Origin of the sequence: Rhodococcus sp. BP-241, from assembly GCF_019836145.1 — a bacterium.
Taxonomy (GTDB): Bacteria; Actinomycetota; Actinomycetes; order Mycobacteriales; family Mycobacteriaceae; genus Rhodococcoides.
Window position 1 is genome coordinate 166,399 of sequence record NZ_JABUEI010000005.1, and the last position, 56,725, is coordinate 223,123.

56 protein-coding genes (2 of these 56 running past the window's edge) are annotated in these 56,725 nt (G+C 69.0%); 32 read left to right on the forward strand and 24 right to left on the reverse strand.

The window, feature by feature from the left end; genetic code table 11:
• Positions 1 to 437, forward strand: partial view of a DUF2334 domain-containing protein gene (locus HQ308_RS12715; RefSeq protein WP_027504308.1) — the 3' portion only. The gene continues 301 nt to the left of window position 1, outside the view; the window shows 437 of its 738 coding nt (coding positions 302-738); its start codon lies beyond the left edge, outside the window; it ends in the stop codon at positions 435 to 437.
• On the opposite strand, the gene HQ308_RS12720 is transcribed toward HQ308_RS12715, so the two are convergent.
• Both HQ308_RS12720 and HQ308_RS12725 read right to left on the reverse strand, forming a co-directional pair.
• Entirely contained in the window at positions 417 to 725 is a 309-nt protein-coding gene (locus tag HQ308_RS12720) for a 2-oxoadipate dioxygenase/decarboxylase family protein (RefSeq protein WP_222646586.1), read from the reverse strand. The two genes, HQ308_RS12715 and HQ308_RS12720, sit on opposite strands and share 21 nt — an antisense overlap.
• 9 nt (positions 726 to 734) lie before the next feature.
• Positions 735 to 2,297, reverse strand: coding sequence for a bifunctional NAD(P)/FAD-dependent oxidoreductase/class I SAM-dependent methyltransferase (locus HQ308_RS12725; protein ID WP_222646587.1), 1,563 nt, complete (start codon positions 2,295 to 2,297; stop codon positions 735 to 737).
• Positions 2,298 to 2,362: 65 nt separating this feature from the next.
• Between HQ308_RS12725 and HQ308_RS12730 the strand changes: the two genes are divergently transcribed.
• Positions 2,363 to 2,944, forward strand: coding sequence for a helix-turn-helix domain-containing protein (locus HQ308_RS12730; RefSeq protein WP_222627893.1), 582 nt, complete (start codon positions 2,363 to 2,365; stop codon positions 2,942 to 2,944).
• A gap of 12 nt (positions 2,945 to 2,956) precedes the next feature.
• On the opposite strand, the gene HQ308_RS12735 is transcribed toward HQ308_RS12730, so the two are convergent.
• On the reverse strand, positions 2,957 to 3,577 hold the full coding sequence (locus HQ308_RS12735; RefSeq protein WP_222646588.1) for a TetR/AcrR family transcriptional regulator: 621 nt from the start codon (positions 3,575 to 3,577) through the stop codon (positions 2,957 to 2,959).
• A gap of 64 nt (positions 3,578 to 3,641) precedes the next feature.
• Between HQ308_RS12735 and HQ308_RS12740 the strand changes: the two genes are divergently transcribed.
• Positions 3,642 to 5,300: an FAD-binding dehydrogenase gene (locus tag HQ308_RS12740; protein WP_222646589.1), complete on the forward strand. Its 1,659-nt coding sequence runs from the start codon at positions 3,642 to 3,644 to the stop codon at positions 5,298 to 5,300.
• 19 nt (positions 5,301 to 5,319) lie between these two features.
• Here the strand turns inward: HQ308_RS12740 and HQ308_RS12745 are convergent, their stop codons facing one another.
• Together HQ308_RS12745 and HQ308_RS12750 are read right to left on the reverse strand one after the other, a co-directional pair.
• Positions 5,320 to 6,054 (reverse strand): SIMPL domain-containing protein, encoded by a 735-nt coding sequence (locus tag HQ308_RS12745; protein ID WP_222646590.1) that lies wholly within the window; start codon positions 6,052 to 6,054, stop codon positions 5,320 to 5,322.
• 31 nt (positions 6,055 to 6,085) lie between these two features.
• Entirely contained in the window at positions 6,086 to 6,730 is a 645-nt protein-coding gene (locus HQ308_RS12750; RefSeq protein ID WP_222646591.1) for an MBL fold metallo-hydrolase, read from the reverse strand.
• Positions 6,731 to 6,819: 89 nt separating this feature from the next.
• On the opposite strand from HQ308_RS12750, the gene purS reads away from it, so the two are divergent.
• Positions 6,820 to 7,053, forward strand: coding sequence for a phosphoribosylformylglycinamidine synthase subunit PurS (purS, locus tag HQ308_RS12755; protein ID WP_027504302.1), 234 nt, complete (start codon positions 6,820 to 6,822; stop codon positions 7,051 to 7,053).
• On the forward strand, positions 7,050 to 7,760 hold the full coding sequence (gene purQ, locus HQ308_RS12760) for a phosphoribosylformylglycinamidine synthase subunit PurQ (protein WP_307095590.1): 711 nt from the start codon (positions 7,050 to 7,052) through the stop codon (positions 7,758 to 7,760). The genes purS and purQ overlap by 4 nt, the downstream gene beginning before the upstream one ends.
• On the opposite strand, the gene HQ308_RS12765 is transcribed toward purQ, so the two are convergent.
• On the reverse strand, positions 7,750 to 9,012 hold the full coding sequence (locus HQ308_RS12765) for an alpha-amylase family protein (protein WP_222646592.1): 1,263 nt from the start codon (positions 9,010 to 9,012) through the stop codon (positions 7,750 to 7,752). The two genes, purQ and HQ308_RS12765, sit on opposite strands and share 11 nt — an antisense overlap.
• 729 nt (positions 9,013 to 9,741) lie before the next feature.
• Here HQ308_RS12765 and HQ308_RS12770 point away from each other — a divergent pair.
• The 6 genes from HQ308_RS12770 to HQ308_RS12795 all read left to right on the forward strand — a co-directional run bounded on the left by HQ308_RS12770 (position 9,742) and on the right by HQ308_RS12795 (position 16,750).
• Positions 9,742 to 11,016, forward strand: a complete 1,275-nt coding sequence (locus tag HQ308_RS12770; protein WP_222646593.1) for a M18 family aminopeptidase — start codon at positions 9,742 to 9,744, stop codon at positions 11,014 to 11,016.
• 87 nt (positions 11,017 to 11,103) lie between these two features.
• A complete protein-coding gene (locus HQ308_RS22625; protein ID WP_261776066.1) occupies positions 11,104 to 11,457 on the forward strand; it encodes a hypothetical protein in 354 nt (117 codons plus the stop codon).
• 85 nt (positions 11,458 to 11,542) lie between these two features.
• Complete coding sequence (locus HQ308_RS12780; protein WP_222646594.1) at positions 11,543 to 12,085, forward strand: dihydrofolate reductase family protein; 543 nt, start codon at positions 11,543 to 11,545, stop codon at positions 12,083 to 12,085.
• Positions 12,086 to 12,271: 186 nt separating this feature from the next.
• The gene (gene purL, locus HQ308_RS12785) at positions 12,272 to 14,581 is read left to right on the forward strand and encodes a phosphoribosylformylglycinamidine synthase subunit PurL (RefSeq protein ID WP_222627879.1); all 2,310 of its coding nucleotides are present in this window, start codon (positions 12,272 to 12,274) and stop codon (positions 14,579 to 14,581) included.
• Positions 14,582 to 14,609: 28 nt separating this feature from the next.
• Complete coding sequence (locus tag HQ308_RS12790) at positions 14,610 to 16,403, forward strand: alpha/beta-hydrolase family protein (RefSeq protein ID WP_222641131.1); 1,794 nt, start codon at positions 14,610 to 14,612, stop codon at positions 16,401 to 16,403.
• Positions 16,400 to 16,750, forward strand: coding sequence for a CPBP family intramembrane glutamic endopeptidase (locus HQ308_RS12795; RefSeq protein ID WP_051612986.1), 351 nt, complete (start codon positions 16,400 to 16,402; stop codon positions 16,748 to 16,750). Before HQ308_RS12790 ends, HQ308_RS12795 begins: the two co-directional genes overlap by 4 nt.
• On the opposite strand, the gene HQ308_RS12800 is transcribed toward HQ308_RS12795, so the two are convergent.
• The 7 genes from HQ308_RS12800 to HQ308_RS12830 are packed head-to-tail and all read right to left on the reverse strand — an operon-like array spanning position 16,719 to position 23,896.
• A complete protein-coding gene (locus HQ308_RS12800; protein ID WP_222646595.1) occupies positions 16,719 to 17,129 on the reverse strand; it encodes a VOC family protein in 411 nt (136 codons plus the stop codon). The genes HQ308_RS12795 and HQ308_RS12800 overlap by 32 nt on opposite strands.
• Before the next feature lie 59 nt (positions 17,130 to 17,188).
• Entirely contained in the window at positions 17,189 to 18,310 is a 1,122-nt protein-coding gene (locus HQ308_RS12805) for an NADH:flavin oxidoreductase/NADH oxidase (protein WP_222646596.1), read from the reverse strand.
• Positions 18,307 to 19,317, reverse strand: a complete 1,011-nt coding sequence (locus HQ308_RS12810) for an amidohydrolase family protein (protein WP_222646597.1) — start codon at positions 19,315 to 19,317, stop codon at positions 18,307 to 18,309. Before HQ308_RS12810 ends, HQ308_RS12805 begins: the two co-directional genes overlap by 4 nt.
• The gene (locus HQ308_RS12815; RefSeq protein ID WP_222646598.1) at positions 19,314 to 19,751 is read right to left on the reverse strand and encodes a hypothetical protein; all 438 of its coding nucleotides are present in this window, start codon (positions 19,749 to 19,751) and stop codon (positions 19,314 to 19,316) included. The genes HQ308_RS12810 and HQ308_RS12815 overlap by 4 nt, the downstream gene beginning before the upstream one ends.
• Before the next feature lie 31 nt (positions 19,752 to 19,782).
• A complete protein-coding gene (locus HQ308_RS12820; protein ID WP_222646599.1) occupies positions 19,783 to 20,973 on the reverse strand; it encodes an FAD binding domain-containing protein in 1,191 nt (396 codons plus the stop codon).
• Positions 20,970 to 22,355: an MFS transporter gene (locus HQ308_RS12825; protein WP_308115774.1), complete on the reverse strand. Its 1,386-nt coding sequence runs from the start codon at positions 22,353 to 22,355 to the stop codon at positions 20,970 to 20,972. The genes HQ308_RS12820 and HQ308_RS12825 overlap by 4 nt, the downstream gene beginning before the upstream one ends.
• A 47-nt stretch (positions 22,356 to 22,402) precedes the next feature.
• Positions 22,403 to 23,896 carry an aldehyde dehydrogenase gene (locus tag HQ308_RS12830; RefSeq protein ID WP_222646600.1) on the reverse strand — a complete coding sequence of 498 codons (1,494 nt, stop codon included), beginning with the start codon at positions 23,894 to 23,896 and terminating at the stop codon, positions 22,403 to 22,405.
• Positions 23,897 to 24,023: 127 nt separating this feature from the next.
• Between HQ308_RS12830 and HQ308_RS12835 the strand changes: the two genes are divergently transcribed.
• On the forward strand, positions 24,024 to 25,730 hold the full coding sequence (locus tag HQ308_RS12835; RefSeq protein WP_222646601.1) for a helix-turn-helix domain-containing protein: 1,707 nt from the start codon (positions 24,024 to 24,026) through the stop codon (positions 25,728 to 25,730).
• A 115-nt stretch (positions 25,731 to 25,845) separates the two neighbouring features.
• Positions 25,846 to 26,232 (forward strand): sterol carrier family protein, encoded by a 387-nt coding sequence (locus HQ308_RS12840; RefSeq protein WP_222646602.1) that lies wholly within the window; start codon positions 25,846 to 25,848, stop codon positions 26,230 to 26,232.
• 3 nt (positions 26,233 to 26,235) lie between these two features.
• On the opposite strand, the gene HQ308_RS12845 is transcribed toward HQ308_RS12840, so the two are convergent.
• Both HQ308_RS12845 and HQ308_RS12850 read right to left on the reverse strand, forming a co-directional pair.
• Positions 26,236 to 26,559 carry a hypothetical protein gene (locus HQ308_RS12845; protein ID WP_222646603.1) on the reverse strand — a complete coding sequence of 108 codons (324 nt, stop codon included), beginning with the start codon at positions 26,557 to 26,559 and terminating at the stop codon, positions 26,236 to 26,238.
• On the reverse strand, positions 26,559 to 27,074 hold the full coding sequence (locus HQ308_RS12850) for a DUF427 domain-containing protein (protein ID WP_222646604.1): 516 nt from the start codon (positions 27,072 to 27,074) through the stop codon (positions 26,559 to 26,561). Before HQ308_RS12850 ends, HQ308_RS12845 begins: the two co-directional genes overlap by 1 nt.
• A gap of 160 nt (positions 27,075 to 27,234) precedes the next feature.
• Here HQ308_RS12850 and purF point away from each other — a divergent pair, with 160 nt between their 5' ends.
• The 8 genes from purF to HQ308_RS12890 all read left to right on the forward strand — a co-directional run bounded on the left by purF (position 27,235) and on the right by HQ308_RS12890 (position 37,567).
• Positions 27,235 to 28,806 (forward strand): amidophosphoribosyltransferase, encoded by a 1,572-nt coding sequence (gene purF, locus HQ308_RS12855; RefSeq protein WP_056446723.1) that lies wholly within the window; start codon positions 27,235 to 27,237, stop codon positions 28,804 to 28,806.
• A 7-nt stretch (positions 28,807 to 28,813) separates the two neighbouring features.
• Complete coding sequence (locus HQ308_RS12860) at positions 28,814 to 29,428, forward strand: ASCH domain-containing protein (RefSeq protein WP_222646605.1); 615 nt, start codon at positions 28,814 to 28,816, stop codon at positions 29,426 to 29,428.
• Between the two features lie 158 nt (positions 29,429 to 29,586).
• Entirely contained in the window at positions 29,587 to 31,215 is a 1,629-nt protein-coding gene (locus HQ308_RS12865) for an ABC transporter substrate-binding protein (protein WP_056447497.1), read from the forward strand.
• 3 nt (positions 31,216 to 31,218) lie between these two features.
• Positions 31,219 to 32,307 (forward strand): ABC transporter permease, encoded by a 1,089-nt coding sequence (locus tag HQ308_RS12870; RefSeq protein ID WP_222646606.1) that lies wholly within the window; start codon positions 31,219 to 31,221, stop codon positions 32,305 to 32,307.
• Positions 32,307 to 33,266: an ABC transporter permease gene (locus tag HQ308_RS12875; protein WP_056446726.1), complete on the forward strand. Its 960-nt coding sequence runs from the start codon at positions 32,307 to 32,309 to the stop codon at positions 33,264 to 33,266. The genes HQ308_RS12870 and HQ308_RS12875 overlap by 1 nt, the downstream gene beginning before the upstream one ends.
• A complete protein-coding gene (locus HQ308_RS12880) occupies positions 33,263 to 34,906 on the forward strand; it encodes an ABC transporter ATP-binding protein (RefSeq protein ID WP_056446729.1) in 1,644 nt (547 codons plus the stop codon). Before HQ308_RS12875 ends, HQ308_RS12880 begins: the two co-directional genes overlap by 4 nt.
• Before the next feature lie 74 nt (positions 34,907 to 34,980).
• Entirely contained in the window at positions 34,981 to 36,066 is a 1,086-nt protein-coding gene (purM, locus tag HQ308_RS12885) for a phosphoribosylformylglycinamidine cyclo-ligase (RefSeq protein ID WP_027504286.1), read from the forward strand.
• A gap of 40 nt (positions 36,067 to 36,106) precedes the next feature.
• Positions 36,107 to 37,567: an aldehyde dehydrogenase family protein gene (locus tag HQ308_RS12890; RefSeq protein WP_222646607.1), complete on the forward strand. Its 1,461-nt coding sequence runs from the start codon at positions 36,107 to 36,109 to the stop codon at positions 37,565 to 37,567.
• Between the two features lie 111 nt (positions 37,568 to 37,678).
• On the opposite strand, the gene HQ308_RS12895 is transcribed toward HQ308_RS12890, so the two are convergent.
• The 3 genes from HQ308_RS12895 to HQ308_RS12905 all read right to left on the reverse strand — a co-directional run bounded on the left by HQ308_RS12895 (position 37,679) and on the right by HQ308_RS12905 (position 39,788).
• Complete coding sequence (locus HQ308_RS12895; protein WP_222646608.1) at positions 37,679 to 37,867, reverse strand: DUF3073 domain-containing protein; 189 nt, start codon at positions 37,865 to 37,867, stop codon at positions 37,679 to 37,681.
• A 122-nt stretch (positions 37,868 to 37,989) separates the two neighbouring features.
• Positions 37,990 to 38,655 (reverse strand): MOSC domain-containing protein, encoded by a 666-nt coding sequence (locus HQ308_RS12900; protein ID WP_222641167.1) that lies wholly within the window; start codon positions 38,653 to 38,655, stop codon positions 37,990 to 37,992.
• Entirely contained in the window at positions 38,652 to 39,788 is a 1,137-nt protein-coding gene (locus tag HQ308_RS12905) for a folate-binding protein YgfZ (RefSeq protein ID WP_222646609.1), read from the reverse strand. The genes HQ308_RS12900 and HQ308_RS12905 overlap by 4 nt, the downstream gene beginning before the upstream one ends.
• 55 nt (positions 39,789 to 39,843) lie before the next feature.
• Here HQ308_RS12905 and HQ308_RS12910 point away from each other — a divergent pair, with 55 nt between their 5' ends.
• The 6 genes from HQ308_RS12910 to HQ308_RS12935 all read left to right on the forward strand — a co-directional run bounded on the left by HQ308_RS12910 (position 39,844) and on the right by HQ308_RS12935 (position 47,358).
• On the forward strand, positions 39,844 to 40,701 hold the full coding sequence (locus HQ308_RS12910; RefSeq protein ID WP_222646610.1) for an aminodeoxychorismate lyase: 858 nt from the start codon (positions 39,844 to 39,846) through the stop codon (positions 40,699 to 40,701).
• A gap of 112 nt (positions 40,702 to 40,813) precedes the next feature.
• Entirely contained in the window at positions 40,814 to 42,280 is a 1,467-nt protein-coding gene (locus HQ308_RS12915) for a cytochrome ubiquinol oxidase subunit I (RefSeq protein WP_222646611.1), read from the forward strand.
• Positions 42,281 to 42,298: 18 nt separating this feature from the next.
• Complete coding sequence (gene cydB, locus HQ308_RS12920; RefSeq protein ID WP_222646612.1) at positions 42,299 to 43,333, forward strand: cytochrome d ubiquinol oxidase subunit II; 1,035 nt, start codon at positions 42,299 to 42,301, stop codon at positions 43,331 to 43,333.
• The gene (cydD, locus tag HQ308_RS12925) at positions 43,330 to 45,012 is read left to right on the forward strand and encodes a thiol reductant ABC exporter subunit CydD (RefSeq protein WP_222646613.1); all 1,683 of its coding nucleotides are present in this window, start codon (positions 43,330 to 43,332) and stop codon (positions 45,010 to 45,012) included. Before cydB ends, cydD begins: the two co-directional genes overlap by 4 nt.
• Complete coding sequence (gene cydC, locus HQ308_RS12930; RefSeq protein ID WP_222646614.1) at positions 45,009 to 46,799, forward strand: thiol reductant ABC exporter subunit CydC; 1,791 nt, start codon at positions 45,009 to 45,011, stop codon at positions 46,797 to 46,799. Before cydD ends, cydC begins: the two co-directional genes overlap by 4 nt.
• Before the next feature lie 220 nt (positions 46,800 to 47,019).
• Entirely contained in the window at positions 47,020 to 47,358 is a 339-nt protein-coding gene (locus HQ308_RS12935) for a hypothetical protein (RefSeq protein ID WP_222646615.1), read from the forward strand.
• Here the strand turns inward: HQ308_RS12935 and HQ308_RS12940 are convergent.
• On the reverse strand, positions 47,346 to 48,008 hold the full coding sequence (locus HQ308_RS12940) for an FABP family protein (protein WP_027504278.1): 663 nt from the start codon (positions 48,006 to 48,008) through the stop codon (positions 47,346 to 47,348). The genes HQ308_RS12935 and HQ308_RS12940 overlap by 13 nt on opposite strands.
• 269 nt (positions 48,009 to 48,277) lie before the next feature.
• Between HQ308_RS12940 and HQ308_RS12945 the strand changes: the two genes are divergently transcribed.
• The gene (locus HQ308_RS12945) at positions 48,278 to 49,780 is read left to right on the forward strand and encodes a cutinase family protein (RefSeq protein ID WP_222646616.1); all 1,503 of its coding nucleotides are present in this window, start codon (positions 48,278 to 48,280) and stop codon (positions 49,778 to 49,780) included.
• A 90-nt stretch (positions 49,781 to 49,870) separates the two neighbouring features.
• Here HQ308_RS12945 and HQ308_RS12950 read toward each other — a convergent pair whose 3' ends face one another.
• The 5 genes from HQ308_RS12950 to HQ308_RS12970 form a co-directional block, all read right to left on the reverse strand.
• Positions 49,871 to 50,179, reverse strand: a complete 309-nt coding sequence (locus tag HQ308_RS12950) for a DUF1416 domain-containing protein (RefSeq protein WP_027504276.1) — start codon at positions 50,177 to 50,179, stop codon at positions 49,871 to 49,873.
• A gap of 2 nt (positions 50,180 to 50,181) precedes the next feature.
• Positions 50,182 to 51,015 (reverse strand): sulfurtransferase, encoded by an 834-nt coding sequence (locus HQ308_RS12955; RefSeq protein WP_027504275.1) that lies wholly within the window; start codon positions 51,013 to 51,015, stop codon positions 50,182 to 50,184.
• 40 nt (positions 51,016 to 51,055) lie between these two features.
• Positions 51,056 to 51,514 carry a DUF4395 domain-containing protein gene (locus tag HQ308_RS12960; protein WP_222627838.1) on the reverse strand — a complete coding sequence of 153 codons (459 nt, stop codon included), beginning with the start codon at positions 51,512 to 51,514 and terminating at the stop codon, positions 51,056 to 51,058.
• A gap of 270 nt (positions 51,515 to 51,784) precedes the next feature.
• Positions 51,785 to 52,234 (reverse strand): co-chaperone YbbN, encoded by a 450-nt coding sequence (locus tag HQ308_RS12965; protein ID WP_222646617.1) that lies wholly within the window; start codon positions 52,232 to 52,234, stop codon positions 51,785 to 51,787.
• Positions 52,231 to 53,010, reverse strand: a complete 780-nt coding sequence (locus HQ308_RS12970) for an LmeA family phospholipid-binding protein (RefSeq protein WP_222646618.1) — start codon at positions 53,008 to 53,010, stop codon at positions 52,231 to 52,233. Before HQ308_RS12970 ends, HQ308_RS12965 begins: the two co-directional genes overlap by 4 nt.
• A 180-nt stretch (positions 53,011 to 53,190) precedes the next feature.
• Here HQ308_RS12970 and HQ308_RS12975 point away from each other — a divergent pair, with 180 nt between their 5' ends.
• From HQ308_RS12975 to pstC, 4 genes are all read left to right on the forward strand, one after another.
• The gene (locus HQ308_RS12975; protein ID WP_056446762.1) at positions 53,191 to 53,979 is read left to right on the forward strand and encodes a response regulator transcription factor; all 789 of its coding nucleotides are present in this window, start codon (positions 53,191 to 53,193) and stop codon (positions 53,977 to 53,979) included.
• Position 53,980: 1 nt separating this feature from the next.
• Entirely contained in the window at positions 53,981 to 54,892 is a 912-nt protein-coding gene (mshD, locus tag HQ308_RS12980) for a mycothiol synthase (RefSeq protein WP_373425240.1), read from the forward strand.
• Between the two features lie 220 nt (positions 54,893 to 55,112).
• A complete protein-coding gene (pstS, locus tag HQ308_RS12985) occupies positions 55,113 to 56,210 on the forward strand; it encodes a phosphate ABC transporter substrate-binding protein PstS (RefSeq protein WP_027504269.1) in 1,098 nt (365 codons plus the stop codon).
• Between the two features lie 90 nt (positions 56,211 to 56,300).
• Positions 56,301 to 56,725, forward strand: partial view of a phosphate ABC transporter permease subunit PstC gene (gene pstC, locus HQ308_RS12990; RefSeq protein WP_027504268.1) — the 5' end (the start) only. It continues 613 nt past the right edge of the window; only the first 425 of its 1,038 coding nucleotides appear in the window; its start codon is at positions 56,301 to 56,303; the stop codon falls past the right edge of the window.

A 56,725-nucleotide genomic window follows, 5' to 3' on the forward strand; every position in this document is an offset into this window, starting at 1 on the left:
ACCGGGTCATGGAGGAGATCGGCATGCGCACCCGCGTGTTCGCACCGCCCCGCTGGGTCGCCTCACCGGGTGCGGTGTCCGCCCTTCCCACGGTCGGGTTCCGCGTCTTCGCCGGGCTCGCCGGCATCCAGGACCTCGAGCGGGGAACCACGGTGCGCGGTCGGGTCCACGGTATCGGTGAGGGCTTCGGCACCGGATCCGGTGGCTACGTCTGGGAGCCCGGGTCCACGGAACCGTGGTGGTGCCGCGCGCTCGTCATGGGTGCCGGCCGTACGGCTCGCCGCGGCGGCGTGGTGCGACTGTCGGTGAGCGCCAAGCAGCTCGGCCGTCCGGGCCCCCGTGCCGCCATGCTCGACGCGGTGGACCTGGCGCGCTTCCACGGTGCGACGTCGGCCCGCTACGAGTGGGTTCCGCGCTCACGCACCGCTGTCGCCTGACCCGGCCGCAACCTGCGCGTCGTACAGGTCGTAGGGATCCGCGATCGGCATCCCGAGGGCCTCGGACAGGGACTCCGCCGACCAGTTCGTTCCCTCGGCATCGGTGTCCACGGCGCCGTCCGAGGTGAGGGTGCCGAGGCGCTCGGCCTCGGCACCCTCGCGGGCCACCACGTCCGCGTTCACCGCGGTCGCCACCTCCACCAGCGTCGTGTACGCCGGGACCTCACGGCCGTACATCGCCGAGAGGGCGACTGCGAAACGAGCGCGGAGATCGGACGCCGGGATCATGCGACGACGCTATCGCTGTCCGACCCGTTCCGGCACCCGGACGGCCACCAGGATGTCGTCGGAGACGTGGGGGGTTCCGGGTGCTGCCTCCACCAGTCGTGGACGTGTCTCGTCGACCGTGACGGTCCACTCGGCGGGGTCGAGGGACTCGGCGACGGAGCGGGGGCTGTGGAAGTCCGACGGGTCGAATCCGGCCCATCGATGGCCCGGCGAGGGGGTGTGGCCGACCATGAGCAGCGTGCCGCCGGGCGCGACGGTGTCGACCAGTCGCGCGAGTCCGGCGGTCGAGTCGTCCTGCAGGATGCCGAAGTAGTGCAGCGTCAGCAGATCCGTGGAGTGCGGCGGCAGCGGGTCGGTCAGCAGGTCCCTGGCCAGCCACGTCACACCGTCGTGCAGTCCGCGTGCCCGCTCGACGGCCACCTCGGAGATGTCGACGCCGGTGACGGTCCAGCCGCGTTCCGCCAGCCACACGGCGTCGGCGCCCTCACCCGATCCGACGTCGACGGCGCGCCCGGGGGAGAGGTGCTCCGCGTACTGGACCAGTGTCGGGTTGGGATTGCCGCTCCACCGCTTGTCCGACTCCCGGTACAACTCGTCCCAGAAGTGCCCGTCCAACGCCGGACGGGGGCGCCCTGCCTGGACCGCCTGGTCGAACTCCTCGGCGATGAGGTTCGCGTTGACGTGAGCGCCGGCGAGGGCTCCCTGTGCGGTGGAGGCGATGACCGTGGCCGAAGGGTCGGTGACGTTGCCCGCCGCCCACACTCCCGCCACGGTGGTGGCACCGAAGGAATCGACCTCGACGACGTCGCCGAGTCCGGTCGCGTGCGGCACTGTGGTGAGGCCGAGCGACCCGAGAAGTTCACTGCGAGCGGTGAAGCGCAGTCCCACGGCGAGAGCGTCGACCGCGACCTCGGTCCCGTCGGCCAACCCGACCGCACGGAGGCGATCCTCCCCGGTGAGCACCGAGGTGACCTTCTGCTCGACGATCTCGATGCCGCGCGCGGTGAATTTCTCGCGATCCTCGTCCGCCAGAGGTCCGCCGTCGGTGAAGAAGGTCAGGTTCTCTGTCCACTGCCGCCACATCGAGGCGTGATGGATGCTGAACGGCCCGGTGCTCAGGACGCCGATGCGGTGATCCTGGATCTCCCACCCGTCGCAGTAGGGGCACTGCACGACGTCCCGACCCCAGCGTTCCGCCAGACCGTCGACGGGCGGGAGCAGATCGGTGAGTCCGGTCGTCACCACGATGCGCCGCGCCGAGAAGGCGCGTCCGTCGTCCGTGGTCGCGGAGAAGTGCCCGACGTGACCGCCGAGTGCGGTGACCGTGGCGTCGACGATCGTGACGTCGTATCGCTCGAGGTCGGCTCGGCCGTTCTTCAGGTAGTCGAGCGGCGAGGTGTGGTCCCGACCCAGCACGCCGTGCATGTGTGACGCGGGTGCGTTGCGAGGAGTTCCGTTGTCCAGAACCAGGACTCGCCTACGGGCACGGCCGAGCATGAGTGCGGCGGACAGTCCGGCGGACCCGCCGCCGAGGACGATGACGTCGGCGTCGACGTGGTGGTGTGAGGTCATGCGGACACTGTGCGCCCGAGTCTGCGGATTTGACAAACATATTTGCCGAAACTGCAATACGAGGTATGGACGACTTCGACGGTGTGATCAGTGCGATCGGTCCGCGCCTGCGCGCTCTCCGCGTCGCGGCGGACGTGACCCTGGCCGCGGTGTCCGAACGCACGGGCATCCCGGTGAGCACGCTCTCCCGGCTCGAATCGGGGCAACGCAAGCCCAGCCTCGAGCTGTTGCTGCCGTTGGCCAAGGTGTACGACGTTCCCCTGGACGACATCGTCGACGCCCCCGAGACCGGAGATCCGCGGGTGCAGTTCACGCCAGTCACGACGAACGGCGTCACCGTCGTCCCGCTGACGCGCCGGGCGGGCGGGTTGCAGGCGTTCAAGCAGATCGTCCCCGGAGATCGCTACGAGGAGAACCCGCGGTTGGGGTCTCACGAGGGTTATCACTGGATCTACGTGCTGAACGGGAAGCTACGACTCATCCTGGGCGACAAGGACCTGGTGCTGGGTCCGGGTGAGGTGGCCGAATTCGACACCCACCTTCCGCACTGGTTCGGCAGCGCCGACCGCCGGCCCGTCGAGTACCTGGGAATCTTCGGACCGCAGGGCGAACGGATGCACGTGAAGGCGACGTATTCGGGGCGCTGAGGACCTTCGTGGTCACGGGATGTGCAGGAGGCGCCCGACGACCTCGCCCATCAGTTGCGGGGGCACGATGCCCGGCTGGGCGAGTTCCTCGACGGCCAGACCGTTGCTGAGCGCCAGGATGACGAACGTGACCCACTCCGCGGGAACGTGCAACGTCGCTCCGGAGCTCTCGGTGACGCTGACGACGGCGTCGGTGACCGCCGCCCGGAGCTGCGCCCTGTGCTCGGCGAAGCGGGCACCCACCTCGGGATCGCGAAGGGCCCTCGACCAGTAGTCCATGAACAGCAGATGCCAGTCGCGATTGTTCGAGATCGCCTCCGTGAGACGGGTACTCAGCACCCGCTGGGCTTCGCGCAGGTTGGAGGGGAGCTCGGCGAGCAGGTCGACCGACATCCGCGCCCGACCGAGCACCTGCCGGTCCATCAGCTCGTAGAACAGCCCCTCCTTGGAACCGAAATTCGAGTAGACCGCGCCCTTGGTGAACCCGGCCTGCTCGGCGATGGCGTCGAGCGTGGCGTCGGCGTACCCGCGTCGGCCGAACTCCGTCATCGCGGACGCGATGATCCGCTCGCGAACCTCGCTGCGAGGGGGGCGCGTGGTCGGCTCGGTGATGTTCGGGTCGGGGGTGCTCACTCGGGAAGAGTACCGCTCGATACCGGCGGTATCGAAAACGCGGATCGCCGTATACGGTGAGCTCATGGGGATACGAGAGTGCGATGTCGTCGTGGTCGGTGCAGGTCTCGCGGGTCTGGTCGCGACCGCGGAACTGGTGGCGGCCGGCAAGCGCGTGATCCTGCTCGACCAGGAGAACGAGGCGAATCTGGGCGGGCAGGCGTTCTGGTCGTTCGGTGGCCTCTTCCTGGTGGACAGTCCCGAGCAGCGTCGGCTCGGCGTCAAGGACTCGTACGAACTCGCCCTGCAGGACTGGCTGGGGTCCGCCGGATTCGACCGGCCCGAGGACGCGTGGCCACGGCAGTGGGCCGAGGCCTACGTCGCGTTCGCGGCGGGGGAGAAGCGCTCCTGGTTGCGCGAGCGCGGCTGGAAGATCTTCCCGGTCGTCGGGTGGGCCGAACGCGGCGGCTACGGCCCCACCGGCCACGGCAACTCCGTGCCGCGGTTCCATCTCACCTGGGGTACCGGGCCGGGACTGGTGGAGATCTTCGAACGCATCGTGCGAGACGGTATCGACCGCGGCAGCGTGATCCCCGCCTTCCGGCACCGGGTCGACGAGGTGGTGGTGACCGACGGTGTCGCGACCGGTGTACGCGGCGCCGTCCTGGAGCCGACCGACGTCGCCCGCGGCGTGACGTCGTCCCGCACCGTGGTGGGGGACTTCGAGATCCAGGCCGGCGCGGTGCTGGTGACCTCCGGCGGCATCGGCGGCAACTGGGATCTGGTGCAGAAGAACTGGCCGAAGCGCATGGGCCGCACCCCTTCTCACATGCTCTCGGGCGTACCGGCGCACGTCGACGGTCGGATGCTGGAGATCTCGCGTGCCGCGGGCGGGAACATCATCAACGAGGACCGCATGTGGCACTACACGGAGGGCATCACCAACTGGGACTCCGTGTGGCCGAACCACGGCATCCGCATCCTGCCGGGTCCGTCGTCGCTGTGGCTCGACGCGTCGGGTCAGCAGCTACCGGCGCCGCTGTTCCCCGGCTTCGACACGCTCGGCACTCTCGAACACATCGTGTCGACGGGACACGACTACACGTGGTTCTTCCTCGATCAGAAGATCATCGAGAAGGAGTTCGGACTCTCCGGTCAGGAGCAGAATCCGGATCTCACCGGCCGCGATCTGCGCAAGCTTCTCGAGCGAGTCCGTCCCGGCGCACCCGGCCCCGTCGAGGCCTTCAAGCAGAAGGGCGTCGACTTCGTCGTCGCCGACACGGTGGCCGAACTGGTCGCCGGTATGAACAAGATCGGTGACGTCACGCTCGACGCCGCGGACGTGGAGAAGTTGGTCGTCGCGCGAGATCGTGAGATGGACAACGACTTCAGCAAGGACCTCTCGGTCTCGGCGATCCACGCGGCGCGCAACTACCGAGGCGATCGCCTGGCGCGCATCGCCACACCGCACAAGCTGCTCGACGAGACCGGGCGTGCCGCAGCGGGTCCGCTGATCGCCGTCAAGTTGCACCTTCTGACGCGAAAGTCGCTGGGCGGGTTGCAGACCGACCTGAACTCCCGGGTGCTCCGAGCCGACGGCACGCCGTTCCCGGGGCTCTACGCGGCCGGCGAGGTCGCCGGCTTCGGTGGCGGCGGTGTGCACGGGTACCGCTCGCTCGAAGGCACATTCCTCGGGGGGTGCATCTTCTCCGGACGTGCCGCGGGACGCGCCCTGCGGCGCTAGGTGTACTGCAGCCGGGGAGTCATCCCAGCGCCCACTGCACGTTCACCGAGACGCTGACGGTCTGCTGCCCCGGCTCGATCGGCACCGCGGACGAGGCGGAACTTCTGTCGAAGCTCGGCGCCGACTCCTGGCCGGTGATGTTCTCGGTGATCGACAGGACCTTGCCGAGATCGCTTCCGGCCAGGGACGCGTACTGCTCGGCTCGGTCGCGAGCATCCGCGAATGCCCGTGACCGAGCGTCGGCGATGAGGTCGGAATCGTCGTCGATGCGGAAGGTCACGCCGGACACTCGTGTCGCGTTCCCACCTGCGCGGGTGGCGTCGCCCAGCACCGCCGACGCTCGCGACAGGTCGCGCACGGTCACACCGAGGATGTTCGACGCCCGGTAGCCGGAGATCGTGGAGGTTCCGCCCCCGAACCCGTCGGCATACTGCGGGTCGATGGACACCTGGCGGGTCTGGATGTCCGCGCGGTCCACTCCGGCAGCGGCGATCGCTTCGGTCACCGCAGTCACCGCGGTGTTCGCCTCGTCGATCGCCGTCGTCACGTCGTCCGCCGTCGTCTCGACACCGATCTGAGCGGTGAGAGTGTCCGGGGTGCCCTGGATCTCGCCGACCCCGGACACGGAGATCCCCGGCGGTGTGTCGGTGGCCGACGCACCGGACTCCCCGGTCCCGCATGCCGCGGTCGCCGCCACGACGGCCAGCAGGGCGGCAGATCCGATGACCTTCGAGGTACTCCTGGTCCACGTCATCGGGTCAGTGTCCACGACGGTCCGGGAATGTCTAGAGCGACGTGCCCGTCTCCTCCTCCAGGGCGCGGAACTCCGTCCCTTCGCCCGCGAGGCCCGACAGCATGCCGTAGTAGATGCCGCGCGCGTCCGGCGCGACGATGGCCTGGTGGATGGGAACGGCCAGTCGCGGAGAGACGGCGCGGAGGAAGTCGATGCCCTCGCCGATCTTCATCCACGGGGCCGCTGCGGGAAGTGCCAGCACGTCGATCTCCACGTCGGGAACGAACAGCGAGTCGCCGGGATGCATCAGCTGCCCGGGCTGTTCCGGCGTGCCGAGGAGATACGCGATGTTGTCGATCAGCGGGATGTCCGGGTGGATCGTCGCGTGCGTGCCGCCCGCACCCGTCACCTGCACGCCCCCGATGGAGAAGACGTCTCCCGCGTTCACGGCGGTCCACTGATCCCCGAGCTGGTCGGCCGTCTGCGGGTCCGCGTACAGCGCCGCGTCGGGGTTGGCTTCGAGGAGCGCCGGCAACCGATCGGTGTCGACGTGGTCCGCATGCTGGTGCGTGATCAGGATGGCGTCGAGGCCGGTGATGCCCTCGAACCCGTGAGAGAAGGCGCCGGGGTCGAACAGCACCGTCGATCCCGCCATCGACACCTGAATGCACGAATGTCCGAAGTGAGTCAGCTCCATGGTTCCCCAGTATGCGCCGGATTCGTGGAGTGGTTCGGGACTGGGTAAAGTGCCTGCTGGATCTGCCCTCTTAGCTCAGGAGCTCTCACGTGGCCCGTGTGGTTGTCGACGTCATGCCCAAAGCGGAAATTCTCGACCCCCAGGGACAGGCCATCGTCGGGGCGCTGCCGCGACTCGGTTTCGCCGGTGTCTCCGACGTCCGTCAGGGCAAGCGATTCGAGCTCGAGGTCGGCGACGACGTCGACGATGCGACTCTCGACCAGATCGCCGAGACCTTCCTGGCCAACACCGTCATCGAGGAATGGAAAGTGACCCGGCTGTGACTCGCCTCGAAGATCGACCGGCCTCCGGCCTTCCCGCCCGGATCGGTGTGATCACCTTCCCCGGCACGCTGGACGACATCGACGCCTCGCGCGCGGTCACGCTCGCAGGTGGTGAGGCCGTCAGCCTCTGGCACGGCGACGCAGATCTGAAGAACGTCGACGCCGTCGTCGTCCCCGGCGGTTTCTCCTACGGCGACTACCTGCGCGCCGGCGCCATCGCGCGCTTCGCCCCCGTCATGGATGCGGTCATCGACGCAGCGAAGGGCGGCATGCCCGTCCTCGGTATCTGCAACGGCTTCCAGGTGCTGTGCGAGGCCGGACTCCTGCCCGGCGCCCTCACCCGGAACGCCAACCTGCACTTCACGTGTCGCGATCAGTGGCTCACGGTGGAGAGCACGTCCTCGGCATGGTCCTCGCGGTACGAGGCGGGCGCCGAGATCCTCGTTCCGCTCAAGTCCGGTGAGGGTCGCTTCCAGGCGTCCGAGGCGGTCCTGGACGAGCTCGAGGGCGAGGGACGCGTCGTGTTCCGCTACTCGGGTGACAACCCGAACGGTTCGCAGCGGTCCATCGCGGGCATCTCGTCCGCCGACGGACGCATCGTGGGACTCATGCCGCACCCCGAGCACGCCACCGAGGCCCTCACGGGCCCCAGCGACGACGGCCTCGGCATCTTCTACTCTGCGCTGGACGCGATCGTCACGGCCTGACGGTCACCGCCCAGGAGTGCGGCCGCAGGTCGTTCTCCACTCCGTCGGCTGCTGCCACGATGTCTCCGGCCGGTCGAGGCACGGGTGCGTCGCCGATGTTCGCCGACAGCACCAGCGTCGTCGTGCCGTCCGTCGCGGTGAGGGTGACCGCGGTGTTCTCCAGTCCGGACACCTCGGCGTGCGCACGGTGCAGCCACGGGAATCGTCGCCGCATCGCGATCAGGGCCTGGTGGCGCCGGTAGTGCGGCCATCCGTACGGCGCCAGATCGTCGGGTGTCGCCGGGAACTCGGGTCGGATGGCGTCGTCGCCACCCACCCGCTCCTCCTTGATCCCGCGGAATCCCTGCTCGTCGCCGTAGTACACCGTCGGCGTTCCCGCCACGAAGAACAGCAGTGCGGCGGCGATGTCGGCATCGTCGTCGTCGAGGGTGGACGCGATCCGGGTGACGTCGTGGTTGCCGACGAACGTCGCCGGAACGAACGTGGGCAGCAACTCGTCGTGGCGCCCCAGCGCGTGGGCGAACTCGAAGAAGTTCGCGTCCTTCAGGGCGCTCCACGTCGCCTTCCACAGCTCGTACTGCGTGATCGAGTCGAGTCCGGACTCCCGCACGTACGACGCGTAGTCCCCGTGGATCATCTCGCCGACGATCCACGCGTCGGGATGTGCCTCTCGCACACGGGGGAGCACCGCCGCCCAGAAGGCCGGTGAGACCGCGTACGCCGCGTCGAGCCGCCATCCGTCGACACCGCGGTCGAGCCAGTGCGTCATGACCTGTGCGACGTGCTCCTGCACCGCCGGCTCGTCGTGGTTCAACTCGACCAGAAGATCGTGGCCCTCGAACGTGCGCGGCCGACCGTCCTTCCAGCGGAACCACCGTCCCGCGTCCGAGTCGGGCCCGTCCTGCTCCGCACGAACGAATTGCGGGTGGCTCCTGCCGACGTGGTTGAAGACGCCGTCGAGCAGAACTCGGATGCCCTTGGCGCGTGCCGCACCGATGAGTGCGTCCATGTCGCTGTCGGTTCCCAGACGGGAATCGATGCGGAGATGGTCGACGGTGTCGTAGCCGTGGGTCTCCGACGCGAACACCGGGCCGAGTGCGAGGCCGTTGCACCCGAGCTCGAGGAGGTAGTCGAACCAGCCCTCGATCCGGTCGAGTCGGTGTTCGGTGCGGTCCACTGCCTCGGCCTCGGCGCCGACGAACCCGAGGGGGTACACCTGCCACCAGATGACGTGATCGACCCAGTCCTGCATCGCATTTCCCCCTTTTTCCCGGTCTCGGCGAGGGTTCGCCGAGCGACGGTCTGCTTGTCCGATCGCACAATTCGATTCCGGTTGTGTAGTGACTGTCACTATGAGTAACTGACGTCGGCGGACGACCGTTCGTCACCACCGTGCCAAGGGAGTCACCATGTCCTCCGACCTCACCGATCTGCTCGAACTCTTCCAGAACCTGTCCGGGATCGCCGACGCGCTCGGATCGATCTTCGACGGACTGTCCTTCTTCAGCTGACCCGATCATCCCTGTGGGGCGAACTCGGCCGAGTCCGCCCCACAGGTGTGCCCGGCGTGGAATGGCAGGAGTCGGCGTCGGATCGGGTCGGAGTCCACGCGAGGCGACAGTGCTGGTGACAATGGCTCGCCCGTCGCACGGCGTTGCAGGTGGTGCACAGATCGACCCGTGAGTCGATTCTCGTCACCGAATCGCGACAATTTTCGGGTTGCGAGCCATTCTTTTGTGTGGATTACTTAGCAAGCGGGCAACAAGCCCACCAACCTCACAAAGGGAGCTCCTCATGACCGACCTCGCCAGCTTCGTCGACCTTCTCGGTGCACTGTCCGACATCTTCGGTGGCGCCGGAAGCTTCCTCGACGGCCTGAGCTTCTTCAGCTGAACCCTTCTCGACTCGTGATGCCGGGTCCACCCTCGTGGTGGGCCCGGCATCGCTGTCTCCGCACCCCGTCTCTCTACGATCGGTGACCATGGCGTCCCTCACCTCCGCGACCGCGGCCGGCCTCTGTTCCTTCGTCGACGCGTCCCCGTCGCCGTTCCACGTCGTCGAGACGGTGGCCTCGGAACTGGCGGCGCACGGGTTCACCGCCGTGGCCGAGACGGACGCGTGGCCCTCCGAGCCCGGCCGGTACCTCGTCGTCCGCGGTGGTTCGATCATCGCTTGGTCCACCGAACGCGCGCCCGACGCGGCGTTCCGCATCGTGGGCGGGCACACCGACAGTCCGAACCTCCGCGTCAAGCAGAACCCCGATCTCGACGTCGCCGGGTGGCAGATGGTCGCCCTGGAGCCGTACGGCGGCGCGTGGCTCAACTCCTGGCTCGACCGCGATCTCGGCATCTCCGGCCGTCTCGGTGTGCGTGACGGCGGCTCGGTGCGAGACGTCCTCGTGCGCGTCGACCGTCCCATCCTGCGGGTGCCCCAGCTGGCGATCCACCTGTCGGAGGATCGCAAGGGAGTGCATCTCGATCCGCAGAACAACGTGAACGCGATCTGGGGCGTCGGGCGATCACCCCACTCGTTCATCGGGTTCCTCGCCGACGAGGTCGGGGTGGATCCCGGCGACGTGCTCGGGTGGGAACTGATGACCCACGACCTCACTCCTGCTGCAGTGGTGGGACTCTCGGACGACCTCGTCAGTTCGCCGCGACTGGACAACCAGGGCACCTGCTACGCCGGAACCGAGGCGCTGGTCGTCGCGGCCGCGCAAGCCGACGACTGCATCCCCGTGCTCGCACTCTTCGATCACGAGGAGGTGGGCAGCATGTCGGACCGTGGCGCGTTCTCGGATCTGATGAACACCGTCCTCGAGCGCATCGTGCTCGCGCGTGGCGGCGGCCGCGAGGAATTCCTGCGCGCGATGGCCGGGTCGATCCACGCCTCGGGCGACATGGCGCACGCGACCCATCCCAACTACGTCTCCCGGCACGAGCCCGCGCACCGCATCGAGGTCAACGGTGGCCCGGTGCTCAAGGTCAACCAGAATCTGCGCTACGCCACCGACGCCGCCGGTGCCGCGGCCTTCGCCTTGGCGTGCGAGCGAGCCGACGTCCCGCTGCAGCGCTACGTCCACCGAGCCGATCTGCCGTGCGGCTCCACGATCGGCCCCATCACCGCCTCGCGCACCGGCCTGTCCACCGTCGACGTGGGTGCCGCGCAGCTCGCCATGCACTCCGCGCGCGAGGTGATGGGCGCACACGACGTCGACATGTACGCCGACGCCTTGGCTGCGTTCCTGGGGGCGTAGCGCTGGGTCGGGCTGCGCTGAGTGCCGGTTGCATCCTGGCCGTTGGGCCGCCTGTCGATCCGATGCCGCCGCCGGGCGGTGCGCGCGATGGTCAGCGCACGCTACGGGATGCGCGCTGCACCGGGCGGTGCGCGCGGGCCGCGTGGTGGTACGGGAACCCCGTCGACGCGGCCGACGAATCCTGATGCCGTGCAAGGCCCGGCGGGGGAGACTGGCGGGATGGAGATCGCGCAGTGGTGGCCGGCCGTGACGGCGGAGACTCGGGACTGGCTGGTCGAGCACAACGGTGAGCCGCTCCCGTCCGTCGTGAGGGACGACGTGCTGCGCGTGAACGGCGATCTCACCGACCCGTCGTGGTGGGCCGGTGAGTCCGTCGACGGGTCGTCCGAGCTGACGGACGCGGCGACGGACTGGATCGAGTCCGCGGCGAACGACGGGTGATGAGTTCCGGCGTCTGGCATGGTCTGTCCCGCAGTGATCGGCGATCGGCGCCGGTTCTTCACGAGGGCGGTACACGATGCGTGCGGTGACGGCAGGGCTCTTCCACTCGGTGGACGGTGTGGTCGAGGCTCCCGACCAGTGGCAGTTCGACAGTTTCGACGACGAACTCGGCCAGTCCATGGGCGGGTTCATGAGCAGGACGACCACCGCCGTCATGGGTCGGGTCGCCTACGAGTCGTGGTCGGATCACTTCGGCAACGCGGGGGCGGACGACCCCTTCGCCGGCTTCATCAATCCGGTGGAGAAGTTCGTCGCCTCACGCACGCTCACCGGAGATCTCGCGTGGCAGAACTCGACGCTCATCGACGGCGATCCGGTGGAGTTCGTGCGTCGACTCAAGCAGGCCGACGGTGGCGACATCGCGCTGGTGGGCGGCGTCTCTCTGGTCCGCCAGCTCTTCCTGGCCGGTGTGCTCGACACCCTGACCCTGATGACGCACCCCGTCGTCGTGGGCAAGGGTCAGCACCTGTTCGAGCCGGGGGATCCGCTCACTCGTCTCGTCCTGACGAACTCCCTCGTCACGAGCAGGGGCAACGTGGTCGTCGACTACGCCGTCAAGGGGGACTAGCGGGCAGGCCGGAGGCCGGTCGGGGCCGACGAACGGGCAGGCCGGAGGCCGGTCGGGGCTGACGAGCGGGCAGGCCGGAGGCCGGCCGGGGCCGACGAACGGGCAGGCCGGAGGCCGGTCGGACGGTGTCGGGTCCTGCACATAGAATGACCTCGACATTCTGCCGAGGGAAGGACCCCATCCACCGTGTCTGTCGAGTCCACTCCTCAGGTCGACGCCCTCCCCACCCCTCCGGTCGACACCGTCTCCGCTGCGGCCGGGTCGCCCGATGTCGCTCAGCCGTGGGCGGAGTTGGGTCTGAAGGAGGACGAGTACGCCCGCATCCGGGAGATCCTCGGCCGCCGCCCGACGGATGCCGAGTTGGCGATGTACTCGGTGATGTGGAGCGAGCACTGCTCGTACAAGTCGTCGAAGGTGCACCTCAAGTACTTCGGCGAGACGACGACGGACGAGATGCGGTCGGGAATGCTCGCCGGAATCGGTGAGAACGCGGGCGTGGTCGACGTCGGCGACGGGTGGGCTGTCACCTTCAAGGTGGAGAGCCACAATCATCCGTCGTACATCGAGCCGTACCAGGGTGCGGCCACCGGCGTCGGCGGCATCGTGCGCGACATCATGGCCATGGGTGCTCGTCCGATCGCGGTGATGGATCAGTTGCGTTTCGGTGCGGCTGATGCTCCGGACACGCGCCGGGTGCTCGAGGGCATCGTGCGCGGCGTCGGCGGTTACGGAAACTCACTCGGGCTCCCGAACGTGGGCGGCGAGACGGTGTTCGACGCGTCCTACGCCGGCAACCCGTTGCTCAACGCGCTGTGCGCCGGAGTGATGCGTACCGAGGATCTGCACCTGGCGTTCGCGTCGGGCTCGGGCAACAAGATCATCCTGTTCGGTGCGCGCACGGGCCTCGACGGGATCGGCGGCGTGTCGGTGCTGGCGTCCGAGACGTTCGACGAGAAGCAGGGCCGACGCAAGCTCCCCGCGGTGCAGGTGGGCGACCCGTTCACCGAGAAGGTGCTCATCGAGTGCTGCCTCGAGCTCTACCAGCAGAAGCTCGTGGTCGGTATCCAGGATCTCGGCGGTGCCGGATTGTCCTGTGCCACCTCCGAGCTCGCTTCGGCGGGTGACGGCGGTATGCACATCGCCCTGGATCGGGTTCCGCTGCGTGCGACCGGGATGACGCCGGCGGAGGTGCTGTCCAGCGAGTCGCAGGAACGCATGTGCGCCGTGGTGGCACCGGAGAACGTCGACGCCTTCATGGCGGTGTGCGCCAAGTGGGACGTGCTGGCGACCGATATCGGCGAGGTCACCGACGGTGAGCATCTCGAGATCACCTGGCACGGCGACGTCGTCGTCGACGTGCCGCCCAAGACGGTGGCCCACGACGGTCCCGTCTACGAGCGTCCCGTGCAGCGGCCCGCGAGCCAGGATGCCCTGGTGGCGAACACCACCGAGGGTCTGCCCCGTCCGGCCACAGGTGTGGAACTGCGCGAGACCCTGCTGCAGATGATCTCCTCCCCCCAGCTCTGCAGTCGGCGGCTCATCACCGAGCAGTACGACCGGTACGTCCGCGGCAACACCGTGCTCGCCGAGCACGCCGATGCCGGTGTGGTGCGCATCGACGAGAAGACCGGCCGCGGAATCGCTCTCGCGACCGATGCGTCCGGCCGGTACACCGCGCTGGATCCGTACCGTGGTGCGCAGCTGGCGCTGGCCGAGGCGTTCCGCAACGTCGCGACGACGGGCGCCACGCCGAAAGCCGTCACCAACTGCCTGAACTTCGGGTCGCCCGAGGATCCGGGTGTCATGTGGCAGTTCCAGCAGGCGGTACGCGGCCTGGCGGACGGCTGTGTGCAACTGGGCATTCCGGTCACCGGCGGAAACGTCAGTTTCTACAACCAGACCGGGTCGACGCCGATCCTGCCGACCCCGGTGGTGGGTGTGCTGGGTGTCCTCGACGACGTCCACCGCCGCATCCCCACGGGCATCGGCCTGGAGCCGGGCGAGACCCTGATCCTGTTGGGTGACACGCACGACGAACTGGACGGCTCGATCTGGGCCCAGGTCGTCCACGACCATCTCGGTGGTGTTCCGCCGCAGGTGGATCTGGCTCGCGAGCAGTTGCTGGCCGACATCCTCACGGCGTCGAGCCGCGACGGTCTGGTCACCGCAGCGCACGACCTCTCCGAGGGCGGGCTCGCGCAGACCGTCGTCGAGGTCGCGCTCGCCGGCGAGACCGGGTGCCGCATTCTGCCGCCCGAAGGAACAGATCCTTTCGTCACCTTGTTCTCGGAATCGTCCGGGCGGGTACTCGTTGCTGTCCCTCGGACCGAGGAGACCAGGTTCACGGGGATGTGCAGCGCGAGGGGGATGCCATGGACGCGTATCGGGGTGGCCGACGAAGGGTCGGACGAGGTGGAGTTCCAGGGACTGTTCAGTGTCCCGTTGACCGAACTCCGCGAGGCGTACGAGGGGACGCTTCCGGCGCTCTTCGGCTGACCGACCTTCCCGGCACCGGCACCGTCCGATGACCGACACCGATACTCGGTCGTCGGACGAACTGCAGCGCCCCCACAGTTTCGAGGAACTGCCGGCGTACGTCCTGAGCTCGGCGACCCGCACGGTGCGCAAGCACCCCGCGTGGATCTGGGCTTGGGGTCTGCTGCGGCTCGACGTCACCGGCATCGCGTTCGGCGCCCTGTTCTTCTGCTGGTCGCTGACGCCGTCACTGCTGCCACGCGGCTGGCTGTTCCAGGGCATCGTCAGCGGCATCACCGCGGCCATCGGGTACGGGGTGGGCGTCGCTGTCGGCTGGATTCTCCTGCGCACGGTGCTTCGTCAGCAGCCGTGGTGGCCGCTGCCGATCCGCGTGGAGCGCGCACTCCTGGTCGCTGTCCCGGTGATCGCGACCGTCGCCGGAGCGGTCATGCTCTACGCCTCTGCGGACTGGCAGCGTCAGCTCGCCGCGCTCATGGGCGCCGAGGGGCTCACGTCCACGGGGTTCATCCGCACCGGCATCATCAGTTTCGCGGTGTGCGCCGCGCTCATCGGACTGTGGCGGGTCATCCGGGACATCCGCCGCTTCGTCGTGCGCTCGATCCTGCGTCTGATCCGACTCCCGCAGTGGGTTGCCAACCTCGTGGGGTTCCTCCTCGTCGTGACGGTGCTCGTCACACTGGTGCAGGGTGTGCTGTTGCGCGGCACCATGACCGTCGCCAACTCGGTCTTCAGCACTCAGAACAGCAACACGCGTGAGGGTGCCGAACAGCCGACGGTGCCCGAGCGTTCCGGTGGTACCGGTTCGCTCGTGGACTGGGACACACTGGGATTCGAGGGCCGGAACTTCGTCTCGGGTGGGTTGTCGGCCGACGAGATGACCCGAGCGACCGGCCGCACGGGCATGGAGGCGATCCGCGCGTACGTGGGACTCGAGAGCGCGGAGACGGACGAGGAGCGCATGAATCTCCTGGTACGCGAACTCGATCGAACCGATGCGTTCTCCCGCAAGGCCATCGTCGTCATCCCGACCACGGGAACCGGGTGGGTCAATCCCACCGCAGCTCGGGCCGTGGAACTGATGTACGACGGGGACGTCGCGCTCGTGGCGTCCCAGTACTCGTACCTTCCGAGTTGGATCTCTTTCCTCGCCGATCGCGAGAAGGCGGCGGCCGCGGGGAAGTTGCTCATCGACACCGTGCACCAGCGATGGGAGCAGGAGCCCGAGGCGACCAGGCCCAAGTTCTACGTCTACGGCGAGAGTCTCGGAACCCAGGCCGGCGAAGGCGCGTTCGCGGACATCGCCGACATCCGGGACACCGTCGACGGAGTGCTGTGGGTGGGCCCGCCGAACTCCAATCGCATCTGGGACACCTACGTCAGCCGACGCGATCCGGGAACCACCGAGGTGGAACCCGTCTACGCCGGCGGACTGCTGATGCGGTTCGCCGACAGCACCCGTGACGTCGAGGCACTGAGCGGGGACTGGCCCTACCCGCGCGTGCTGTACATCCAGCACCCGTCCGACCCCATCGTGTGGTGGACGCCGGATCTGATCTTCCAGCGTCCGGATTGGCTCGCCGAGCCGCCCGGGTACGACCGACTGCCCAGCATGCGGTGGTTCCCGTTCGTCACCTTCTGGCAGGTGAGTGCCGACCTCACGAACGCGGCCGGCGTGCCGGACGGGCACGGCCACAACTACGGGACGACGGTGCTCGACGGCTTCGCCGCTGTGGCCGCCCCCGACGGGTGGACGCAGGCCGACACCGAACGCATCCGCGTCGTCATGAACGAGTACGCCGACGCCGACGGTCCCGAGAAGTGACCGGACTGGCCCGATGGGTGCTGTTCGACATCCCCATCGGGACAGTGCTACCCGAGGAATTCCTGTTCCGCGGCGTCGTCGACACCGTGGCCACCGCCGTGGTGGGTCCCCGTGCCGCACTGGTGGTCGGCTCCACGGCATTCGGGGTCTGGCACTGGTACGACTCGGGCAGGTCGGTGCCCGTCGTCCTGTTCACCGGGGCGGCCGGCGCACTGTTCGTCGAGTCGAAGCGGCGAACCGGCACCATTCTGACGCCCATGGCACTGCACTGGGCCGCCAACTCGGTCGGTGCGATCGCATCGACGTGGTGGCGCTCTACTCGAGGTGACAGACCGCCTCGAGGTTGAGGCCGTCGGGGTCGTACACGAAGCCGCCGAAGTAGTTCTCGTGGTACTCGGGGCAGACGCGCGGAGACAGCTTGTCCCGTGCGCCCGCCGCAAGGGCCGAGGCGTGGAACTCCCGGACGGTGTCACGGGTCGGTGCCGAGAACGCCACGTGTAGTTCGGGATCGACGGTGGTTCCCTGGACGAGCCAGAAGAACGGCTTGCGGCCACTGCCGAATCCGACCATGCGGACGTAGTCGTCCGGCCCGCCGGTGAAGTCGAGCAGCTTCTCGATCCCGAGCACGCCGAGAGCCGGCACGTAGATCTCGAGTGAGCGGTCGACGTCCGTGACCGTCACGTTGAGGTGGTCGATGGTCGATCCTTGATAGAGGTTCGGTGTCATGGAGACAGTGAAGCGTCCATCGCGGACAGCGGCGGTCCTCGTTGTTCCTCCGCGCCGGATCAGCGACGCACTGCCGACCGCCCGGTGAATGCCCGGGTGTACTGGGGCGGGTAGGGCACCGGATCACCGAGTTCGGCCGCCGCGCGCTGCGCCCACACCGGATTGCGTAGCAACTCCCGTGCGAGGAACACCGCGTCGGCGCGACCCGACGACACCAGGAGATCGGCGTCGGCGGGATCGGTCACGAGCCCGACCGTCGCCGTCGGGATGCCGGTCTCGCGCAGTCGCTCCGAGAACGGCACCTGGTAGCCGGGGCCCACGGGGATCGGTGCGTCGGCGGCGATGCCGCCGGTCGACACGTCGATCAGGTCCACGCCCCGATCTCGGAGCAGCGGGGCGAGCCGCACGCTGTCCTCGAGCGTCCAGCCGGGTCGGGGGTCGTCCGTGTCGCCGGCGAGCCAGTCCGTCGCCGAGAGCCGGAAGAACAGCGGCCGGTCCCCCGGCCACGCGGCGCGCACCGCATCCACCACCTCGAGGGCGAAGCGAGCTCGCGCGTCGAAGTCCCCGCCGTACTCGTCGGTCCGCGTGTTGGCGTGCGGGGACAGGAACTGGTGGATCAGATAGCCGTGTGCACCGTGCAGTTCGAGGACGTCCACGCCGGCCCGTGCGGCGCGTGCGGCGGCGGCCGCGAAGTCCGCGACCACCTCGGCGATCTCCGTCGTGCTCAGCGACGAGGGCAGAGGGAGGGTTCCGAACGATTCCGGACTGGGTCCGACTCGATCCCACAGAGTCTCGACGTGGTGGGTGCCGTCCCACGACGGCCCCGACCAGGGCCTGCCGGTGGCGGCCTTGCGTCCGGCGTGCACCAGCTGGACACCCAGTGCGGCGCCGTTGCCACGGGCGAACCGCACGATGCGCTCGAGCGCGTGCTCCTGCGCCGACGTCCACAGGCCCAGATCGAACTCGCTGCTCCGCCCGTCGGGAGAGACGGCGGTGGCCTCCATCATGGCCAGTCCCACGCCACCGACGATGCGAGCGGCGAGGTGCTGGAAGTGCCAATCGGTGGCCGCGCCGACGGCGGGACCGGACGGTTCGGCGGCGAACTGCATCATCGGCGACATCCAGATCCGGTTGCGCATCGTTCTCCCGCGCAGGGTCAGCGGCTCGAACAATGCGCTCACGACGACACCGCCACCGACGCTGCAGCCGACTGCTCGGTGCCGCGCCGCGGTCCGCCCAGGAACGCGAGTCCGTTGTCGTGCAGCGTGCGTCGGTCCACGCCGGCCGACTCGAGGAAGGCCGAGGGCGCCGACTCCGCCATGTCGAACGGGTAGTCGGTACCGCACAGGACGTGATCGCTCGACGCGTGTTCTCGCAGCAGCGTCAAGGCGGCCACGTCGTGAGTCACGGTGTCGAACCAGCACTGCCGGAACGCGTCCCGAGGGTGCGTGTCGGTGTGGTGGACGTCCGGCCGCGCTCCCCATGCGTGGGTCCAGCGACCCAGGAGCGCCGGCGCGCACCCGCCGCCGTGCACGAAACACACTCGCAACGAGGGCAGTTCGTCCAGAACACCACCCAGCACGGCGCCGGCGACGGCGGTCGCCGTCTCGACGGGGTTGCCGATGAGGTTGGCCAGGTAGAGCGAGCTCCACTCGGGGCGGGGCAGCTGCATCGGGTGCACCAGAACCGCCAGGTCGAGCCGCGCGGCGGAGCGCAGGATGTCGCGCAGGACACCGGTGTCGAGCGAGGTGCTGCCCACCAGCGGCGGGATCGCGACGCCGGACACCACGCCCTCGGAGGCGAGGCGTGTCATCTCCCTCGTTGCCGCATCCGCATCGTCGAGACGCACGAGGCCCAGGCCGGCGAGTCGACCACCGGAGTTTGCGACCAGACCCGCGAGTTCGGCGTTGTAGCTGCCGATGTACTCGTCGGCGCGGGCGTCGGACGTCGTCGGAAAGGCGAACGGCGGGGGCGACAACGCCCGGACTCCGATGCCCTGAGCATCCATGTCGGCGTACACGGCATCGACGTCGCTCATGGCCTCGGTGGCGATCGACAGCGGGAAATCTCCGAGATGCAGACGCCCGTCCCGATCCTGCATCGGTGCGAACGGCGATCCGGGCGGTAGGCCGAAGTGCGAGGCGGGCAGCCAGTGCGCGTGGACGTCCACGAGGTCGACGCCGGTCACGAGGTCAGCACCGGCAGAGCGTCGTTGGCGGAGTCGAGGTGCTCGACGGTGGTGAAGACGAGCGGTGTGTCGCCGACGTTCTCGATGTCGTGCAACAGGTACTCGCCCGGTCCGAAGGTGAAGTGGCGCGTCTCGCCGGCGTCGTAGGAGACGTCCCGAGTGGTCCCGTCGAACGTGTGTTGGCGAGAGGTGCCCGCGTTCACCGCCGTCCAGAAGTAGTCGAGGACGTGGCGGTGCGCGTGCCACCGCTCGCCCGGTGCGAGCCTGATCTCCCAGACCCGCACCCGGTCGGTGCTGCTCAGCAGGCGCGACCCCACGGCGCCGTCGAAGGCGTGAGACTCGAACTCCGCGCGGAGTTCCGGAGACCAGCCGTCGAAGTCGGTGCCGACGACGGTGCCGGCGAGAGGAAGGTCCTGGAGGAACGTGTCGGACATGACCGTGCCTTTCGTATTGTGGAGGAGGGGACTAGCGGCCGGGGCCGTACAGGCCGAAGCGGAGGTCCGGATCCCCGGGCGTCCAGGTGTTGCTGAACTGGGACCGCTCGCCCATCGCCTGTACTCGGGCGAGCAGAGCACTGCTCAGTTCGAGCTGCCCCGGTTCCCACTTCTCGAGTGCCTCCGCGATGTTCCCGGCAGCGGAGGTGAGTGCATCGGCGAGCGCCCACGAATCGGCAGCGGCCTTGGCGGTTCCGGCGGCGGCGTGAGGGCGTGCGGCACAGGCCGCGTCGCCGATCAGGGCGACGCGTCCGGACGCCATCCGGTTCACCCGCGAGTCCCACACCACCTGGATGAACGGCTCCTCGGTCGCGGTGACGACCTCGGCGGCGGCCGGTGACAGACTGCGCCGCGCGGTCTCCCGCATCTCGTCGACGTAGCGATCCTGCACCTGGCCGGGATGTACGGACACCTTGCCGACGAATCCGCGTTTGTCGGTGAGCATCTCGGTGAGATCCGGGCCCTCCGCCACGTTGCGGTACCAGACATAGTTCATGAGGCGGTCGCCCACCTGAGAGCCCCGCGCGCTCGGGATCGGATACATCGTGATCTGCGAGTGGGGAATCACGTCGTACGTGATCGCGTCGTGGAGCAGGTCCGCGGTGCGGCTGGACAGCACCCGCTCGTCGACGGTGCCGCGCCACCCGATGTACCCCGAGTACTCCATCGTCACGTCGGGGTCGATCCGCAGACGGTTCGCCGAGGTGACTCCGTCGGCGATGACGACGAGGTCGGCTCGTTCGCGCCGGCCGCTGACGAACCGCACGTCGACATGATCGTCGGTCTGGTCGAAGCCACAGGCGAATTCACCGAGATGGTAGTGCTCGCGGCCGAAGTCCGAGAGCAGTGCGCGGTAGAACGTGCCCCACGAGGTGTGGGACCACGTTCGCTCGTCCCGGTGCACGATCTCGTCGTCGGATCCGAGGTACTGGACCCAGCGAGTTGTGGTGCTGACGTCCTCGGGGCGCTGGGTGCTGCGCTCGCGGAACCATCGCAGGGTGTCGGGCTGGAGGACGATGCCACCGCCGCGCCCGTCGAGGTCCGAGGGGGTGCGTTCGAAGACGTCGACCTCGAAGCCGAGGTCACGCAACAGGAGTGCGGAGGTGAGGCCCCCGATGGAGCCGCCGATGACGACGGCGCGGGCTCCCTGGTAGTGGTTCATGCGGACGTTCCCTTCATGATCGGTGCGGAGGTCGCCTCGGGGGCGGACTCGGTCGGTGTGTCGGTGGGGAGTGCGGCGCCACGGGTCTCGGGTGCGAACCACAGGCCGACGAGGGCGATGACACCCGTCGCGGCGAGGACGGCCGTTGCTGTTCCGAGGTCTCCGCCGAACCAGGAGGTGGCAATGACGCCGGCCACGAGTGGGCCGGCCGCGGTGATGTAGCGACCGATGCTGTTGGCCAACGCGATTCCCGATGCACGCATGCTGGGCGAGAACATCTCGGGTCCGTAGACGAAGTTGCCGGAGAGGGCTCCGAACAGTCCGAATCCGACGAGGGGGATGACGAGCAGGTAAGTCGTGTAGCTGTGCTCGAACGGGAAGAGGTAGGCGATGCTCACGGCGGAGCACACGAAGCTCACCATGAATGCCTTGCGGCGGCCGATGGCGTCCGCCAGGAACCCCCATGTCGCGTAGCCGAAGATGCCGCCGGCGTTGAACAGCATGGAGGTGATGGCGACCCGGTGGTTGGCGACGTCGGCCGACAGCGACTCGGCGGTGGCCATCGTGCGGATGATCTGCGGGTACCACGTCGAGACGCTCCAGAAGGCGAGCAGCGACCCGGTGGCCAGCGCGGTGCAGATGAGCGTGGCGCGCAGGTGCGGCGGGGAGAGGAGCCGTTTCAGCACGAACTGGTCCTCCGGGCGGGTGGACGACTGCCGCTTGCGCTCCTTGCGGGTGGCGATGACGGTGGTGATCTCCTCGGGCTCCGGGACGTAGCGACGCAGGAACCACACGAGGAAAGCGGGGACGACGGCCAGGACGAGCATGAACCGCCAGCCGTGGGTGCCGAGAAGTCCGTATGCCAGTGCGGCGATGAAGAATCCGCCGGCGTAGCCGGACATCATCACGCCGCAGGCCCGAGCCCGGTACTTGTTACGCCACACCTCGGCGACCAGCGCGGCGCCCACAGGAGCCTCGACGCCCGATCCGAGACCGGCGATGAAGCGCAGGACGCCGAGTTGCCACCACGTGTCGGCGAAGGCGGCCAGGGCGGTGAAGACGGCGTAGGTGACGATGCCGATGGACAGCACCCGCACTCGGCCGAAGTAGTCGGCCAGGACGCCGAACAGGATGCCGCCCGTGGCCCATCCCGCCAGGAACAGCGCGACGGTCAGACCGCCGTAGAGTCCGATGTGATCGGCATCGACCGTCAGTCCCGAGTTCGGGAGCAGTTCGGTCATCGCCGGTCCGAGCACCAACGCGTAGAGGCTGCCGGCGAAGCCGTCCAGCGCCCATCCCATCGTGGTGCCCAGCAGTACGAGCCACTGGACGCGCGTGATCTGCGTTCTCCAGCCCGGCTCCGTGGAAGTGGTGTCGTGCACGGTGTGTTCTCCTCTGTGCGTGGGGTTGTGGTCGACAGGCCGGGTGCTCAATTGAGCCGTCCGGGGGTGTCGGAGCCGTACCAGTCGACGTCGGACTCGGCGATGCGGACCACGACGGTCTTGATCCAGGTGAAGTCGTCGAAGGACTCGGTGCCGGCGTCCTTGCCGGTGCCCGACTCCTTGGTGCCGCCCCAGGGGAGGGACGGCTCGAGGCGGTGGTGGTCGTTGATCCAGACCATGCCCGACTCGAGTGCGTCCGCGACGCGGTGCGCGCGGGCGAGGTCGCGGGTCCAGACGGCTGCTCCGAGCCCGAACCTGTTGTCGTTCGCCATCTCCACGGCCTGCGCCTCGGTGTCGAAGGGCACCACCACCGCCACCGGCCCGAAGATCTCCTCCTGCGAGACCCGCATGGAGTTGGTCGCGTCGGCGAAGACGGTGGGGCGAAGGAAAAACCCGCCCTGCAGTGCGTCCGGCAGCTCCGGCACGCCGCCTCCCGCGACCAGTCGGGCGCCGTCCTGGTGTCCGATGTCGATGTAGGACAACACCTTCTGACGCTGCACGGCGCTGATCAGGGGACCCATCTGGGTGCTGGTGTCAGCCGGATCGCCCAGCCGGATCGCGTCGGCGCGAGCCGCGAGTGCCTCGACGAACCGGTCGTACACTCCTCGCTGGACGAGGAACCGGGCGCCGGCGACGCACGACTGACCGGATGCGACGAAGGCGGCGAACGCTGCGCCCTCCGCGGCGACGACGGGGTCCTGGTCGTCGAACACGACGACGGGGGTCTTGCCACCCAGTTCCGCTGTGATGCGGGCGAATCGGCCCGCTGTCGCGACGGCCGCGGACCGGCCGGCCTCCGTGCCACCGGTCAGGGTGATCTTCGCGACGTCGGGATGCTGGGTGAGCCGGATGCCGGCCTCGCGTCCGCCGGTGACGACGTTGACGACGCCGTCCGGCACGCCGGCCTCGGAGACGATCCGCGCGATGGCGAGCGTGGTGAGCGGAGTGAGTTCCGACGGCTTGATCACGACGGTGTTGCCGGTGGCGAGAGCCGCCGAGAGGCTACGCGCGAGGATGAGCGCCGGGTGGTTGAAGGGAGTGATGATGCCGCACACGCCGAGCGGAGTGCGTCGCTGATAGGTGAGATAGGGGCCGTCGCTCGGCAGCACTCCGTCGCGCTGGGCGGCGAGCAGGCCCGCGTTGTAGCGGAACCACTCCGGCACGCGGGACAGCTGGGCGCGCGTCTCGGTGATGGGCCGGCCGTTGTTGCGGGTCTCGAGCGTGAACAGCTCTTCGGACGCGGCCTCGATGGCATCCGCGGCGCGCAGCAGGATGCGAGCGCGCTCCGTGCGGGTGGTCCGCCGCCAGGGACCGTTCTCGAACGCGGTGCGCGCCGCGGCGACCGCGCGATCCACGTCGACCGCGTCGCCGTCGGGAACCTCGGCGAAGGACGCGCCGGTGGCCGGATCGACCACGGCGAGAGTGTCGCCGGACTCGGACGGCATCGACTTGCCGTCGATGAACATCAGATGCTCTGTCATGTCTTCTCGCTTCTCGTCGTGATGCAGTGCCTCGATGGAAGAAGTCTGCGATCTGCGTCACGTTCGCGATATGTTCGTGAAGACACAAAGGGCGCCGCGCACTGTGGCGCGGGACATGGAGGGCCGCATGACCGAGCTGTCGGAGCTTCGACGGTGGATGGCCGGCATCCACGACGTCACCGCGGCCGTCGCGTCCGACGACCCACCGTCCGTCGTGCTGGACACCATCGCCGGGATCGCGGTCGCCCTGATGGACTACGACTTCTGCGGCGTCTTCCTGTCCGACGACGTCGGCAGCATGTTGACCATCGAGGGATCGCACGGGTTGTCTGCCGAGTACATCGCCCGGATCAACGCGGACCGTCCGGTGCGACTCGATCTGGACCCCTCCGTCGAGGCGCCGTCGAGCAGGGCGTTCCGGACGGGTGAGCCCGTCGCGATCGACGACATCGTCGCCGCACCGAACTTCGGGCCGTGGGGCGGCGTGGCGCGGGAGCAGGGATACCGCTCGATGGTGTCGGTCCCGCTCCTCGGATCGACGGGAGCGGCGATCGGAACCCTGAACTGCTACCGGCGCGGCGTACACGTGTTCGACGACAACGAGATTCAGCTCCTCAGCATGCTCGCGACCCAGGCATCCATCTCCGTCACGATCACGCGCCTGCGCGCCGAGGAGGCGCAGCGCACCTCCGACCTGAGGACGCTCAACGCTGAACTGCAGCGTCGGCGGACCCTGCTCGAGAAGTCCGAGGAGATCCACCGGCGCCTGACCACCATCGCGTCACGAGGTGGTGGGGTCGACGGCATCGCGACGGCACTCTCGCTGCTGGTCGGCCGGTCGGTCACCATCGAGGACGTGCACGGCGGGGTGCTCGCACAGTCCTCGCGCGGGCCGACGTCGACGTCCGCGCATCGGGAGGACGTTCTGTTGTCCGGGGAGCGGGTGGCATGCCTCGTCGTGGAGGGGGATCCGGCCACGCTGTCGACGCTCGATCGCCGCGCCGTCGAGCACACCGCCGTCGTCGCCGCGCTGGAGCTGCTTCGCGCGCGCACGGCCGAGGACGTGCAGTGGCGACTGCAGGGCGAGGTGGTCGGCGACCTGCTCGGTGACGACGCGGTGGCCGCTGCGTCCGCGGTCGAGCGCGCGGACCGGTTGGGCCACGACCTGACGACGCCGCACGTCGTCGCCGTGATCGACCTGCCGTCGACCGGTGACGTCGACGCGTCGCTCTCGCGCGCGGTGCGGTCGATCGCGGCCCGCGCGGGAACCGGTCCGCTGGTGGCCGCGCATCAGCATCGTGCTGTCGTGCTGTGGCCGGTGAGTGCGGGGACGCCGATGGACTCGGTGGTCGCCGAGATCGAACGCGTGCGCGCCGGCACGGTCGCCGAGGGCCCGGTCACCGCGGTCGTGGGGTCACCGTGCACGGAGGTCGCCGACTACCGGGCGGCCCACCGCGCGGTGCGAGGAGCCGTGCGGCTGATGATCCTGTGGGACCGTACCGGCGCCACCGTGTCACTCGACCAGCTCGGCGTTCCGGGGTTGCTGCTGCAGTTGAACGACCCCGACCAGGTGGCGCGCTACGCGGACCGCACGCTGGGTCCGGTGCGCGAGCACGATGAGTCGCGCGGCACCGATCTGATCGGAACGCTCCGTGCGTATCTCGGCCATCGGCAGCACGTCGGGGACACCGCGGCGGCCCTGCACGTGCATCCCAACACCGTCGGCCAGCGCCTCCGTCGCGTCCAGACGCTCACGGGGCTGGACCTGGCGAGACCGGACCATGCCATGGACGTCGCCATGGCGCTGACGCTCCGCGACATCGCTGCGCCCTGACCGTGCCTCAGCGTCCACAACTCGTGAGAATCGACGGAATCCCGTCGATCCGGGCGACGTGTGGACCGTGAGGCACGGCTCGAGACCCACCGCGCTCGGTGGGACACTGAACGGCGTGGCACCCTCGAAACCCGTCGACCCGGCCGAACTCCGCGCGTCCCTCCAGGCAGTATCGGCGTGGCTCGACGATCCCGACCTCCCGGAGCCGCCGCGCGCCGATCTCGCCGCCGCGGTGCGGCTCAGTGCGCGCACCATCGAGCAGACGGCGCCGGGCTCGAGTGTCGAGGTGCGCGTGCCGCCGTTCGTCGCGGTGCAGTGCATCGTCGGGCCCCGTCACACCCGGGGTACGCCCCCCAACGTCGTCGAATGCGACCCGCGGACATGGCTGTTGTTGGTGACGGGGCGCGTGGCGTTCCACGACGCCGTGCGCGGAGCGGGCGTCACGGCCTCGGGCGGCCGCGCCGGCGAGGTGGCGCACTGGCTTCCGCTCGTGCGAATCTGACTCTCACCGCCAGGGCTGCACCGGCGGCTTCACCCACAGGATCTTCTCGTCCGAGTGCGCTCGGCCGGCCGCGTCGTGATCGGGGTGATCGCGCGCCCACTCGGCCTTCTCGCGCAACAGCGTCGAGACCACTGTCCATGTCTCGTCGGAGCTGGGCGGGTTGATGTCCGCGGCCCGGGCCACCTTGCGTCGGACGTCCGCAGCCATCGCCGCGAGATCGTCTGCAGAGATGTCGCGGTCCCACAGATACCGCGCGAGAGCGACGGCCTTGTCGCGCCGGGACTTCTCGGCCGCGTCGGAGTGGCTGTAGAAGTTCTTCTCGGCCACTACCAGCCCCAACTCCCGGCGATGCCCTTGAACGGTCCGACCACGTCGCGGGTGATCCACCCCGCGTAGAAGCCGCCCTCCTGCGGGCGTGCCACCTCGCCGTCGAGCTCGCACGTCAGGGACACGGGAGAGAAGGAGAGCGCGCCGGCGATCGGTGCGAAGGACGGGGTGGGGTTCTCGTAGCTCCAGCCGCCGGCCTCGAGCACGGCGCCGTCGTCGCCCACGATGTCCCAGTAGGTGGCGGATCCCTTCCATTCGCACATCGTCGATCGTGCACTCGAGCGCCGCAGTCGGCTCTCGTCGACGTCGGCCCGCGGGATGTACCAGGTGGGCGGATGGCTGGTCTCCAGGACGCGGTGGGCCGCGTGACTGTCGGCGACGATCACGTCGCCGAAGCGCACCACGAGATGCTTCGTGGACGCCTCGAGGGCCGGCGGACGCGGGTAGTCCCACACCGATTCCTGCCCCTCGCCGGGCTGTTCGGGGGTGACGCCGTACGGAAGTCTGCTGGCCATGTCTCCATCATGGCACCGCGCCGCGAGTCGTGGATCACAGCTCACCGCGGTATCGGTGCCTGCCGACGGCTTGTTGATCGCGGAGTTGCCCGTAGACTCCCCGAGTGTGCGTGCAGCGTGGCCTGCACCCCACCCCTCCCGGCTTCTAGGAGAGCGCGTCGTGACTCGTGACCCCTCGGTCCACAGCCCGAATCTGCTCGATGACACATCCGGTCCGGAACTGGACATCAACGAGAACGAGCCGCGGGAGGAATGCGGCGTCTTCGGTGTGTGGGCCCCTGGCGAGGACGTCGCGAAGATGACGTACTACGGCCTCTACGCGCTGCAGCACCGCGGTCAGGAGGCCGCCGGCATCGCCGTCGCCGACGGCTCGCAGGTGCTGGTGTTCAAGGATCTCGGTCTGGTGAGCCAGGTGTTCGACGAGCAGACGTTGGGCGCGATGAGCGGGCACATCGCCATCGGGCACTGCCGGTACTCCACCACCGGATCGACGACGTGGGAGAACGCGCAGCCCATCTTCCGCACCACCGCGGCCGGCAGCGGCATCGCCCTGGGCCACAACGGCAACCTCGTGAACACGGCCGAGTTGTCGGAGCGGGCGCGCGACGCCGGCATCATGGGCCGCCCGCGCGGGACCGGTGCCACCTCCGACTCGGACATCGTGGGCGCACTGCTGGCGCACGGCGCCGCGGACAGCACCATCGAGCAGGCGGCCATGGAACTGCTGCCGACGCTGAAGGGTGCCTTCTGCCTGACCTTCATGGACGAGCACACCCTCTACGCGGCACGTGACCCCCACGGTGTGCGTCCGTTGTCCCTGGGCCGTCTCGACCGCGGCTGGGTCGTGGCCTCGGAGACCGCCGCCCTCGACATCGTCGGCGCCTCGTTCGTCCGCGACATCGAGCCGGGCGAGCTGCTCGCCATCGACGCGGACGGCGTGCGATCCTCCCGCTTCGCCGCGCCCGAGCCCAAGGGCTGCATCTTCGAGTACGTCTACCTCGCACGCCCCGACAGCGTCATCGGTGGCCGGTCGGTCCACTCGACCCGCGTCGAGATCGGCCGCCGCCTGGCCGAGGAGCACCCCGCCGAGGGCGATCTGGTGATCCCGGTCCCGGAGTCGGGAACGCCCGCCGCCGTCGGCTACGCGCAGGGTTCCGGCATCCCGTACGGCCAGGGCCTGATGAAGAACGCCTACGTCGGACGCACGTTCATCCAGCCGTCGCAGACCATCCGTCAGCTCGGCATCCGGCTGAAGCTCAACCCTCTCCGCGAGGTCATCCGGGGCAAGCGCCTCATCGTGGTGGACGACTCGATCGTCCGCGGCAACACCCAGCGGGCCCTGGTACGCATGCTGCGCGAGGCGGGCGCGCTCGAGATCCACGTGCGCATCGCGTCGCCGCCGGTCCGCTGGCCCTGCTTCTACGGCATCGACTTCGCCTCGCCCGCGGAACTGATCGCCAACGGCATGGACTCCGAGGACGGCATGCTCGAGGGTGTGCGGCAGGCCATCGGCGCCGATTCGCTGGGCTACATCTCGATCGAGGGCATGATCGCCGCCTCGGAGCAGCCCGCGACGCGGCTGTGCTCCGCCTGCTTCGACGGCAAGTACCCCATCGAGCTCCCCAAGGAGACCGCCATGGGCAAGAACGTCCTCGAGGGCATGTTGGCGACCGCAGCGGGCATCGCGATGCCCGCGGCCGTCGACAACGTGAGCGCTCTCTCGCGCCCCTGACACCCAGATGCTGATCCGGCTCGCGATCGCCGAGGCGATCGCGGCGGGAACGATCCGGGTGCAGTACCGGCGCTGGGCGAAGCGGCGCGTCAAGGCGGGTACGTGGATCCACACGCCGGCCGGTGTCGTCGTCGTGGACTCGATCTCCGAGTGCGACTCCGAGTCGCTCACGGACGACGATGCCCGCGCGGCGGGGGAGCCCTCGATCTCGGCCTTGCGCAAGGGGTTTCGGGGCGCCGACGGTGATCCCGTCTGGCGGGTCGAGGTGTCGTTCGGTGGCGGGGAGGCCGGAGGCCGGCCGGATCGGGGCGAGGACCCGCGAGTGGGGCTGCGTGCGGACGACGATCTGTCCGACGACGACGTCGCCATGGTGACCACGAAGCTCGATCGCATGGACGAGCGTGCCGACGCGCCGTGGGCCTGGCGCACCCTCGAGCTGATCCGGGAGCGCCCGGCGGTGCTGGCGGCGGACCTCGGCGCCGTGCTGGGACTCGAACGCGACGTGTTCAAGCCGAGGGTGCGTCGGCTGAAGGCTCTGGGTCTGACCGAGAGTCTGAAGGTGGGATATCGGCTGTCTCCGCGAGGCGAAAAGCTGTTGGACATCAGGCGGTCGGACAGGTAAGTACCGGTCATGTTAAAAATTTCGTGTGGTTCGACACATGAACGACATGCGCACTCGGTAACGTGCCGTTCACCGAACCACCGGAACGACCCGGCCGGACGGGACGCGACGCGCGCTTCCGACACCGCGGGCCCAGACTCACGAAGGACATCCACACCATGAGCGTGCCCTCCCGAGGACGCACGGCGCGGCGCACCGCAGCCGTGTCCATCCTGTCCGTCGCGGCTCTCACCGCGGCAGCGTGCGGCTCCGGCCGCACCGACGACGGCGGCGGCGCAGGCGGTGAGGGCGGCGGCGAGGCGCTCGTCGTCGGCACCACCGACCAGGTCTACTCGCTCGATCCTGCCGCCTCGTACGACAACGGCTCGTTCACGATCATGAACCAGGTCTATCCGTTCCTGATGAACTACGCCCCCGGCAGCGACGAACTGCAGCCCGACGCCGCCGAGAGCTGCGAGTTCAGTCAGCCGACGGTCTACACCTGCACGCTGAAGGACGACCTGACCTTCGCCAACGGCCACGCGCTGACCAGCGAGGACGTCAAGTTCTCGTTCGATCGCATCGTGTCCATCAACGATCCCAACGGCCCGTCCTCGCTGCTGGCCAACCTGGACTCGGTGGCCGCGCCGGACGACAAGACCGTCGAGTTCACGCTGAAGGCCGCGAACGACCAGACCTTCCCCCAGGTTCTCGCCACCAACACCGGGCCCATCATCGATTCCGAGGTCTTCCCGGCCGACTCGATCATGGACGACAACGCGGTCGTGGCGGCCAAGCCCTTCGCCGGCCCCTACTCGATCGACAGCTACGAGAAGAACTCCCTCGTCAGCTTCTCCGCCGCGGCGGACTACAAGGGCGTGCTGGGCGAGCCCAAGACCGGATCGGTCACCCTGCGCACCTACACCAGCGCGGACAACCTCAAGCTCGACATGCAGAACAAGTCCATCGATGTCGCGTGGCGTTCGCTGACCCCGACCGACATCGAGTCGCTCGACCAGGTGGACGGCCTCACCGTCCACGAGGGCCCCGGCGGCGAGCTCCGCTACATCGTCTTCAACCAGAACACGATGCCCGGCGGCACACCCGAGCAGAAGCTCGCGATCCGCAAGGCCATGGCCGCCTCCGTGGACCGTGACGCACTGTCGGAGAACGTCTACAAGGGCACGTTCACGCCGGCGTGGTCCGTGGTGCCCAGTGGCCTCGAGGGCGCGAACACCGCGTTCAAGGACGTCTACGGCGAGGCCCCGAACAAGGACGAGGCAGCGAAGTTCCTGTCCGACGCCGGTGTGCAGACCCCGGTCGCGGTCAATCTGCAGTACAACCCCGATCACTACGGTTCCTCGTCGTCGGAGGAGTACGCGGCGGTCAAGGCGCAGCTCGAGAGCTCGGGCCTGTTCACGGTGAACCTGCAGTCCACCGAGTGGAACACCTACAACAAGGAACGCGTCGCGGACACGTACCCCGTCTACCAGCTCGGCTGGTTCCCGGACTTCCCGGATGCGGACAACTACCTGACGCCGTTCTTCGCACCGGACAACTTCCTGCAGAACCACTTCGAGAACCCCGAGATCACGGCGCTGATCGACTCCGAGCGGACCGAGACCGACCCGGCTCGCCGCTCCGAGATCATCGGTGAGATCCAGACGCGGATGGCGCAGGACTTCGTGTCCACGCTGCCGCTCCTGGAGGGCAAGCAGATCGCGATCTCGACGGACGAGGTCCAGGGTGTCGACGAGACTCTCGACGCCTCGTTCAAGTTCCGCTTCACCCCGCTCACGAAGGGCTGATCCATGGTCACCACCACGCCCGACGAGGCGTCGGTGGGGAAGCAGTCACGGGCGAGCGCGTCGTCACGCTACGGCGCGCTCGCCCGTTATCTCGTGATCCGGTTCCTGCTGATCATTCCCACGGCATGGATCCTGGTCACGGTCGTCTTCTTCCTCATGCGCGTTCTCGGCGATCCCATCAGTGCTGCCCTCGGTGGACGACTGCCCGCCGACCAGATCGCCGAACGACGCGCCGCAGCCGGCTACGACCGGCCGATCCTGGTGCAGTACTGGGAGTACCTGTCCGGTCTGCTGCGGGGAGACTTCGGTCGCTCCGCGACCAGCAACCAGGAGATCGGCGGTGTGCTGATCACCAACGGCGCGGCGACGCTGGAACTCGCGTTCTGGGCGTTGCTCGTCGCGTTCGCCGTCGGCATCCCCCTCGGCTTCTACGCCGCGACCCGCCGCGACTCGATCTCCGACGGCACCCTGCGCATCCTGGCGATCCTGTTCTACGCGGCGCCGGTGTTCTTCGTCGGCATGCTGCTCAAGCTGGTCTTCGCCGTGAAGCTCGGGTGGCTGCCGGTGGCGGGCCGGGCGAGCACCAACGTCGAACTGGCACTGCAGAACGTGTCACCGAAGACCAACATCCTGCTGATCGACTCGATTCTCTACGGGGAGCCGAGCTACACCGTCGACGTGCTGAAGCACGCCGTGCTCCCCGCGGTCGCGCTCGGACTTCTCACCGCCGGCGTGTTCCTGCGCCTGGTGCGGGTGAACCTTCTGCAGACCCTGCAGTCCGGCTACGTGGAAGCTGCGCGCGCACGGGGACTCTCGGCGCGCGTCGTCGCCCGGCGGCACGCCTTCCGCAACGCGCTCATCCCGGTCGTCACCGTGATGGGGCTGCAGATCGCCATGCTGCTGGGCGGCGCGGTGCTCACCGAGACGACGTTCGAGTGGCAGGGACTGGGCTATCAGCTCGCTCGCTACCTGCAGGCGCGCGACTTCATCGCCGTCCAGGGCATCGTCACGTTCCTGGCCATCGTCGTCGCGGTCGTCAGCTTCCTCACCGACGCCATCGTGGCGATCGTCGATCCACGAGTGAGGTTCTGATGAGTATCGAGGTGAGCGTCGGCTCGATCGAGGCGCCGAAGCGACGTCGGGGTGTGCCCGGCCTGTCGATCATCCGCTCGAGTGCCGGACTGCAGAAGGCCACCATCGTCATCGGGCTCGTGCTGGTGGTGCTGTTCGTGATCATGGCGGTCTTCGCTCCGCTCATCGCGCCGTACACCTTCTCCCAGACGTCCGCCGACGGCATGGAGTTCGCGCGCCAGGCGGCGCCGAGTGCGGACCACATCTTCGGGACGTCGGTGCGCGGAGAGGACGTGTTCTCCCGCGTCGTCTACGGCGCACGGACCGCCCTGCTCGTCATCGTCACGTCGCTGGTGCTGTCGATCGTGGTGGGCGTTCCCCTCGGACTGCTCTCCGGCTACGTCGGCCGGTGGGTGGACCGGGTGTTGGTCCTCTTCATGGACGCGATGTACGCGTTCCCGAGTCTGCTTCTCGCCGTGGTGGTCTCGATCGTCGTGGCCGGAGGCCAGTCCAGCAGTTTCGGTGGTGTCCTCTCGGCCGCGATCGCCATCACCGCCGTCTTCGTGCCGCAGTACTTCCGCGTGGTGCGCAACGCGACGGTCTCGGTGAAGACCGAGCCCTACGTGGACGCGGCGCGGGTCACCGGCGCCGGCCCGGTGCGGATCATGTTCCGCCACATCCTCGCCAACGTCACGCAGACACTGCCGGTGATCCTCACGCTCAACGGCGCCGAGGCCATCCTGACTCTGGCGGGTCTCGGCTTCCTCGGGTTCGGCATCGAGCCGACGTCCGCGTCCGAGTGGGGATACGACCTCAACAAGGCGCTGCCGGACATCTCCAACGGCATCTGGTGGACGTCGATCTTCCCCGGCACGGCCATCGTCCTGGTCGTGCTCGGTATGACCATGGTGGGCGAATCCGTCAGCGAGACACTCAATCCGGTTCTGAGAACCAGACGCAAGCAGAAAGATCCCTCATGACGGCCTCAGCGTCCACCCCGCAGGCGGCTCTGACCCTCGAGGCACTGTCGGTCAGCTTCGCCACCGACGCCGGGCCCGTCGACGCCGTCAAGGGAGTGAGTTTCGAGGTCTTCCCGGGCGAGGTCCTGGCCGTCGTCGGCGAATCGGGCTCCGGGAAGTCGGTCAGCGTCCGCTCCGCCATCGGGCTGCTCCCGGACACCGCCCGCGTACGCGGAACCGTCACCGTGGGGTCCCGCGAGGTGACGTCGCTGTCGGACAAGCAGTGGGCCGATCTCCGCGGCAACGCCGTGGCGATGGTGTTCCAGGAACCCGGCAGCGCCCTCGACCCGCTGTTCACCGTCGGTTTCCAGATCGTCGAGGCCCTGCGAGCTCACGCCGGACCGGACGGGAAGGTGCTGGACAAGAAGTCCGCCCGCGTCCGGGCGATCGAGTTGCTCACCATGGTGGGTCTGCCCGACCCGGAGCGGCGATTCGGCTACTTCCCGCACGAGTTGTCCGGTGGCCAGAAGCAGCGTGTGATGATCGCGATCGCCATCTCGTGCGAGGCGAAGGTGATCATCGCGGACGAGCCGACGACGGCACTCGACGTGACCGTGCAGGCCGAGATCCTCGACCTGCTGCGCGACCTCAAGGACCGTCTGGGTTGCGCGATCGTGCTGATCACGCACAGCATGGGCGTGGTGGCGGACATCGCCGATCGGGTCGTCGTCATGAAGGACGGCGAGGTGGTCGAGGAGGCACTCGTCCACGATCTCTTCGCTGCGCCGAAGGCCGACTACACGAAGACGTTGCTGGCGGCGGTCCCGACGCTCGATCCCGTGGTCACCGATCGCACCGTCTCGGACGAGGTGGTGCTGTCGGTGCGCGATCTCGTCGTGCAGTTCCCCGGCGGCATCGGTCAGCCCGTCTTCCGGGCCGTCGACTCGGTGACCTTCGATCTGCACCGCGGCGAGACCCTCGGTCTGGTGGGGGAGTCCGGTTCGGGCAAGTCCACCATCGGCCGTTGCGTGGCAGCACTGCAGAAGCCGACGTCCGGCTCGGTGGACGTCCTCGGTCAGGACGTGGGCAGGCTGCGGGGGTCCGCGCTGAAGAGTCTGCGCAAGCGTTTCGGATTCGTGTTCCAGGATCCGTCCACGTCGCTCAACCCCCGACTGACCGTCGGCCAGTGCATCGCCGAGCCGATGATCGTGCACAAGGCCGGGTCGAAGGCGGACATCGCACGCACGGTCGTCGAGTGGCTCGATGCGGTCCAGCTCCCGAAGGGCACGGAGAAGCGGTACCCGCACGAGCTGTCGGGTGGTCAGCGTCAGCGGGCATCGCTGGCGCGGGCGCTCGTCCTGAAGCCGGATCTGCTGGTCGCCGACGAACCGACCAGCGCGCTGGACGTCTCGGTGCAGGCCGCGGTTCTCGACCTCTTCGAGGAACTGCAGACCGAACTGCACTTCGCGTGCCTGTTCATCAGTCACGATCTCGCCGTGGTCGACCGCCTCGCGCATCGAGTGGCTGTGCTGCGGGGCGGCGCCGTCGTCGAGCTCGGGACGCCCGGACGGATCCTCCGGGATCCGGCGGAGGAGTACACCAAGCGCCTGATCGCGGCCATTCCCAGGCCCGAGGTGACACGAGACCGGAAGGACCGATAGGCCTCCGGTACCGTTAGGGCCGCATCCGACCCTCCCGGGTACTCACACACAGATCAGGCTGGAGCAGTACACCCATGACCGATGACACCCACCAGCCCGGCGCAGGAGCCTCGTACGCAGCGGCAGGAGTGGACATCGAAGCCGGTGATCGTGCCGTCGAGCTGTTCGCGCCCCTCGCCAAGCGGGCGTCGCGACCGGAGGTCATGGGCGGTCTCGGTGGGTTCGCCGGCCTGTTCGCGCTGAAGGGCGGATACCGCGAGCCGCTGCTCGCCGCGTCCACCGACGGTGTGGGCACCAAGATCGCGGTCGCGCAGGCTCTGGACAAGCACGACACGGTGGGACTCGACCTGGTCGCGATGGTCGTGGACGACCTCGTCGTCTGCGGAGCGGAACCGTTGTTCCTGCAGGACTACATCGCCGTCGGCCGCGTCGTGCCGGAGCACGTCGCGCAGCTGGTGAAGGGCATCGCCGACGGCTGCATCCTGGCCGGGTGCGCACTGCTGGGCGGCGAGACCGCCGAGCACCCCGGCATGATGGCGGACGGCGAGTACGACCTGTCCGCGACGGGTGTCGGCGTCGTCGAGGCCGACCAGGTACTGGGCCCGGACCGGGTGCGTCCCGGCGACGTGGTCCTCGCGATGGGGTCCTCGGGACTGCACTCCAACGGCTACTCCCTCGCTCGCAAGGTTCTGCTCGACATCAGCCGCATGTCGCTCACCGGTCATGTCGAGGAGTTCGGCCGCACGCTCGGCGAGGAGATGCTCGAACCCACCCGCATCTACGCCAAGGACTGCCTCGCCCTCGCGGCGGAGACGGACGTGCGGACGTTCTGCCACGTCACCGGTGGTGGCCTGGCTGCCAACCTCGCTCGCGTCATGCCGAAGGGCCTCGTCGCCGAGCTCGATCGCGGAACGTGGAGCCCGGCTCCGATCTTCGCGATGATCGCGCAGCGCGGACGCGTGGAGCGCGAGGAGATGGACCGCACGTTCAACATGGGCGTCGGCATGGTCGCGATCGTGGCACCCGAGGACGTCGACCGCGCCCTCGCCGTGCTCACTGCTCGCCACATCGACTGCTGGACGCTGGGGACGGTCAAGAAGTCCGCCGACAGCGGAACCGACGAGCGCGCCGTGCTGACGGGTAATCACCCGCGTTTCTAGGTTCTCGTTTGTCGCAGGACTGGTCGGGCACCCGACCGGCATGACGACGTACGACGGATTCGACACCCTCCCGATCGCCGGTCAGTGGCGAGTGGGCCGAGACGGCCGCACCGCCGACGACGTGAACCCGTACTCGGGCGACGTCCTGACCACCCTCCCGCTGGCCGATGCGGCCGACGTCGACGCAGCGTTCACGGCGGCGAGCATCGCGCAGCGGGACTGGGAGTCCACGCTCCCGACCGAGCGTGCGGACGTGTTCCACCGCGCAGCGCGCATCATGGAGGAGCGCAAGGACGAGATCGTGGACTGGCTCGTCGCGGAGGTCGGCGCCATCCGCCCCCGCGCCGAGTGGGAATGGCTGGCCGTCCGCGCGGTGATGCTCGAATCGGCGAGCTACCCCACTCGATCGGCCGGGCGCATCCTCCCTGCCGCCCTGATCGACGGCAAGGAGAACCGCGTGTACCGGCGGCCCCTCGGCGTGGTCACGGTGATCAGTCCGTGGAACTTCCCGATGCAACTGTCCGCCCGCTCGGTGGCGCCCGCGCTGGCGCTCGGCAACGCAGTGGTGCTGAAGCCCGCGAGCGACACCCCCGTCACCGGCGGACTCCTGCTGGCCAGAATCCTCGAGGATGCCGGATTACCCGCCGGCCTGCTGTCCGTCGTCGTCGGCAAGAGCAGCGAGATCGGTGACGCCGTGACCTCGCATCCCCTCACACGGCTCGTGTCGTTCACGGGTTCGACGCCCGTGGGGTCGGGCATCGCAGCGTCGGCGCCGCTCACCAGGATGTCCCTCGAACTCGGGGGCAACGGGCCTCTGGTCGTGCTCGAGGACGCGGACGTCGAGGCAGCCGTGAACGCGGCGGTCTTCGGGTCGTTCTTCCACCAGGGTCAGGTGTGTATGGCGACCAATCGGGTGATCGCGGTCGATGCGGTGCACGACGAGGTGGTGGGCCGGCTCACCGAGCGGGTCCGGTCACTGCGCACCGGCGACCCCGCCGATCCCGACACACAGATCGGCCCGATCATCAACGACGCACAGGTGGAGTCGATTCTCGACCGGATCTCTCGCGCGGAGTCGGACGGCGCGGAGATCCGCGTGCGCGGAGAGCGTTCGGGACCGGCCGGTCGGGTGCTGGGCCCACATCTCGTGCTGGGAACGAACGGCGTCGCGACCGCCGCCGAGGAGGTGTTCGGACCCGTCGCCACGGTGATCCGGGCAGACGGGGAGGACGACGCCGTCCGGATCGCGAACGACACCGAGTACGGGCTCTCCAGCGCGGTGTTCTCGCGAGACGTCGAGCGTGCGGTCCGGGTGGCGACGAGACTCGACGCCGGAATGACACACGTGAACGACACCACGATCAACGACGAGCCCAACACCGCGTTCGGCGGCGAGAAGAACTCCGGCATCGGTCGTTTCGGCGGCGAGTGGGCCATCGACGAGTTCACCACCGACCACTGGATCAGCGTCCAGCACACGCCGCGACAGTATGCGATCTGACCTGCGCGTGAAGAACCTCGCACACACGACCGTGCGGGGCGTCCCGAAGTCGGAACGCCCCGCACGGTCGTGTGTGCGAGGTGAGGATTCCCCCCGTGTCAGGGGATGCGGTCAGCGCCGCCAGTCGTCGTAGTCGTCCTCGTCGTGTCGGGACGGCTCCCGATCGGCGATGCCGTTGCGGTGCGAGTCGGGGGAACCTGTGAGCTCTCGTTGGAGACTCTCGAAGTCCGTGGACGGTGAGCTGTACTTGAGCTCACGTGCAACTTTGGTCTGCTTTGCCTTAGCCCGGCCGCGGCCCATGGCTAACCCCCTCGCGAGTAGCGGGGCGGCCTGGGATTTTTTGGCGGCCCCGTCTGATTGTGTGTTCTTCCTGCCCACACTCTAGCGTGCGAATCGGGTCTGCGCTTCCACCGGCGCCGGTGTCACACCGACGGTGCGCGCCGCGCCGCCCGGGCCGCCATGTCGCGGGCCTCGCGGTAGACCTTGGGCGCCAGATCGGGGGTGTTCAGAAGGATCTGCATCGCCTCCGCCGACACCCCGGTGAAGAGGTCCCGCACGGTGACTCCGTGGTCGGGAACGGACACGATCTCGATGTCGTCGCCCGCCGAGAGCGCGCCGACTCGCACGACGCGCAGGTACGCCCCGACATCGCCCCGCGCGGTGAAACGCTTGACCCAGGTCTTCTCGCCCGTCCACCGCGCGAAGGCGGCACACGGGCGCCGCGGAATGGTCACCTCGAGCTCGGCGGTGCCCACCGACCAGCGCGTTCCGACGACCGCATCGGTGACGGGCAGTCCGCTCACGCGCAGGTTCTCACCGAACCACCCCGCGGGAACCTCCCGGCCGAGTTCCTCGGCCCACCTGTAGGCCTCGGCCTCGTCGTACGCGTAGACCGCCTGGTCCGCGCCGCCGTGGAAGGTGACGTCGCAGGAGCGATCACCGTGCAGGCCGAGCTCGGTGACGTCGACGGGTCCGGACACCGCTCGCTTGTCGATGGCGGAGTCGACCACCGCCGGCCGAGATATGGGGTGGATGGTGTGCACGACGCACACCGACAGCACGCGTCCCGACGGGGCCGGCTGCGTCACCGGCCGCGCAGCCGATCCACCGCGGCGCGGCCCGCCTGGACTGCGGTGTCCAGGACGTAGGAGTCGGGATCGATCGAGGCGGCGCACGGCCCGGCGTCGAGCGTGGTCTCCACCGGCACCGCGCGCTTGATCTGTGCGAGCGCGATCGGTCCGAGCTCGAAGTGATCGACGACGGTGCCGATGCGGCCCACGGATCGGCCGCCGACGGTGACGTCGTCGCCCGTCTCCGGTCGACCGTCCGCGGAGCCGTCGAGGTGCAGCAGGACCAGTCGGCGCGGCGGCTTGCCCAGATTGTGGACGCGCGCCACCGTCTCCTGTCCGCGGTAGCACCCCTTCTCGAGGTGGACGGCCCCGAACTCGCTGACCCCGCCGATCCAGCCGACCTCGTGGGGAATCGTGCGGTCGTCGGTGTCGAGACCGAGGCGTGGTCGACCGGACTCGACGCGCAGCGCCTCGAACGCCCAGCTGCCCGCCTCACGCGCACCCGCGACGACGAACTTCGCCCACCACTCGTCGAGACGGTCGGCGGGGACCAGGACGTCGAAAGAATCGGTGCGGGTCGGCCACGGCATCCGGCGGACCAGACCGAGGTCGGGGTTCGCGGCGTCGAGCGGAAGGGCGTCGTACGGCATCGCGGGCACCTCGGCGCCCACCGCTCGCAGGATGGAGCCGGCCTTCGGGCCGAGCAACGACACGACGACCCGTTCGCTGCCGCGACGCGGCGCGGCCTTCGACCAGAACACCATCTTCGACAGGAAGGCGAGAAGGTCCGGTCCGCGGTCCGCCTCGGTGTCGATCCAGGTGGTGCCGCCCAGGTCGGTCATGACCATGTGGTGTTCGACACGCCCGTTGACGTCCAGGCTCAGGTTCTCCGCGGAGGCTCCGTCGGCAAGCGTCGCGACGTGCTGGCTGGAGATGGTGTGCAACCAGGTCAGTCGCTCCTCGCCGGTGATCGCGATGACGAACCGGTTCGACCGATCGACGACCGCGGCGGTCGTGACGGCGGCGCGCTGCTCACCCAACGGATCCCCGTAGTGCCAGGCGGTTCCACGATCGGGACCGTCCTGGGGTGCGGCCACCGCGCCGGGGCGGGCCAGAACGGGGGAGGAGTACAGGCCAGGGGTCTCGGACACCCCACCAGTCTAGGAGCGGACTGCCCGGTCCGGCCACGGCACTACCCTCGGGGCCATGACTTCACGCGTGGTGGTGACCCTGGACGGTGCCGTGCTCGATCCGACCGAGCCTGTTCTGCATGCCGACGACCTGGCGGCGGTGCGCGGGGACGGCATCTTCGAGACCGTGCTGATCCGCGAGGGTCGGGCGTGCCGACTCGACGCTCACCTCGCCCGCCTCACCCGGTCGGCGGCCATGCTCGACCTCGCGGAACCGGACGTCGACGCATGGCGGCGCGCGGTGGACGTGGCACTCGCGCAGTGGGAGAAGACCGGTGGCGGCGAGGGTGCGATGCGGCTGCTGCTGAGCCGGGGGCGCGAGGGCGCGGACGGTGCCGAGACGGCGCTCGTCATGGTCTCCGCCGTCGCCGATCGCGTCACCCAGGCGCGCGCGGAGGGCGTGTCGGCCCTGACCCTGAACCGGGGTTTCTCCATCGACGCGACACAGCAGTCGCCCTGGGCCCTGCTCGGTGCGAAGACTCTGTCCTACGCCACCAACATGGCGGCCCTGCGCCACGCGGCACGAGAGGGCTTCGACGAGGTCGTGTTCCGCAGTATCGAGGGGCAGGTGCTCGAGGGTCCACGGTCGAGCGTGCTGGCCGTGGTGGATCGCCGCATGGTCACGCCTCCGGTGGAGCACGGGGTGCTGCGCGGCACCACGGTGGACGCTCTCTTCGAGGTCGCGGGCGACGCCGGCTTCGACTGTGCGCACGAGCCGTTGCGGGTGGCCGATCTGATCCTGGCCGACAGTGTCTGGCTGATCTCCTCCGTCACGCTGGCCGCGCGCGTGCACACGCTCGACACCACGCACCTCAAGGAGATGCCGTCGGACCGCGTCGTGCGCGAACTGGTGGACACCGCCGTCGCGCGTTGACGCGCGCCACAGGTAACGGTGGACACAGTCCATCGCCTACTACTACGCGTAGTAGTAGCGTCGGCCCCGTAGGCAGGATCCCCGCCTCGCAGCCGACGACAAGAAGCTGGTCATGGACGCACTCGATGTCTCACGATGGCAGTTCGGAATCACCACCGTCTATCACTTCCTGCTCGTCCCGCTGACCATCGGACTCGCTCCGATCGTCGCCGCGATGCAGACCATGTGGGTGATCACCGGCAAGGACTCCTGGTACCGGCTCACCAAGTTCTTCGGCAAGCTCTTCCTCGTCAACTTCGCACTCGGCGTCGCCACCGGCATCGTCCAGGAGTTCCAGTTCGGCATGAACTGGTCCGAGTACTCGCGGTTCGTGGGCGACGTCTTCGGTGCGCCGCTCGCGCTCGAGGGCCTCGTCGCGTTCTTCCTCGAGTCCACGTTCCTCGGGCTGTGGATCTTCGGGTGGCAACGGCTGCCGAAAGTCGTTCACCTGGCGACGATTTGGCTGGTGGCCATCGGGGTCAACGCCTCCGCCTACTTCATCATCGCCGCGAACTCGTGGATGCAGCACCCGGTGGGGGCCGTCTACGACCCGGACACGGGGCGTGCCGAGCTCGTCGACTTCTGGGCCATGCTCACCAACAACACGGCGCTCGCGGCGTTCCCGCACGCGGTGGCCGGATCCTTCCTCACCGCAGCGACATTCGTCGCCGGCATCGCCGGGTGGTGGATGGTGCGCAGCGCACGTCGCGGCGACGTCGGTCCCTCGTCGGAGGCCCGCTCCATGTTCCGCCCCGCGGCCCGGCTGGCATTCGTCGTCATGATCGCCTCCGGCGCTGCACTCTCGATCACCGGAGACGTGCAGGGCAAGCTGATGTTCGAGCAGCAGCCCATGAAGATGGCATCGGCAGAGTCGCTGTGTCACACCGAGACCGGCGCCTCGTTCTCGATCCTCACCATCGGCACCCACAACAACTGCGACAGCGTCCAGCACATCGTCGCGATCCCCGGCCTGACGTCGTTCCTCGCGAAGAGCGACGTCGACGCGACCGTCCAGGGGGTCACCGAGCTGCAGCAGCAGTACGAGGAGCAGTACGGACCGGGTAACTATCGGCCCAACCTCTTCGTGACCTACTGGGCCTTCCGGATGATGATCGGCCTCGCCGCCGGGTCAGCCGTGCTCGCAATCGCCGGCCTGTGGGTCACTCGAGGTGGCCGAGTTCCGGACCAGCGCTGGTTCTCCCGGCTCTCACTGCTCGCGATCCCGACACCCTTCCTGGCGAACAGTGCGGGCTGGATCTTCACCGAGATGGGCCGCCAACCCTGGATCGTCGCGCCCAACCCCAGCGGAGTCGACATGATCCGCCTGACGGTCGACCAGGGCGTGTCCGACCACCCCGTCGCTCTGGTGGCGGCGTCCCTCGCGACGTTCACCGTCCTCTACGCCGGGCTCGGTGCCGTCGGGTTCACGCTCATGCGTCGCTACGTGCAGGCAGGTCCGCTCGAGCACGACAGGCACCCCCACGACGACGACGGTGACGACACCGACGCCGACGCCCGCCCGCTCTCGTTCGCCTACTGACCCGCCGGAGACATGATCATGGGAACGCCCGAATTCTGGTTCGCCGTCGTCACCGCATTGTTCGTCGGATACTTCGTTCTCGAGGGATTCGACTTCGGGGTCGGCATGCTCATGCCCGTTCTCGGTCGATCCGGCCGGGACGACGCCGAGACCCGACGTCGCGTCGTGCTCAACACGATCGGTCCGGTGTGGGACGGCAACGAGGTGTGGCTCATCACGGCGGGAGGAGTGCTCTTCGCGGCCTTCCCCGAGTGGTACGCGACGCTCTTCTCCGGCTTCTATCTGCCGCTGCTGCTGATCCTCGTGGCGCTCATCCTGCGTATCTGTGCCATCGAGTACCGCGGCAAGATCGACGACCCCGTGTGGCGGCGTCGGTGCGACCTCGGTATCGGGATCGGTTCCTGGGTGCCCGCGGTGCTGTGGGGCGTCGCCTTCGCGAACATCGTGCGCGGTGTCGCCATCGACGCGGACAAGAAGGTCACCTCGGGACTGCTCGACCTTCTCACTCCCTATGCGCTGCTGGGTGGTGCGACCACAGCGATGCTCTTCGCGTTCCACGGTGCCGTGTTCATCGCCCTCAAGACGGCCGGCGAGGTTCGAGCGGACGCATCGAGACTCGCTGCGGCACTGATCGTTCCGACCGTGGTGGGCGCCGGGGTGTTCGCGCTGTGGACTCAGCTCGCGCACGGGAAGGGCTGGACCTGGTGGATCGTCGCCGCTGCCGTGGCAGGGCTGGTGACGGCAGCGGTGGCCGTGCTGCGCGGGCGAGACGGATGGGCCTTCGTCGGCACCACCGTGACCATCGGCGGAGCCGTGCTGTTGCTCTTCTGCTCACTGTTCCCGGACGTGATGCCCTCGACCATCGACGCCGCGTTCTCGCTGACCGTCGACAACGCGTCGTCCTCCGCGTACACGTTGCGCATCATGGCGTGGCTGTCGGCGATCGCGGCACCGGTGGTCCTGGCCTACCAGGGCTGGACCTACTGGGTCTTCCGTCGGCGCATCTCGACGACGCAGATCCCGGCGTCCATCGGCCTGGCGAGCACTCGATGACCGCGACGAGGCGGCCCCGAGGACCGATCGACCCCCGGTTGTGGCACCGGTCGGTGCCCGTCCGTCGTCACCTCGTGGGGTCGGTGGCGCTCTCCCTGGTGACGACCGCGTGCGTCGTCGTCATCGCCGTCGTCGTCGGGACCGTGCTGGGCGGCGCGGTCACCGACCCGACCCGTCGGACGGTCGGAGCCTGGACCACCGAGCTGACGGTCCTGGCTGCCGCCGTACTGGTCCGCGTCCTCGCGTCGTGGGCGCGGTCGAGGTACGCGCACCGCTCGGCGGTCCGAGTCGTGCGCGGGTTGCGCGCGGACATGCTGGACGCGGCCACGACGACGCGCTCGCGCGGCGGGGAGGATCGGGGCGAGTGGTCGACGGTGGTCACGCGTGGTCTCGACGGACTGGCGCCCTACCTCACCGACTACGTCCCGGCCCTCGTCCTGGCGGCGACCGTCACGCCGATCGCGACCCTTATGATCGCGTTCGTCGATCCGCTCTCCGCGGTGATCGTGGCGGTCACACTCCCGACGATCCCGGTGTTCATGGTGCTGATCGGTCTGATGACCCGCGGGCGGTCCCGACGAACCCTCGACGCGATGACGCGACTGTCCTCTCAGCTGATGGACCTGCTCGCCGGAATCCCGACACTGCGCGCACTCGGCCGGCAGGACGGGCCGGCCGCGCGGGTCGGCGAACTCGGGGACGAGCACCGCCGCCGGACGATGGCCGCACTGCGCGTCGCCTTCCTCTCGTCCATGGTGCTCGAACTGCTGGCCACGCTCGGCGTCGCACTCGTCGCGGTGTCGATCGGTCTACGCCTCGTGTACGGCGACATGGAGCTGGCACCCGGCATCGTCGCGCTCATTCTGGCGCCCGAGGTCTACCTGCCGCTGCGCGCACTCGGTGCCGCCTTCCACGCGTCCGAGGACGGTGCGGAGGCCGCGGGACGTACCTTCGCTCTGCTCGAGAGCGCCGAGTCGCAGGCGCCGCGTGACCAGCGGACGGCCGCGCCGCCCACCGGTCCGGTCACCGTCGTCCTGACGAACCTGTCGGTCCGCGGGCGGGACGGGTGGGCACCCCGCCACCTCGACGCGACGTTCCGGGCGGGACGGGTGACGGTGCTGACCGGCGCCAACGGGACCGGGAAGTCGACGGTCCTGGCGTCCGTTCTCGGGCTCGTCGATCCCGACGAGGGGTCCGTCTCCCTCGTGGGCTCCGACGGGGTGCGGGTCGACCTGTCGACCGTCGACCTCGACCAGTGGTGGCGCCGTGTGACCTGGCTGCCGCAGCGTCCGGCCGTCGTCGCCGGATCCGTCGCCGACAACCTCGACCTCGGGGCGCGTGGTGACGTGGCCGAAGCTGCTCGTGCCACGGGGTTCTCGTCCGTCCTGGCGTCCCTGCCCCGCGGAGCCGCGACGATGCTCGGCGCCGGGGGAGTGGGACTGTCCGTCGGAGAAGCCCAGCGGTTGGCCCTGACGCGCACTCTCGCCGCGACGGGATCCGTCGTGCTCCTGGACGAACCGACCGCCCACCTCGACCCGGAATCGGCGCGTCGGGTGCTCGGGTCCCTGCGGGCCGCGGCCGACGGCGGCCGCACCGTCGTCATCGTGGGGCACACGCCCGAGGTGCTCGCCGCCGCGGACACTGTCGTGCACGTGGACCGAGCGGCGGTGTCGGCATGAGCAATCTGACGCGGGCACTGCGGCTGCTCGACCTGCCGCCGGGGCGCGTCGCGCGGGCCGTGGCGGCCGGAGTCGCGACGCTGGGCAGTGCACTCGCGCTGTCCGCGCTCTCGGCCTGGCTCATCACGCGGGCATGGCAGATGCCGCCGGTGTTGCACCTCTCGGTGGCCGTGGTCGCGGTGCGCGCGCTCGGCATCACGCGCGGCGTGTGTCGGTACCTGGAACGACTGGCCACGCACGACGTCGCACTGCGCGGGACCGTCCGTGCGCGGTCCACCCTGTACCGCGAACTGTCGCAGGGTGATTCGGCCACGGCGGTGACGACGCGGCGAGGGGATCTCCTCGTGCGGACCGGCGCCGACGTGGACGCCGTCGGCGACGTGGTGGTGCGCGCCCTCGTTCCCGTCGCCGTCGCGGCGGTGGTCTCGGCCCTCGCGGTCGGACTCGTCGCCGTGTGGTCCCCTGCCGCGGCAATCGTCCTGGCGGTCGCGCTGCTCGTCTCCGGGGTCGTGGCGCCCTGGTCGAGCGCCAGGGCCGAGCGGGCCGCCGCCGAGGATCTCGTCGCTGCGCGAGCCGACTTCGCCGCCCACGCCGTCACCGCGATCGACCACGCCGCCGAACTCCGGGTGTCCGGGCGACTGGCAGACGTGCGACGCCGCGCTGACGAGGCCGACCGCGCCGTCGGTGCCGCGCAGGACCGCGCCGCCGGGTGGTCCGCCCTGTCCGCCGCGGCGACCCCGCTGTCGATGGGAGTCGCGGTGCTGGGCGCCCTCGCCGTCGGCATCTCGGCGTACGGCACCGCATCGGGGTTCGCGGGCGGCACCGACCCCACCGGGCTCGCCGTCGTGGTGCTGGTTCCGCTCGCCGCGTTCGAGGCGACGGGTGCGATACCCGCCGCCGCGGTGGCGTGGGTGCGCGGAGCCGCGGCGGCTCGGCGGATCATGGCTCTCGTGGACGAGGCCCGCTCCGGGCCGGCGGTGACGCCGAAGGACGACCCGCCGCCGTCGCCATCGGTGCGCCTCGAGGTGTGCGACGTCGTCGCAGGCCGCCGCGGATCGCGGACCGCGCCGGTATCTCTGGTGGTGGAACCCGGTGCGCGCCTGGCGATCAGCGGACCCAGCGGCGTCGGCAAGTCCACGCTCGCCATGACGATCGCGGGGCTCGTCGCCCCCGCCGCGGGCACCGTGCTCGTCGACGGCAGGTCCGTCGACGAACTGTCCGAGGACGCGATGTGCCGGACGGTGTCCTACGTCGCCGAGGACGCCCATGTCTTCCGGACCACCGTTCTGGAGAACCTCCGTGTGGTGCGCGGTGACGTGACCGAGACGGAGGCGACGGCGGCACTCGACCGGGTCGGGCTCGGCGACTGGGTGCGCGGTCTGCCCGACGGTAGGCACACGGACCTCGACGGCGGCGCGGAGGTGCTGTCCGGCGGCCAGCGTCGCCGACTGCTGCTGGCCCGCGCGACGCTCTCGCGGGCGGCGGTGATCATCGTCGACGAGCCCACCGAACACGTGGACGACGTGTCCTCCGCCGCGTTGCTCGCCGCGATGCTCGATCCCGACGGTGGACTGTTCGATCGGGCGACGACCGTTCTGGTCGTGACACATCGACCGGTGCCGACGGGCGTTCGAGTGGTGACCGTGAGCGGTGAACGTCAGGTGTGTTCGCTCACGGAAAAAGACGTTGCCGACCGGGCTGATCCACGCGTAGCGTCGTCTGTACACGAGAGAGGAGGTGGTCTGGAATTGTATGACTCTTGGACGCGTGAGGTGGCTGCCCGCTAGCCGCAACCGCTGACGGTTCTTCTCTCACCGCGCGAGCGGCGGGCGAATACCAGGCAGCTACCCGACCCCCGAGCCCTCGGTCCGTCCAGACCGAGACCCGTACTCCTGCAACGGTGTACCGGTAGGGCTCGGGGGTCGTCCCATGTCCGGACCAGGCCCGCGCGCCTGGTCTTTCCCGTTCTGCCGAGCAGACCCCCTCGCCTGTGTCACTGTGGGGGACATGACGAGTGACGAGCAGCCCGACACGACGAACACCGACGACACGTCCTCCGACACCGGTTCGGCGAACGAGGAGACCGTGGGCCCCGAGCTGACGCAGGAGGACCTCGATCGCGCCGGCGAGAAGATGGACGGCCTCAATGCGCGGTACGAGACCGGTGCGCGCGAGACGGTGACGCTGCCCGGCACCGGCGGCACCGTGTCCGGTACCGCGTTCGCGGACTTCGACGAGGACGGTGCCTCCGAAAAATCCGACACCGAGAAATCCGACACCGAGAAGGCCGACACCGGTTCCGGGAAGGATGCGGAGAGCGAGAAGGGCGAGCGTCAGCCCACGTAGCGTTCGAGGCGGGCGGACAGCCGGGGCTCGAGATCGCCGTCCGGTCCGACCCGCTCCTCGACGTACGCGAGATCGCCACCCTCGACGATGCCGTAGAGACGCTTCGCGCCCCCGACCAGCGCCGCCGACGTGCTTCTGATGACCACGTCGGTGGCCAGCTCCCAGGACGACTGCGTCAGTGCGCGGCCGTAGTACAGCTCGATGAGCCCGCTCGCGTGGGTCAGTAGGAGCTCGAGAGTCTCCTCGCCGTCGTCACCGGGCTCACCGGTTCCGCTCACCCGCCAGAAGCCGGACTCGCGCAGGTCGCGGCCGGCGTAGGCGCCGTTCTCGTCGACGCGCCAGGTGCGGGACTCCCACGACAGGTAGGGACCGCCGTCGTGGCTCACGACGATCTGCTGTCCCAGTGTGTAGTCGCCCTCGGCGTCGTGTCCCTCACCGGTGCCGCGCCACACGCCGACCAGCGGCAGCAGTGCCAGCATGGAGTGCGAGATGTCGGGACCCTGCCGCAGATTGGCGGTGTCACCGTCACCGGGCAGATCGGGGAGCAGCGGGATGTTGCGCCCGGCCGTCTCCTTGGCCCGTTCCTCCGCACGCGCGACCGCGGCGTCACCGCTCAGGCGGGGCGCCGGGGTGCCGAACTCGTCGGTCACGACTCGTCGGTGACCAGGCGATAGACGACGTACAGCGAGAACCAGGCGATGAGGATCGACGCCAGGATGAGGAGTGCTTCGAAGAATAGGACCACGCACCGATTGTAGACCGGCGGTGTCGTGGATCTGCCACGGGCCGCCGTCGCGATCGGTCGACGCAGGCGGTCCGCAGACTGTGTGACGGATGACAACCTGTGCCGGGTCCGGTGACGCGATTCATTGTTTAAGGTCGTGAGGTTCTGGAACCGAGAGACGAGGGTGATCCATCCATGCTTCGTGTGACCGGGCTCGACCCGACCGACCGTCGGCGGACCGGGCCGACGAGGATCGTGCTGCGCGCGGCGACCGCTGCCCTCGCGACACTGCTGTTGTGCGCGATCCCTGGAGGACTGGCGGGGGCGGCACCGATCACCCCCTCCGATCCGCTCGGTCTGGGCGACGACCCCGTCGAGTCGGTGCTCGACACGTTCGGGCTGGGCACGAAGGTCGATCAGGATCCGAACAACTACGCGTACGACTGCCCCGACGTGCTCATCGTCGCCATCACGGGCGCGACGGACTCGGAGTCGGACCGGAACCCCGTCGACGAGGTGGACCGGCTGCCGTGGTCCAACTGGGTCGGCAACGTGACCGTGCCCGCGGGGGAGGCCTCGGCGTCCACGCCCGGACGAGTCGGTTGGGTGTACGTGCCGTACGCGTCGGAGTACGGCGTGGCCGTGGCCGAGCCGGTGCCCACATATCAGGAATCCGTCGCCGAGGGCCTCGCGACCATGGGCCGGATGATCGACGCCAACAAGACCGCGTGCGGCACGTCGACGAAGTACGTGCTGCTCGGCTACAGCGTGGGTGCCGAGGTGGTCGAGCGCCTCGCCGTCGACATCGGGTCCCGACCGTCCACGGCGCACGTGACGTCCGACGACATCGCCGGGGTCGCCCTCGTCGGAGATCCGTACCGCCCTGCCGGCACTGCGTCTCTGGACAAGCCCGGTCCGCCGGGTGGTGGCTTCATGTCGTCCGAGCCGAAGGACTACGGGACCCTCACGAACAAGATCCGGTGGGCGTGCCGTCCGATGGACATCGCCTGTGACGCACCGGAGAACCTCGGCGTCCTGCCGTTGGCGCTCAACGTCTTCGGGCGGATGCACTTCACCCTGCTCGATCCGGGCCGCACCGTCACCGAGTTCGTCGCGGTCTCGTCCGACGTCGCGGCTCGCACCATCGCGCACGTCTTCAGCGACCCTGACTTCGCCACGTCGGACGAGTCCCTGCTCGACGTGATGCTCCGGGTGTCGGACCGCACCCAGCCACTGCCGGACGAGCGGTCGCCGACGCCGCGCGAGATGTTCGACGCCGTGACGTGGGCGCTCGGTCCCGGCCGCCCCGTCGTCGAGGCCAAGCTGCAGGCGGAGGCCGTGGGGTTCGGCGAGGACAACGCCGACATCCCGCAGCTGTTCGAGAAGCCCTACGTCGAACTGGGGTTCCTGCAGCACCTCTACTACTGGGACAACTTCCCGGACAACGGCCGCGACTGGGAGAGCGAGAAGATGATCCGCTGGATCACCGACCTCGCTCGCGAGCAGAGCGAGGCCCCTCCGGTCGACGAGCCGGCCGCTCCTCCTGCGGGAGACACGACGGCGCCCGCCGAGCCCCGCGTTATTCCCCCGGTGAATCCCGGCTATCTCGCGCCGCCGGCGCAGCCCGTGGAGACGGTGCCGTCGACGTGGGAGGAAGTGCTGAAGTCCCTCGGCCTCCCGCCGGAGCCCGGCAAGTAGTTCCCGCGGTCGGATCGCACACCCTCCACGACGCGAACACCCTCCCCAGCACGCTGGGGAGGGTGTTCGGCTGAAACGAGAGGTGTTCGGTCAGGCGCCGATCGAGATCTCGGCCTCGTGGAGGCCGGCGGACTCGGGCGAGATGGTCACGTCGCCGTTGCCGGACGCGGACAGCGCGCGCAGCGTCCAGGTGCCGGGGGCCGCGAAGAAGCGGAAGTCGCCGGTTCCGGACGCGACGACCTCGGCGGTGAACTCACCCGTGCTGTCGAGCAGGCGCACGTACGCACCGCCGACGGGCTGACCGTCCGACGCGGCCAGGACACGGCCTGTGATGACCGTCTCCTTCTCCACGTCGACGCCGGCGGGAAGGGTCTGTCCCTGAGCAGGTGCTCCACACATGATTACGCTCCCAACTCGATAGGTGCTCCCACGAGGGAGCCGTACTCGGTCCAGCTGCCGTCGTAGTTCTTGACGTTCTCGTAGCCCAGCAGCTGCGTCAGTGCGAACCAGCTGTGCGACGAGCGCTCGCCGATGCGGCAGTACGCGATCGTGCCCTTGCTCGGATCGATGCCGACACCGTCGTAGAGCTCCTTCAGTTCCTCGTCGGACTTAAAGGTGCCGTCCTCGTTCGCTGCCTTGCTCCACGGCACGTTGACGGCGCCGGGGATGTGGCCGGGACGCTGGCTCTGCTCCTGCGGGAGGTGCGCCGGCGCCAGGATCTTGCCCGAGTACTCGTCGGGGGAGCGGATGTCGAGGAGGTTCTTGGTGCCGATGGCGGCGATGACCTCGTCACGGAACGCGCGGATCGACAGGTCGGGAGCCTCGGCCCTGTAGGACGTTCCCTCGCGGGAGACGGCGTCGGTGCTCAGCGGACGACCGTCCAGTTCCCACTTCTTGCGGCCGCCGTCGAGCAGACGGACGTCCTTGTGGCCGTACAGCTTGAAGTACCAGTAGGCGTAGGCCGCGAACCAGTTGTTGTTGCCGCCGTAGAGGATCACGGTGTCGTCGTTGGCGATGCCGCGCGTCGACAGCAGGTCCGAGAACTGCTCCTGGTTCAGGAAGTCACGAAGGACCGGATCCTGGAGGTCGGACTTCCAGTCGAGCTTGACGGCACCCTCTATGTGGCCGGTGTCGTAGGCGCTGGTGTCCTCGTCGACCTCGACGAACACGGTCTTGGGAGCATGCAGGTTCTGCTCGGCCCAGTCGGCAGTGACCAGGACGTCGGAGCGAGCCATGTGGTTCCTTTCGATTCTTCTCTGACAGGTGGTGGGTGGTTCAGGTGGTGGCATGTCGAGCCGGCAGGAGCCGACTCGCGAGTGGGTAGATCTTGCAGCCCAGGCAGATTCCGAACGCCGCGTTCAGCACGGCGGCGAACAGGGCCAGACCCGTGGCGACGGTGCCGACGGTCGTCGAGGACAGCGCGAACCCGAGGGTTCCCACGATCGAGAAGGCGAATCCCAGTCCCTGCGCGAACCGCAGGGGGGTCGTCGGTTCGGTCTCCGACACCGGGCCCAGGCGCGGTGCGACGACGGCGCGGAACACGCGTCCGTAGGGATGCGCTGCCGGCCCGGCTGCAGCGCCGTACGCGAAGACCAGCGTCTGCAGGCCCAGGAGCACCGCTGCAGCGGTGAGCGACACCGTCGACACGAGCAGCGTCACGACGAGGACGCCGGTGGTCACCCAGGCGACGAAGCGGGGACCACGAACGTCGACCTGCGGGGGAATGGATGACATCGAGATGCTCCTGGAGTGGAGGAAAGGGGACCGAGCGGATGCGCGTGGTCTCCGGCGCTCGTCGAGCGGTCCGAGGTCGGTACAGCACGGCTGTACCCGAGCGGACGGGTCGACGAGGGGAGGACCGTCGTCAGCGGCAACGGCAGCAACAGCCACCGAGGCGGCACAGGTCCACTGTGCGGCGTCGGGTGAGCAGAAGCTCGTGGCTGGCGGTCACGTCGGCCATGGTACCCACGCCGGTCCCGATCCAGAAGTTCCGGGTGTCGCTCGTCACTCCGACGAGGGTGAATCGGACGCCGAGAGCACGGCGGCCCGCAGGTCCTTCGGCGACGGCACACCCGACGCGCGCGATCGTTCCCGCATCGCCCCATCGAGCACGAAGGTGGTCGGGAGAGACATCACGCCGAAGTCGCGGGCGAGCTGCGGGTTCTCGTCCATGTCCACCTCGACATCGGACACGCGGTGCCCCGCCGACTCGAGGTCGGTCACCACGGCGGACACGACGCGTCGCACCGCCGCACACGGGCCGCACCAGGTGGCGGAGAAGTGGAGCACGGTCACCGCGCCGTCGGTGGCGCCGGCGGCGCGCAGAGCGTGAGCTCGCGATCCCGACGCGCCGCCGCGATCCGACGTGCGGACGGCGCCCTCTCGGCGGCGGACCCACAGGCCCACCACGGCGGCGAGCGCCAGGGCGACGAGAAGGACGACGACGGCGCTCACGGCGTGCGGATCTCGTCGAGTTCGATGGTGACGTCCTCGGCACTGCCCTCGATGACGATCTGGCCGCCCTCCGCGTAGACCGACGTGGGGAGGATGCCGAACGGCAGCTGCTGCTCGTCGATCGTGCGGGTGAACAGGCCCAGGACCGCGGGCTTCAGGAAGTCGGGGATGGTGAAGTCGGCCTGGCCCTCGGGCCCGAAGTAGAGGTCCGACGCGACGATGGACACGGTTCCACCGTCGAGCCGGAGCTCGGCGGTGACGCTGACCGCGGTGTCCAGGGGGCCGACGGGCACGGTGCCCGTGAGGACCACGGCCCCGGCGGTGGTCTCGCCGGAACCGCCCGAACCGCCGGTGCCGTCGGAGCGGTCGGCGGGGGGAGTGGAGACCTGGAGGTCGGGGATCTCGAGGAACCGGCCGAGGTCGGTGGCGTCGATACGGACGCGCGCGTCGAGTTGATCCATGGGCACCGTGCGCACCGATCCGTCGAGCAGGTCGGAGGCCGGAATGCGCACGCCGCGCAACGTCGCCTCGATGGTCGTCTTCTCGACGTAGTCGGTGGGGACGTCCTGCGCTCGGATCTCCACGCGGCCGTACCTGCCGTCGACCGCCTGGGTCAGGAACGGGAAGCCGTGGATGGTCACCTGCGGATCGGACACCAGATCTCCGCCGTCCCGCAGTGCCCGCGAGACGCGGTACTCGGAGTAGGCGGCGGTGCCGAAATCGGCGGCCAGAGCGAGCGCCAGGACGAAGACGAGCCCGACGATCAGTTTTCGCACGGAGTTCCTCTCGGGCGGTTCGGTGTCCTGCGGGCGGGTCCCGAGGCGGGCGGTGGCGGCTCGCAGCCGACTGTCCTGCCTTCCGACAGGTTAGTCTGTGACCGAAGAACAACCGGAAGTGCCGGTCGGGGACCCGCTGGTGGGCTCGTCCGACCGGAGAAGAGTGGACGAGGAGGCCCTGTGGAGTTGCTGCTGCTGACCTCCGATCCGGATCCGGAGTCCGTGCTCCCGTCCCTCGCGCTCCTGGCGCACACGGTGCGTCCCGCACCGACCGAGGTCTCGTCGTTGCTCGAGGCCGGGAGCGCGGACATCGCGCTCGTCGACGCCCGCACCGATCTGGCCGCCGCGCGCGGACTGTGTCGACTGCTCGGCAGCGCCGGCTCGTCGGTACCCGTGGTGGCGGTGCTCACCGAGGGCGGTCTGGTCGCCGTCAACGCGGAGTGGGGCCTCGACGACATCCTGTTGCCCACCACCGGACCCGCGGAGCTCGATGCCCGGTTGCGTCTGCTCGTGGGCCGCCACGGAGGCGTCAGCAGTCCCGAGGCCTCGGGGAAGATCACTCTCGGCGAGCTCGTCATCGACGAGGGCACCTACACCGCCCGTCTGCGCGGGCGACCGCTCGACCTCACCTACAAGGAGTTCGAACTCCTCAAGTACCTCGCCCAGCACGCGGGCCGCGTCTTCACCCGAGCGCAGCTGCTGCAGGAGGTGTGGGGGTACGACTTCTTCGGCGGTACCCGCACTGTGGACGTGCACGTCCGGCGTCTGCGCGCGAAGCTCGGAACGGAGTACGAGTCGCTCATCGGCACCGTGCGCAACGTGGGATACAAGGCCGTGAGACCGAGCCGGGCAGGTAAGGGCGCGGCGGGCAGCGACGACGCGGTCGACCTGCCGTCGGACGGCGACCTGGACATCGAGAACGACACGGCGACACCCTCGTTCGCCCCAGCTGATCGGACGGCCTTCTGACGTGAGCGACGCGATTCGACTCGAGGCACGGCGACCGGTCGGCGACGAGGCCCGACGCGTCCGCGACGCGATCGAGGCCGCCACGACCGCCGACGGGACACCGCCGCTGTCGGAGCAGGCCGAGCGCGCCGTGGACTCTCCGCGGGACGACGAGCATCTGCTGGCACTGGACGGCGAACACCTCGTGGGGTACGCGACGCTCTCGTCCGCGCGCGGTGACGCGCCGGTCATGGTGGAGGCCGTCGTGCACCCCGATCACCGGGGCCGCGGCGTCGGCACCGCGCTGGTCGACCGCGCTCTCGCAGCACCGGGGGCGCGCGTGTGGGCCCACGGGCGGCTGCCCGCCGCCGATCGCGTCGCCGAGAAAGTCGGTCTCGAGGTGGTCCGCGAACTGCTGCAGATGCGCCGCCCGCTCGGTGGCCCCGACGCGGCGCCCCTGCCCGAACTCACCGTCCCGGACGGCATCACCGTGCGGACCTACCGGGAGTCCGACGACGCCGAGATCCTGCGGGTGAACAACGCCGCGTTCTCCTGGCACCCCGAGCAGGGTGGCTGGACGCAGGCGGAGATCGACGAGCGCCGCGCGGAGTCCTGGTTCGACCCCGCGGGGCTGTTCGTGGCGACGTCGACGGACGACCCGGACACGGTGCTGGGGTTCCACTGGACCAAGGTGCACCCGCCGACCGGAGACGATCCCGAACTGGGTGAGGTCTACGTCGTCGGCATCGATCCGGCGGCCCAGGGCAGGGGGCTCGGCCGGACCCTCACGCTCGCCGGCCTGCGGTATCTGGCCGATCGCGGCCTCGCCGGCGTGCTGCTGTACGTCGAGTCGGACAACACGGCCGCCGTGCACACGTACGACCGGCTCGGCTTCGCCACCTTCCACGTCGACGCGGCGTTCGCGCGCGTCTGACGCGGGACCGGTGCGGTCCCTGAGACGCGCATCGCATCCCGATCCGGGTTTTCGGTCTGTCTGTTCACCCTCCGTTCACAAAGGCGCGGTGAACCGTCCACCACCGGCGCTTACGTTCTCCCACGGGTAGCGCACGCTGCCCGTTGCGGTACGACGTCACCGCATCTTTTCTCGCCCGCCGACCGATCGGTCGCCGACGGGCTGTTTCTGGAGGAGACAGGTGAAGCTCGAGCGCAGCATTGCCCTCATGGGTGTACTGGCTGTCGGCGGATTGACGCTGGCTGCATGTGGTTCCGACGCGAACGTCGAGGCCACCGGCAGTGGTGACTCCGCCGCGACGTGCGAGGGCAAGAGCCCCATCACCGGCGAAGGATCGTCGGCGCAGCAGAACGCGATGTCCAACTTCACGTCCGTCTACTCGGGTGTGTGCTCCGGCAAGGCCGTGGAGTACACCGTGAGCGGTTCCGGCAACGGCCGGACCCAGTTCGTCGCCGGTCTCGTGGACTTCGCGGGCTCGGACTCGTCCATCAAGGAAGAGCAGGCCGACGCGGCCGCCACGCGCTGCGCCGGCAACCCGGCGTGGAACCTTCCCCTCGTGTTCGGTCCGGTCGCCGTGGCCTACACGCTCGACGGTGTCGACGACCTGGTCCTGACGCCCGACGTCATCGCCCAGATCTTCACCGGCAAGATCACCACCTGGAACGATCCGGCCATCGCCGCGCTGAACGAGGGCGCGTCGCTCCCGACCACCGCCATCACGCCGATCTACCGCTCGGATTCCTCGGGCACCAGCGACAACTTCCAGCGCTTCCTGTCCGACGCCGCACCGCAGTCCTGGACGCTGGACCACAGCTCCGACTGGGCCGGTGGAGTGGGCGAGGGCGCCAACGGTTCGTCGGGCGTCGCTCAGGCCGCTGCCGCCACCCCGGGCGCCATCACGTACGTCGAGAAGGGCTTCGCCGATCAGGAGAACCTGACCGCGGCGCAGATCGACTTCGGCGCCGGTGCCGTCGAGCTCACCACCGAGACCGCCGCCAAGGCGATCGACACGGTCACCTTCTCCGGTGACGGAAACGACCTCGCGCTCGACACCGACGCACTGTTCGCCAGCAAGGAAGCCGATTCCTACCCGCTGGTGCTGTCGACCTACGAGATCGTCTGCTCCAAGGGCTACGACGCGGAGACCGCCGCGGGCGTCAAGTCGTTCCTGCTCAGCGCTGCCAACGAGGGCCAGGAAGGCCTCGAGGCTGCCGGTTACGTGCCGCTCCCGGACAGCTTCAAGGAGCGTCTGGTGACGGCGATCAACGCCATTTCCTGACACACTGGTTCTCGCCTGCATCACCCCCGAAGACCATTCACCGGGTGATGCAGGCGATGCCGTACCACCCCACACGAGACAGTGAGCGGTATGAGCGACACCCATTCGATCAGCGACGTCACGCCGGCCACCACATCGGCCGTGAGCGCCGCTCGCAAGACGGAAGCGCCGACACCAGTGCCCGACAAGAAAGCCTCAGGTACGGTCACCCGCCCGGGTGACCGCATCTTCTCGACGCTCGCCACCGGTTCCGGTGTCTTCGTCATCGTCCTGATCGCGGCGATCGGTGGGTTCCTCCTGTGGCGGGCGATCCCCGCGCTGCAGAACAACACCGTGAACTTCTTCACGTACAACGGGCAGTGGAGCACGTCGGACACGTCCGCCATGCTCTTCGGTGTCCGTGACCTGTTCCTGGTCACGGCCACGGTGTCGGTGGTGGCTCTGCTGATCGCCATGCCGGTGGCACTGGGCATCGCGATCTACCTGACGAACTACGCCCCGAAGCGTCTGGCGGG

Bases quoted from the DNA above. Each gene is read 5' to 3' on its own strand.
- HQ308_RS12720 (WP_222646586.1), bottom strand. From the start codon at position 725: ATGATCCCGGCGTCCGATCTCCGCGCTCGTTTCGCAGTCGCCCTCTCG.
- HQ308_RS12725 (WP_222646587.1), bottom strand. From the start codon at position 2,297: ATGACCTCACACCACCACGTCGACGCCGACGTCATCGTCCTCGGCGGC.
- HQ308_RS12730 (WP_222627893.1), top strand. From the start codon at position 2,363: ATGGACGACTTCGACGGTGTGATCAGTGCGATCGGTCCGCGCCTGCGC.
- HQ308_RS12740 (WP_222646589.1), top strand. From the start codon at position 3,642: ATGGGGATACGAGAGTGCGATGTCGTCGTGGTCGGTGCAGGTCTCGCG.
- HQ308_RS12745 (WP_222646590.1), bottom strand. From the start codon at position 6,054: ATGACGTGGACCAGGAGTACCTCGAAGGTCATCGGATCTGCCGCCCTG.
- HQ308_RS12750 (WP_222646591.1), bottom strand. From the start codon at position 6,730: ATGGAGCTGACTCACTTCGGACATTCGTGCATTCAGGTGTCGATGGCG.
- HQ308_RS12765 (WP_222646592.1), bottom strand. From the start codon at position 9,012: ATGCAGGACTGGGTCGATCACGTCATCTGGTGGCAGGTGTACCCCCTC.
- HQ308_RS12770 (WP_222646593.1), top strand. From the start codon at position 9,742: ATGGCGTCCCTCACCTCCGCGACCGCGGCCGGCCTCTGTTCCTTCGTC.
- HQ308_RS22625 (WP_261776066.1), top strand. From the start codon at position 11,104: ATGGTCAGCGCACGCTACGGGATGCGCGCTGCACCGGGCGGTGCGCGC.
- HQ308_RS12790 (WP_222641131.1), top strand. From the start codon at position 14,610: ATGACCGACACCGATACTCGGTCGTCGGACGAACTGCAGCGCCCCCAC.
- HQ308_RS12800 (WP_222646595.1), bottom strand. From the start codon at position 17,129: ATGACACCGAACCTCTATCAAGGATCGACCATCGACCACCTCAACGTG.
- HQ308_RS12815 (WP_222646598.1), bottom strand. From the start codon at position 19,751: ATGTCCGACACGTTCCTCCAGGACCTTCCTCTCGCCGGCACCGTCGTC.
- HQ308_RS12820 (WP_222646599.1), bottom strand. From the start codon at position 20,973: ATGAACCACTACCAGGGAGCCCGCGCCGTCGTCATCGGCGGCTCCATC.
- HQ308_RS12830 (WP_222646600.1), bottom strand. From the start codon at position 23,896: ATGACAGAGCATCTGATGTTCATCGACGGCAAGTCGATGCCGTCCGAG.
- HQ308_RS12835 (WP_222646601.1), top strand. From the start codon at position 24,024: ATGACCGAGCTGTCGGAGCTTCGACGGTGGATGGCCGGCATCCACGAC.
- HQ308_RS12850 (WP_222646604.1), bottom strand. From the start codon at position 27,074: ATGGCCAGCAGACTTCCGTACGGCGTCACCCCCGAACAGCCCGGCGAG.
- HQ308_RS12860 (WP_222646605.1), top strand. From the start codon at position 28,814: ATGCTGATCCGGCTCGCGATCGCCGAGGCGATCGCGGCGGGAACGATC.
- HQ308_RS12865 (WP_056447497.1), top strand. From the start codon at position 29,587: ATGAGCGTGCCCTCCCGAGGACGCACGGCGCGGCGCACCGCAGCCGTG.
- HQ308_RS12870 (WP_222646606.1), top strand. From the start codon at position 31,219: ATGGTCACCACCACGCCCGACGAGGCGTCGGTGGGGAAGCAGTCACGG.
- HQ308_RS12875 (WP_056446726.1), top strand. From the start codon at position 32,307: ATGAGTATCGAGGTGAGCGTCGGCTCGATCGAGGCGCCGAAGCGACGT.
- HQ308_RS12880 (WP_056446729.1), top strand. From the start codon at position 33,263: ATGACGGCCTCAGCGTCCACCCCGCAGGCGGCTCTGACCCTCGAGGCA.
- purM (WP_027504286.1), top strand. From the start codon at position 34,981: ATGACCGATGACACCCACCAGCCCGGCGCAGGAGCCTCGTACGCAGCG.
- HQ308_RS12890 (WP_222646607.1), top strand. From the start codon at position 36,107: ATGACGACGTACGACGGATTCGACACCCTCCCGATCGCCGGTCAGTGG.
- HQ308_RS12895 (WP_222646608.1), bottom strand. From the start codon at position 37,867: ATGGGCCGCGGCCGGGCTAAGGCAAAGCAGACCAAAGTTGCACGTGAG.
- HQ308_RS12910 (WP_222646610.1), top strand. From the start codon at position 39,844: ATGACTTCACGCGTGGTGGTGACCCTGGACGGTGCCGTGCTCGATCCG.
- HQ308_RS12915 (WP_222646611.1), top strand. From the start codon at position 40,814: ATGGACGCACTCGATGTCTCACGATGGCAGTTCGGAATCACCACCGTC.
- cydB (WP_222646612.1), top strand. From the start codon at position 42,299: ATGGGAACGCCCGAATTCTGGTTCGCCGTCGTCACCGCATTGTTCGTC.
- cydD (WP_222646613.1), top strand. From the start codon at position 43,330: ATGACCGCGACGAGGCGGCCCCGAGGACCGATCGACCCCCGGTTGTGG.
- cydC (WP_222646614.1), top strand. From the start codon at position 45,009: ATGAGCAATCTGACGCGGGCACTGCGGCTGCTCGACCTGCCGCCGGGG.
- HQ308_RS12935 (WP_222646615.1), top strand. From the start codon at position 47,020: ATGACGAGTGACGAGCAGCCCGACACGACGAACACCGACGACACGTCC.
- HQ308_RS12945 (WP_222646616.1), top strand. From the start codon at position 48,278: ATGCTTCGTGTGACCGGGCTCGACCCGACCGACCGTCGGCGGACCGGG.
- HQ308_RS12950 (WP_027504276.1), bottom strand. From the start codon at position 50,179: ATGTGTGGAGCACCTGCTCAGGGACAGACCCTTCCCGCCGGCGTCGAC.
- HQ308_RS12955 (WP_027504275.1), bottom strand. From the start codon at position 51,015: ATGGCTCGCTCCGACGTCCTGGTCACTGCCGACTGGGCCGAGCAGAAC.
- HQ308_RS12960 (WP_222627838.1), bottom strand. From the start codon at position 51,514: ATGTCATCCATTCCCCCGCAGGTCGACGTTCGTGGTCCCCGCTTCGTC.